Annotated in this window: 31 protein-coding genes (1 of these 31 cut by a window edge); 15 read left to right on the forward strand and 16 right to left on the reverse strand. The window is 67.2% G+C overall.

Annotated elements, in window-relative coordinates; translation table 11 throughout:
* The 4 genes from argF to VEC57_07215 form a co-directional block, all read right to left on the reverse strand.
* Positions 1-395, reverse strand: the 5' end (the start) of a protein-coding gene (gene argF / locus VEC57_07200) for an ornithine carbamoyltransferase (protein HYB98910.1). 532 nt of this gene lie to the left of the window's left edge; 395 of the gene's 927 nt are visible here — the first part of the coding sequence; its start codon is at positions 393-395; its stop codon lies off the left edge, out of view.
* Positions 392-1564, reverse strand: a complete 1173-nt coding sequence (locus tag VEC57_07205; GenBank protein HYB98911.1) for an aspartate aminotransferase family protein — start codon at positions 1562-1564, stop codon at positions 392-394. The genes argF and VEC57_07205 overlap by 4 nt, the downstream gene beginning before the upstream one ends.
* Positions 1561-2592 carry an acetylglutamate kinase gene (gene argB, locus VEC57_07210; GenBank protein ID HYB98912.1) on the reverse strand — a complete coding sequence of 344 codons (1032 nt, stop codon included), beginning with the start codon at positions 2590-2592 and terminating at the stop codon, positions 1561-1563. Before argB ends, VEC57_07205 begins: the two co-directional genes overlap by 4 nt.
* Before the next feature lie 283 nt (positions 2593-2875).
* Entirely contained in the window at positions 2876-4444 is a 1569-nt protein-coding gene (locus tag VEC57_07215; protein HYB98913.1) for a hypothetical protein, read from the reverse strand.
* A gap of 138 nt (positions 4445-4582) precedes the next feature.
* Here VEC57_07215 and VEC57_07220 point away from each other — a divergent pair, with 138 nt between their 5' ends.
* Positions 4583-5941, forward strand: a complete 1359-nt coding sequence (locus VEC57_07220) for an alkaline phosphatase family protein (protein ID HYB98914.1) — start codon at positions 4583-4585, stop codon at positions 5939-5941.
* 22 nt (positions 5942-5963) lie between these two features.
* Here the strand turns inward: VEC57_07220 and hslU are convergent, their stop codons facing one another.
* The 3 genes from hslU to VEC57_07235 form a co-directional block, all read right to left on the reverse strand.
* Positions 5964-7349, reverse strand: a complete 1386-nt coding sequence (hslU, locus tag VEC57_07225) for an ATP-dependent protease ATPase subunit HslU (protein ID HYB98915.1) — start codon at positions 7347-7349, stop codon at positions 5964-5966.
* 51 nt (positions 7350-7400) lie between these two features.
* Complete coding sequence (gene hslV, locus VEC57_07230; protein HYB98916.1) at positions 7401-7943, reverse strand: ATP-dependent protease subunit HslV; 543 nt, start codon at positions 7941-7943, stop codon at positions 7401-7403.
* Between the two features lie 99 nt (positions 7944-8042).
* Positions 8043-8966, reverse strand: a complete 924-nt coding sequence (locus VEC57_07235; protein ID HYB98917.1) for a tyrosine recombinase XerC — start codon at positions 8964-8966, stop codon at positions 8043-8045.
* 25 nt (positions 8967-8991) lie between these two features.
* Between VEC57_07235 and VEC57_07240 the strand changes: the two genes are divergently transcribed.
* From VEC57_07240 to VEC57_07250, 3 genes are read left to right on the forward strand one after another with little or no spacing between them, the layout of a single operon-like run.
* Complete coding sequence (locus tag VEC57_07240) at positions 8992-9792, forward strand: alpha/beta hydrolase (GenBank protein ID HYB98918.1); 801 nt, start codon at positions 8992-8994, stop codon at positions 9790-9792.
* Between the two features lie 3 nt (positions 9793-9795).
* Positions 9796-10098, forward strand: a complete 303-nt coding sequence (locus VEC57_07245) for a hypothetical protein (GenBank protein ID HYB98919.1) — start codon at positions 9796-9798, stop codon at positions 10096-10098.
* Between the two features lie 5 nt (positions 10099-10103).
* Positions 10104-10508 (forward strand): hypothetical protein, encoded by a 405-nt coding sequence (locus tag VEC57_07250; GenBank protein ID HYB98920.1) that lies wholly within the window; start codon positions 10104-10106, stop codon positions 10506-10508.
* Positions 10509-10524: 16 nt separating this feature from the next.
* Here VEC57_07250 and VEC57_07255 read toward each other — a convergent pair whose 3' ends face one another.
* A complete protein-coding gene (locus VEC57_07255; GenBank protein ID HYB98921.1) occupies positions 10525-11313 on the reverse strand; it encodes an enoyl-CoA hydratase/isomerase family protein in 789 nt (262 codons plus the stop codon).
* Positions 11314-11419: 106 nt separating this feature from the next.
* On the opposite strand from VEC57_07255, the gene VEC57_07260 reads away from it, so the two are divergent.
* From VEC57_07260 to VEC57_07270, 3 genes are read left to right on the forward strand one after another with little or no spacing between them, the layout of a single operon-like run.
* The gene (locus tag VEC57_07260; protein HYB98922.1) at positions 11420-13447 is read left to right on the forward strand and encodes a hypothetical protein; all 2028 of its coding nucleotides are present in this window, start codon (positions 11420-11422) and stop codon (positions 13445-13447) included.
* Positions 13444-13764 carry a hypothetical protein gene (locus VEC57_07265; GenBank protein HYB98923.1) on the forward strand — a complete coding sequence of 107 codons (321 nt, stop codon included), beginning with the start codon at positions 13444-13446 and terminating at the stop codon, positions 13762-13764. The genes VEC57_07260 and VEC57_07265 overlap by 4 nt, the downstream gene beginning before the upstream one ends.
* A 9-nt stretch (positions 13765-13773) precedes the next feature.
* Positions 13774-14103, forward strand: coding sequence for a hypothetical protein (locus VEC57_07270; protein HYB98924.1), 330 nt, complete (start codon positions 13774-13776; stop codon positions 14101-14103).
* 100 nt (positions 14104-14203) lie between these two features.
* Here VEC57_07270 and tatC read toward each other — a convergent pair whose 3' ends face one another.
* Positions 14204-14983 (reverse strand): twin-arginine translocase subunit TatC, encoded by a 780-nt coding sequence (gene tatC, locus VEC57_07275; GenBank protein HYB98925.1) that lies wholly within the window; start codon positions 14981-14983, stop codon positions 14204-14206.
* A 10-nt stretch (positions 14984-14993) separates the two neighbouring features.
* Entirely contained in the window at positions 14994-15482 is a 489-nt protein-coding gene (gene tatB / locus VEC57_07280) for a Sec-independent protein translocase protein TatB (GenBank protein ID HYB98926.1), read from the reverse strand.
* Between the two features lie 87 nt (positions 15483-15569).
* Between tatB and VEC57_07285 the strand changes: the two genes are divergently transcribed.
* Complete coding sequence (locus VEC57_07285; GenBank protein HYB98927.1) at positions 15570-16592, forward strand: histone deacetylase; 1023 nt, start codon at positions 15570-15572, stop codon at positions 16590-16592.
* On the opposite strand, the gene VEC57_07290 is transcribed toward VEC57_07285, so the two are convergent.
* Entirely contained in the window at positions 16534-20241 is a 3708-nt protein-coding gene (locus tag VEC57_07290) for a PBP1A family penicillin-binding protein (GenBank protein HYB98928.1), read from the reverse strand. The genes VEC57_07285 and VEC57_07290 overlap by 59 nt on opposite strands.
* Positions 20242-20374: 133 nt before the next feature.
* On the opposite strand from VEC57_07290, the gene VEC57_07295 reads away from it, so the two are divergent.
* The 4 genes from VEC57_07295 (at position 20375) to ptsP (ending at position 25710) form a co-directional block, all read left to right on the forward strand.
* A complete protein-coding gene (locus VEC57_07295) occupies positions 20375-21163 on the forward strand; it encodes a Sir2 family NAD-dependent protein deacetylase (GenBank protein HYB98929.1) in 789 nt (262 codons plus the stop codon).
* Entirely contained in the window at positions 21160-22335 is a 1176-nt protein-coding gene (locus VEC57_07300; protein HYB98930.1) for a DegT/DnrJ/EryC1/StrS family aminotransferase, read from the forward strand. The genes VEC57_07295 and VEC57_07300 overlap by 4 nt, the downstream gene beginning before the upstream one ends.
* 127 nt (positions 22336-22462) lie before the next feature.
* Entirely contained in the window at positions 22463-23248 is a 786-nt protein-coding gene (locus VEC57_07305; GenBank protein HYB98931.1) for a hydroxymethylpyrimidine/phosphomethylpyrimidine kinase, read from the forward strand.
* Between the two features lie 134 nt (positions 23249-23382).
* Positions 23383-25710: a phosphoenolpyruvate--protein phosphotransferase gene (ptsP, locus tag VEC57_07310; GenBank protein ID HYB98932.1), complete on the forward strand. Its 2328-nt coding sequence runs from the start codon at positions 23383-23385 to the stop codon at positions 25708-25710.
* A gap of 120 nt (positions 25711-25830) precedes the next feature.
* Here ptsP and VEC57_07315 read toward each other — a convergent pair whose 3' ends face one another.
* Positions 25831-26697, reverse strand: coding sequence for an alpha/beta fold hydrolase (locus tag VEC57_07315; protein ID HYB98933.1), 867 nt, complete (start codon positions 26695-26697; stop codon positions 25831-25833).
* Between the two features lie 11 nt (positions 26698-26708).
* Entirely contained in the window at positions 26709-27365 is a 657-nt protein-coding gene (locus VEC57_07320) for a peroxiredoxin (GenBank protein ID HYB98934.1), read from the reverse strand.
* 919 nt (positions 27366-28284) lie between these two features.
* Here VEC57_07320 and VEC57_07325 point away from each other — a divergent pair.
* The gene (locus VEC57_07325) at positions 28285-31551 is read left to right on the forward strand and encodes a PAS domain S-box protein (GenBank protein ID HYB98935.1); all 3267 of its coding nucleotides are present in this window, start codon (positions 28285-28287) and stop codon (positions 31549-31551) included.
* Positions 31552-31871: 320 nt separating this feature from the next.
* A complete protein-coding gene (locus tag VEC57_07330; GenBank protein ID HYB98936.1) occupies positions 31872-35981 on the forward strand; it encodes a hypothetical protein in 4110 nt (1369 codons plus the stop codon).
* A gap of 39 nt (positions 35982-36020) precedes the next feature.
* Here VEC57_07330 and uvsE read toward each other — a convergent pair whose 3' ends face one another.
* A complete protein-coding gene (uvsE, locus tag VEC57_07335) occupies positions 36021-37079 on the reverse strand; it encodes a UV DNA damage repair endonuclease UvsE (protein ID HYB98937.1) in 1059 nt (352 codons plus the stop codon).
* Complete coding sequence (locus tag VEC57_07340) at positions 37076-38149, reverse strand: DHH family phosphoesterase (GenBank protein ID HYB98938.1); 1074 nt, start codon at positions 38147-38149, stop codon at positions 37076-37078. Before VEC57_07340 ends, uvsE begins: the two co-directional genes overlap by 4 nt.
* 676 nt (positions 38150-38825) lie before the next feature.
* On the opposite strand from VEC57_07340, the gene VEC57_07345 reads away from it, so the two are divergent.
* The gene (locus VEC57_07345) at positions 38826-40424 is read left to right on the forward strand and encodes a hypothetical protein (GenBank protein HYB98939.1); all 1599 of its coding nucleotides are present in this window, start codon (positions 38826-38828) and stop codon (positions 40422-40424) included.
* A 615-nt stretch (positions 40425-41039) separates the two neighbouring features.
* Here the strand turns inward: VEC57_07345 and VEC57_07350 are convergent.
* Positions 41040-41145 (reverse strand): IS3 family transposase (locus tag VEC57_07350; GenBank protein ID HYB98940.1); only part of this gene is annotated, 106 nt, incomplete at its 5' end.

Here is a 41145-nt window from a genome sequence, read left to right on the forward strand (position 1 = left end):
CACGGATGATAGAGGTCGGAGAGGCCGTTGATGACGGGTACCGTGGAGTTCTGCGCCAGATCGACCACCGACTTGTGCGAGAACGTGCGTGCCACGATGACGTCGACCCAGCGCGAGAGGTTGGCGGCGATGTCGGAGACCGGCTCGCGCGTTCCGAGCTGGATGTCGCCGGGCGCAAGGTAGATGGCATCGCCGCCGAGCTGGTACATGCCGGTCTCGAACGTCACCCGCGTTCGCAGGCTCGGTTTTTCGAAGATCATCGCCAGCGTGCGTCCCGTCAGCCAGCGGTGCGGCCGACGATTGCGCACGTCGTCCTTCATGCGGCGCGCGAGCGCGACCAGGTGCAGGATCTCCTCGCGCGACAGATCGCGCAGCGTGACGAGGTCTCTCTTCATGACTTCACCGCCTCGGCGATGGCCAAAGCGCCTTCTTCGGCCTCCGCCTGCGTCAGCACCAGCGGCGGCAGCAACCGCAGGACGCAGCCGGCCGTGGCGTTGGCGATGACACCGCGCTCGAGCAGCCGCTGCACCACCGGCCGCGCCTCGCTCGTCAACTCCACGCCGATCATCAGGCCCTTGCCACGAATGTCGACGACCTTGTCGCAGCCGGCCAGCAGCTTGCGCAGCCGGTTCATCAGGTAGTCGCCGACGCGCGCGGCGTTCTCGGTAACGCCGCCTTCGACGAGCTCGCGCAGGACGGCCACGCCAGCCGCGCAGCAGACGGGGTTGGCGCCGAACGTGGTGCCGTGCGAACCCGGAACCAGGCCCGCCGCCACTTCCTCGCGCGCGATCACTGCACCGAGCGGAAGACCGGCCGCGATGCCCTTGGCCGTGGTCAGGATGTCGGGCATCACGCCTTCGTGCTCGTAGGCGAAGAGCTTGCCGGTGCGGCCGTTGCCGGTCTGCACTTCGTCGAGGATCAGCAGCACGCCGCTGTCGTCGCAGATCCTGCGCAGCGCCTTCAGATAGCCCGGCGGCGGCACCAGGATCCCGCCCTCGCCGATGATGGGCTCGACCAGCACGGCGGCCGTGTCGGCATCGATGGCGGCGGCGATCGCATCGGCGCTGCACGGCTCCACGTGCACGAACCCCTCGAGCATCGGGCCGAAGCCTTCCTTGAGGCCGTCCTGCCCCGTGGCCGACAGCGCGCCGTAGGTGCGGCCGTGAAAGGAGCGGTGCACCGAGACGATCTTGTAGCGTCCCTTCGCATGCCGGCGCGCCATCTTGATCGCGGCCTCGTTGGCCTCGGCGCCGCTGTTGCAGAAGAAGGCACGGTCGCCGAACGTCAGCTCCACCAGCCGCTCCGCCAACGCCGCGCCGGGCTCGTGGTAGTAGAGGTTGGACGTGTGCATCAGCCGCTCGCTCTGCTCGCGGATGGCGGCAGTGACGCGAGGATGCGCGCATCCCATCGAGGAGACGCCGAGGCCCGAGAACAGGTCGAGGTAGTCGCGGCCGTCCTCGCCGCGCAGTCGGCAGCCCTTGCCCGAGACGAACGCGACCGGGAACCGCGCGTAGTTGCCGACCAGGTACCGATCGCTGCGCGTGATGATGGAGCTGGTGCTCACTTCTTCGCTCTGGCGGCCGACATCGGTCCGCTCTTCTTGGCTGCACGGCCCGGCGCAGCCGCTTGCTTGATTGCGCCGGCGCCGGCCTTGTTGCCGCCAGCGGTCCTTGCGCCCGCGGCCGTCGCGCCCTTGCCGGCCGTCGATCTCTTGTCGAGAAGCACCTCGGTGCCGACGCCGCCGGTGGTGAAGATCTCCAGCAGCACCGCGTGCTTCACTCGTCCGTCGATGATGTGCACCTGCCCGACGCCGTTCTCCAGCGCATGAATCGCGCACTCGACCTTGGGAACCATGCCCGAGGCGATGGAGCCGGCCTTGATCTGCCGGCGTGCCTCCTCCGCCGACAGGTACGGCTGCACGTCGCCTGCGCCGTCCTTGATGCCCGCAACGTCGGTCAGGAGAATCAGCTTGTCGGCCTTCAGCGCCGCAGCGATCTCTCCTGCGGCCACGTCGGCGTTGACGTTGTACGTCCCGCCGTCGTCGTCGGTCGCGATCGGCGCGATCACCGGAATGAAGTCGGTGCCGGCGATGCGCTCGATGATCTCGGCATCGACGCGCTCGATCTTGCCCACCAGGCCAACGTCGACGAGCTCGGCCTTCCTGCCTTTCTCCTCGACCTTGACCTTGAGCTTGCTGGCATGCAGCAGGCGGCCGTCCTTGCCAGTCAGGCCGATGGCCTTGCCGCCGTGTCGATGGATCATGCCGACGATGGTCTTGTTGATCTGGCCGCCGAGCACCATCTCGACGATCTCCATCGTGTCCTCGTCGGTCACGCGCATGCCGCGCACGAAGTGGGTCTTGATGCCGTGCTTGGACAGCGCCTGCTCGATCTGTGGGCCGCCGCCGTGGACGATCACGGGCCGCAGCCCGATCGAGCGCAGCAGGACCACGTCCTCGGCAAAGCCGGACTGGAGCTGCTCGTCCAGCATGGCATGGCCGCCGTACTTGATGACGACCGTGCGGCCGGCAAAGCGACGCAGGTATGGCAGGGTCTCCAGCAGTACGTCGGCTTTGGCGATCAGCTCATCCATGGTGGCCGTCCTTGCGCGCGGGATCTGCGCCGCCACACGGTGTCGGCATCCATCTGGTGGCTTTGGGCCGCGCGCGAAGCGCGAGGTTATAGCGCGGCAGGTGAATGCCTGCCAGCCGTTCGGCGATGCACTGTTGCTCCTCGGCCGGCGCATCGCCGGCCGGGCGGCCCAGGCGCGGCCGCGCGCTGCGCGTGCGGTCGTCGCCGGCGCCGTAGCGTCCGCCAGAGCCGCGGAGTGTCGGAGACGCTGCATCGGCGGCGCGGGGCGGCACGGCGGTGCAGCATCAGCGGATTCGCTGCGCGTCGGCGGGAGCAGGGTCGCGCTGCGGGTGTCTCCGAGGGCGCGTCGCTGCAGGAAGCGGGGTCGGCTTGACGTCCTTGCGGAGGCGATGGACCGCGATGCCCTGCGCGCGCATCAGCGGCCGGCGAAGCTCGCGGTAGCTGCGCAGCAGCGTCGGCATGCCCGGCGGCTGCATGCGCGAGGTCAGGATGAAGTCCGGGAGACGTCCGTCCTTGAGCGGCAGGAAGCGGCCCTCCTCGCGGACGCGTTCGGCCATGTACCTGCGGATGCGCACCGGGAAAAAACCGTGCTGCGTGTGATTGGCAGTACGGTTCATCGCCAGCAGGTGCAGCGAGCTGACCACATAAACGGCCTTTCCCTTCTCCAACAGGCTGCCGACATAGGCCGCCGCTTGTCGCTGCTCGGCCAGTCCGCGCCCCCGATACTGCTGATAAGGCCGCGTGGCAGCCCAGCCGAGCGCGATGACTGCAGCCAGCACGAGGCCGCCGGCACGCAGCGCACCCTTGGGCATCGCGACCGCGCGGGCCGCCAGCGGTCGCAACGCGTTTGCCACAGCTGCCAGCGCCCATGCATCGGCCAGCGCGATGAAAGGCAGGATCAAGAAACGATCCGGAAAGCCCTGGTAATCGAGCACGATGAACGTCAGGGTGCCCGTGGCCGCAAGCATCAGCGCGATGCGGTCGGGACGCGCGCTCGTCCACCGTCGCCGCAACGCGGGCGCAGCGAGAGCCAGCACCCACCACGTCGCCAGCACCGCCGAGTACAGAGCCATCGCGACCATGCGCACGCCGCGCCCTTCCTCCATCGAGAAGATGCGCGTGAGGTTGAGCTCGAGATCGGGCGCGTCCTTTCCGTACTGCGCCGGGAAGATCAGGCTCTGGTACAGCTGCTCGCGCAGCGCGCCGTGTGCGAGAAAGTACGTCTCGTAGCACAGCAGGGGCAAGACGGCGCCTGCCAGCATCATGGCGACGTCACGCCTGGCACGCGTGCTGGTCCAGCCCACGGCGAGCAGCGCCACCGGCAGCACGAGCAGCGCCGGCTGCCAGGTCAGGAAGCAGGTCGAGGCGAGGGCGCCGATCAGGAGCGGCCGCCGCGTCGTCATGGCCAGCATCCACGCGATCAGGAAGAAGACCAGGACCACCTTGGGCCGTGAGCCGGCGACGGCGAGCGACAGATAGTCGGTGAAGAGCAGCAGGACCATTGGCGCCACGAAAGCGGCCAGCCGGCTTGCGAAGAGCCTCCACGCGCACAGCCAGAGCATCGGAAATGCGGCGGCGGTCACCGCCATCGAAAGCGCCCGCGCCGACATCAGATCGTCGGCGCCGACGATGCGGCCCAGGCGGATGGCCGCCGCCGTCAGCAGCATGCTCAGCGCGTTCTTCGGATCGAACTCGGAGATATGGGGCGGCACGCCCGAGGCGGCGCGCTCGGCAATGAAGAAGTAGACCTGCGTATCGACGATGACCGGCATGTCGGCCGGGTTGAGCTTCCAGAACGTCACCGCCGCGGCCAGCACGAACGTGGCGGCGACGGCGAGATCGGTTCGGGTCATCGCAGGCATCGGGGCATGGCAATCGGTTCGCAGAGCAACGGTTTCGGGCCGACGTCGCGTCAGTCTATACAAGCCGCTGCCGGTTTCCGACTCATGGACGAGCGCTCGCGCATTCCTGCCTCTTCATCGATCCGCAGATTGGCCGCCGTTCTGGCATGTTCCCTGGCGGTGATGGTGGCGGGGCTTTCGTGCACCTCCAGTGAGCCTGCCGCGCGCCATCCCGTGTTCATCATCGGCGTGGACGGGCTGGAATGGCGGCTGGTGCGCGAGATGCTGGCCGAGCGCCAGCTGCCGAACCTGGCGGCGCTGCTGGAGCGCGGGCGCTATGGGCAGCTGGAGACGATGCATCCGAGCATGTCCCCGGCAATCTGGACCAGCATCGCCACCGGTGTCTCGCCCAGGCGTCACGGCATCCGCACCTTTCTGAAGCCGCGCGGGCAGCTCTACACGAACCGCGACCGACGCACGAAGGCGCTGTGGAACATCGCGAGCGAGCACGGCCGCCGCTCGCACGTGATCGGCTGGTGGATGACGTTCCCGGTCGAGCCGATCAGCGGCATCATGGTCGCGCAGGTGAACTCGTCGGTGAGCGGTGACCGGCAGCCCGATGCGATCTACAAGGGCGGCATGGTTTCGAGCCTCGAGCATCAGGTGCATCCGCCCGAGCTGTCGCAGCGAATGCTCGGCATCGCGGCCGAGGTCGAGGCGGACCTGAACGTCATCGCCGATTCCATCTTCGCGGCGCCCGTCCAGCCGCACGCCGATGTGGCGACGCTGTGGAAGCAGAGCCTGTGGTCGGTGCGCGCCGACGCGACCTACGAGCGCGTGTCGCTCGAGGCCCTGAAAGTGCAGCCGGACGTGGATCTGTTCATGGTCTACTTCGGCGGAACCGACGTGCTCGGCCACCGTTTCTGGCGCTGGACCTATCCGCGCGAGTTCCGCTTCCCGCCCTCGGCCGAGAGCCTGGCGGCGTACGGCAGCGTGATGACCGACTACTACCGGTACATGGACGAGGTCATCGGCCGTATCGTGGAGGTCGCGCCCGAGGATGCGACGATCATCGTCATCAGCGATCACGGCATGGGCCCGGCCAATCGCAAATCACCGTACGATCCGGAGGCCAAGGGCACGCGAGCTCGTTCGGGAGCGCATGGCCGCACAGAGGCGTTCCTCGCGCTTGCCGGTGCCAACATCGCGCCGACCGAGCCGGAGCGCGACCTGACGCGGCTCCAGCCGGAGGATGTCGACGACCTCGGATCGATCTTCGACGTGGCGCCCACCGTTCTGGCCCTGCTCGACCTGCCGGTTGGCCGCGACATGGAAGGGAAGGTGCGAAGCGAGCTTCTCGATCCGGCTTTCCTGGCTGCGCATCCGCTGCGCTACGTTCCCACGCACACGCCGCCTGACTGGAAGGAGGCGCGCCGGATGCCGCAGGCGCAGACGCCGGCCGAGCAGGAGCGACTCGAGCAGTTGCGCTCGCTCGGCTACATCCAGTGAGCGAGCCTGCCTGCCACGCGAGCTACAAGATGTAGCGGGACAGATCCTGGTCGTCGAGCACCGGCCCGAGCTTCTCGCGCACGTACGCCGCATCGATCCGCAGCTCGGTGCCGCCGCGCTCGGGCGCATGAAAGCCGATCTCGTCCAGCAGCCGTTCCATGATCGTGTGCAGCCGCCGCGCTCCCACGTTCTCGCTGCGGCCGTTGACCTCGGCCGCGATCGCCGCGATCTCGCCGATGCCGGATTCCTCGAACTCCAGCGTCACGCCCTCGGTAGCCAGCAGCGCCTTGTACTGGCGCACGAGCGAGTTCTGCGGCTCGGTCAGGATGCGAACGAAATCCTCGCGCCCGAGCGCATCCAGCTCCACGCGCACCGGAAAGCGTCCCTGGAACTCGGGGATCAGGTCGGACGGCTTTGCCAGATTGAAGGCACCCGAGGCGATGAAGAGGATGTGATCGGTGCGCACCATCCCGTGGCGGGTCTTGACCTGCGATCCTTCGACGATCGGCAGCAGGTCGCGCTGGACGCCTTCGCGGGAAACGTCCGGCCCGGAATAGGCGCCCTGCCGCGAGCAGATCTTGTCGATCTCGTCGAGAAACACGATGCCGTTCTGCTCGACGCGCCTGACCGCTTCCTGCGCGACCTTCTCCTGATCGATCAGGCCCTGCGCTTCCTGCTTGGTGAGCAGCTCGAGCGCATCCTTGACCGGCACCTTGCGCCGCGGTCGATCGCGGCCGCCGCCCAGCGGCGAGCCGCCGCCGAACAGGTTGGCCAGCGTGTCCTTCAGGCTCTGGCCCGCCTCCTCCATGTTCTGCGGCGTGATGACCTCGAAGAACGCTCCACCGGGGAGCTGCGGCGGCGGCGGCACGATTTCGACCATTCGGTCGTCGAGCTGCCCGTCGCGTAGCAGGCGCCGCATCTTCTCGAAGGTCGCCTGCGTCTCCGGATTGGTCGCCGGCCCGCCGGGACCCGTCATCGACGGCGTTGCCGGCAGCAGCTCGCCGATGATGCGGTCCTCGGCGCGCTCGCGCGCCTTCGTGTGAACCTTCTCCGTCTCCTCCTCGCGCACCAGCTCGATGGCAATGTCGACGAGGTCGCGGATGATCGACTCGACGTCGCGGCCGACGTAGCCGACCTCGGTGAAGCGGGACGCTTCGACCTTCACGAACGGCGCCTGCGCAAGGCGCGCCAGGCGCCGCGAGATCTCGGTCTTCCCGACGCCGGTGGGCCCGATCATGATGATGTTCTTCGGCGCGATCTCCTCGCGCAGCTCGCCGGGCACCTGCAGGCGCCGCCAGCGGTTGCGAAGCGCGATTGCCACCGCGCGTTTGGCCGCCGCCTGCCCGACGATGTAGCGGTCCAGCTCCGAGACGATCTCGCGCGGGGTCATGGGATAGCTGTTTGTCATCGGACGGCTCCGCTGCCGCTCATCGTCGCGCCCGGTCACGGCGCCGGCCGCTCACGACAGCTCCTCCACGGTGAGCTGGCCATTGGTGTACACGCAGATGGCGGCGGCGATGCGCATGGCCTCTTCGGCAACCGTTCGCGGCTCCAGCTCGGTGTGCGCGATCAGCGCCCGCGCCGCGGCGAGCGCGAAATTGCCGCCCGAGCCGATGGCAACGATGCCGTCGTCGGGCTCGATGACGTCGCCGGCCCCCGTGATCAGGAGCGTCGCCGTCGCATCCGCGACGACCAGCATAGCGTCCAGGCGCCGCAGCATCCGGTCGCTGCGCCAATCCTTGGCCAGCTCCACGGCCGCGCGCGACAGGTTGCCGCTGTACTTGTCGAGCTTGCCCTCGAACCGTTCGAACAGCGTCAGCGCATCGGCAGTGGCGCCGGCGAAGCCTCCGAGCACCTTGCCGCCGTGCAGCCGCCGGACCTTGCGAGCCGACGCCTTCAGAATGGTTCCGCCTGCGCTGACCTGTCCGTCGCCCGCCATGACCACGCGCTGCTGGCGGCGCACGGCAAGAATGGTCGTTCCGTGGATGTCCTGGCTCGCCACGCGCTCGACCTTTGCCGATTCACTGGCCGATTGCCAGTCACCGCGCACGAGCGCGCCGGCTACGGCGGCGTGCGCGGCAGCGACGCACGACGCGCGCGATCAAGCTCGCGGATGAGCCTTGCCGTGCACCGCAGCCAGGCGTGCCAGCTCGAGGTGCGTGTATCGCTGAGTCGTGGCGATGGACGCGTGCCCGAGCATCTCCTGGATCGCGCGCAGATCGGCGCCGCTCTCGAGCAGGTGCGTGGCAAACGAGTGTCGCAGCGAATGCGGCGTGGCGTGGCTGACGATTCCGCTGCGACGAAGATGCAGCTCGACGACGCGTCCGACGCTTCGGGTGGTCAGGCGACCGCCCTTGGCGTTGAGAAAGACCGCCTGCTCGTCGCACCGCGGTCCTTTCCAGCCCTCCCGGTACACGCGCAGCGCGCGCAGGGCCTCGGCGCCGATGGGCACGACCCGTTCCCTGCTCCCCTTGCCGCGTACGCGTGCCACGCCGATGCCTTCGTGCAGCGAGCTCCAGTTCAGCCCGACCGCCTCCGCGGCGCGCAGGCCGCACGAGTACAGGACTTCCAGCAACGCGCGGTCGCGACGCCCCAGCGACGTATCCGTGTCGGGCGAGGCGAGAAGACGGGCGAGGTCATCGACCGACAGGTGCACGGGCAGCATGCGCGGCACCTTGGGGGCGCTGACGGCGTCGGAGGGATTGCCGAGGCGCCCCTCGCGCCCGACCCAGGCGAAAAAGGCTCTGAGCGCGGCGAGCTTTCGAGCCGACGTCGCGCGCGAGGAGTCACGCAGCCTGGCCGCAAGAAACGCGCGAATGGCGGCCACGCCCGCGGCTACGATCCGTCCCGCATCCGGGGCCCGATCGTCGATCTCGCCGCGTTCGGCCAGAAACCCGAGAAACTGACGCAGGTCGGTCCGGTAGGCGCGGCGGGTGTTGGCGGAGAGGCCAGCCTCGCTGCGCAGCGCGCGCTCGAACGCATCGAGGAGCGCGTGCTCGGCAGAGGCTTCAGCTTCGGACGCCATCGCTCTCATGGTATCAACCCGGATCGTGGCGGCACAACAGTCCGCGCCCATTTCGGGCATCGCCGGTGAGAGCGTCGAGTTTCCTTCGCGACGCGGCAACCGTCTGGTCGGCGACCTGCATCGCGTCGGCACCGGCGCGGGCCGCTGGCTGGTGCTGTGTCACGGGATGGAGTCCACGCGCGGCGGCACCAAGCAGCAGGCGATCGTGCAGCGCATGGTCCCGCGCGGCTACAACGTGCTGCGGTTCGACTTCTCCTTCGTGGGCGACTCCGAAGGCGACTACGAGGATCTCACCGTCACCGGCGAGGTGGGCGACGTCCTGGGCGCGCTCGACTTCATGAGTGAATTCGCCGCCAGCGACTGCACGCTCGTCGGCTCCAGCCTCGGCGGGCTGGTGGCGCTGCTGGCGGCGGCGCAGGCGCCGCACGTCGTCAGCCGCGTGGCCACGATCGCAGCCGTGGCCGATACGCGCCTGTTCACGGAAAACCTCGGCGACAAGGCGATCGCCGACTGGCGGCGCCGCGGCCGTCATCGCATCGGCTCCGGCTTCCTCAAGCCCACCTTCCTCGACGACGTGCTGCGCATCGACGCTCCGGCCACCCTGGCCAAGGTGGCGATGCCGGTGCTGGTCATGCACGGAGACGCCGACACCGTCGTGCCGCTGCGTCATGCGCACATCATTGCCGACAGCGTCTCGGGCCCGGTCAAGGTCGAGACGTTTGCCGGCGTGGGCCACCGCTTCGAAGAGCCGGGCGCGCTCGAGCGCCTGCTCGACGTCCTGGAGCGCTGGCTCGAGCCGGGCGCCGCGCCGGCCAAGGGAGGGTGAGTCATGCCCGAGCGGTGCGTGATCTGCTACGCCTGCGGCTCTCCGACCACGTTCGACGCGACGGTCTCGCGCAACGCGCGCTGCGACGGCTGCGGCATGGACCTGCGCTGCTGCCGCACCTGCAGGTTCTACGACTCCTCCGCCTACAACGAATGCAGCGAGCCGTCGGCGGAGCGAGTCGTCGACAAGGAGCGTGCCAACTTCTGCGACTACTACACGCCGCGCGGCGCGACCGGCGCTGCCGCCGCCCCTGCGCCTTCCGACGACGCCCAGAGCGCTCTCGAGAACCTGTTCCGCAAAGGATGAGCACGTTGCGCGCGCTTCTCCTTCTCTTGTGCCTGCTCATGGGGCCGCCGCTTGCCGGCTGCACCGCCGACGACAGCACCGCGCGAGGCACCGCCGAAGCTTTCCTCGACGATCACTACGTTCGCATCCAACTCACCGATGCGCTCGCGCACACCACCGATCTTGCGCGACAGAAGGTCGAGAAGGAGATCGAGCTGGCCCGCGATTCCGCCATCGACGGCGAGACCGCCAAGCCGCACGTCTCCTACACGCAAAAGCTCGCACGGGAAGACGCGCAGCGGGCGACGTTCGAGTACGAGCTGCTGATCCGTCCCGAAGGGATGGAGCCGTTCCGCCGTCTGGTGCTGGTGGTCCTCAAGCCGGCCGGCGACGTCTGGCGCGTCACCAACTTCTCCGAGAAGACGGACTGATCGCCCGCGGGCAGCCTCAGCGTCCGGTGAACTGCGGCGTCCTCTTTTCGCGCATCGCCTGGATTCCTTCGGCTGCATCGGCGGTGGCGAACGTCGTGGCCTGCACGCTCGCTTCGCGGACCAGCGCATCGTCGAGCGAGCGCTGCTCGGTGGCCGACAGCGTCTGCTTGAGGCCTCGCACCGCCAGCGGGGCGGCGGCGGCGATGCCCGCGGCCAATTCCTCGACGGCGGCATCGAAGTCGTCTCCGGCGACGCGGTTGACCAGGCCCATGGCCAGCGCTTCTTCGGCGCCCACCATGCGTCCCGAATAGAGCAGGTCGGCGGCGCGGCTGGGACCGATCAGCCGCGGCAGCGTCCAGGTGGCCGCCATGCCCGGATGAATGCCGAGCCGGACGAACGTCATTCCCACCTTGGCGTCCCGATGCATCACGCGCAGGTCGGCGCCCAGCGCGAAGCACAGCCCTGCGCCCACGGCATGGCCATTGATGGCGGCGATCGACGGAACGCGAAGGTCGCGAATCGACAGGAACGCCCGGTAGAAGTTCTCGCCTCCTCCGAGGCCTTCCTCGCCGCTGCCCGCGCTCGTCTCGGCACCGAGCGTGCGAAGATCGGCGCCGGAGCAGAAGCCCTTGCCGGCGCCGCGAATGACCACCACGCGCACGCCGTGATCGGCGTTGAGCTCGGCCACGGCTCGCCTCATCTCCTGCCCCATCCTGGGCGTCATCGCATTGCGCTCGGCGGGACGGTTCAGCGTCATGCGGCCGATGCCACCGGAGGTCTCCACCAGAATCTGCTCGTAAGGCATCGCGTTGCTCCCCCCGCGGCAGGAACGTAGAATTCGCGTCCACTAACGCGCCAGGTTCCTGCAGTCAAAGCAGGTGACGCCGAAGCGCGCTCCCGGAAGCCTCGAGATGAAAGCGAAGCGGAACACGAAATGGACGGTGCTGGTCTGCCTGGTCGTGGCGGCAGTGGCGCTGGCGGAGGTTTCCGACACCGCCGCCGCACGCAAGCAGCGCGGCGCTGCTCGGCAGGCAACCGAGCGGAGCGACGCGGCGGGCGAGGCAGGCACGCGCGATGCGCGCGAGGCGGCACCGGCCGGCGCTGCAGCCGGCGAGGCCGGCAGCGGGCAGGGCACGGACGATCTGATCGGACGATGGCGCAAGCTGGTCGGCAACGCTGCGCCTTCGCGCATCACCACTCTGCTCGGCATCGTGCATCCGGTCCAGGGTCAGGATCTGGCCGCGCGGTTTGAGCCGGACCCGTCCGGCGGCGCGCGCTACGTCGCCGACGATCTGGCGCTCGACATCCACCTTCCCATTGCGAGGCCTTTTCGCGTCGAGGACGCACGCATCGTGCTGGAGCCGTCGGCCGACGGCGCATCCATGCGCTTCGAGATCAGCGGCTCGGCCTTCGGCGCACCCACGCGCCCGCTCACTGACGGAACGGTCGTCTGGGGTGCCGGTCCGCTGGGCGGCGACAAGCTCACGGCAAGGCTCCATCTGCAGAACGCGCAGGTGGAGGCGCTGCGCGCGGCATTCCCCGAACGCTTCGATCCGAGCTTCACGGGCGCGATGTCGATGCAGGTGGACGCCGACGGCATCGTCGGCGAGAGCACGAGCGAGGAAGCGCCGGCCACGCCGCTTCGAGGCAAGATCAGCGGCAGCATCGACTGGAGCCTGTTCGGCCGCACCGCGCCGCTGCAGTTCTCGAGCGACTTCTCGATCGACGATCGCATGCTGCGTCTGAGCGGCGGCCAGATGGCCTGGCAGAACCTGACGCTGTCGCAGGTCAAAGGCACTGCGGGCGTGCGCACCAGCGGGGACTTCCGGCTCAGCGCCGCCTTCGGCGACGTCGATGCGGGCAAGGTCGCCGCCGACTGGGACGTGCCGGAGCCGTGGAGGCCGCAGGCGATCGTGCGCGGCAAGATCGAGTTCTTCGGCAAGCCGGGCGAGTCGTTCATCGCGTACGATGCGGAATCACCCGAGATCTTCGTTCCCGCCATGGCCGGATATCCGGTGCGGCTGAAGCCGACGCGCATCGCGGGCCGCCTGGCGGCCATCAACGGCGACGTGATCGCGAGCTTTCGTCCCGGTTCCTTCCACGTCGGCCCGTTCGATCTCGGCGACGTGGGCTTCGGCCTGCGCTGGTTTCGTGAACATCTGCAGGTCAATATCGCCAACACCACGCTCTGGGGCAGCGATGCGGCGGTGACGGCGACGTACCGTGCACCCGAGCACCCGGCAGCGACGTTCACGGGAAAGATCGGGCCGATCGCGATGAACGATCTGGCGCCGCGCGTGGTGCCCGCGCTGTCGCTGGACGTCGAAGGCATGGGCGAGGCGGCGTTTCGCGCGGGCCAGGACATCGCACGCAACAAGTATTTCGTGGGCCGCGCCGGCATCCGCAACGGTCGCTGGGGAAGCGACAATCTCTTCGAGAAGCTGATGGAGGCTCTGGCGGCGGCCGATCCCGCGCTAGCGCTGCCCGCCGCTTCCGCTTCGCTGGTGCCGCGGCACAAATCGGGTCGCGGCACGCCCGGCGACCGCATCCTGTTCGCATTCGCGCAGCGCGAACAGGACTACGAGATCGGCGGCGTGCTCGTGCGAGCCGGTGAGACGCAGCTCGAAGCCGACGGTCGCATGACGCGCGACGGTGCGCTGCAGCTCCAGGGCCACGTCCACCTGCCGGCGCAGGTGACGGATGCGCTCGTCTCGTCGGCTCCGTGGGCGAAGGCGCTGCGCGTCGCGCCGGCCGCCGGGACGTACGTCCACGTGTTCATCGGCGGCACGGCGGCTGCGCCGACGATCGCGCTGACTCCCCAGTACGTGGAGCTGGTGGCGCAGGCCAAGGCGGGGCGGCCCGTCGAGGCGCCGCGCAACGTGGCCGTCAAGAGCCTTGCCGACGATCAGCTTCCGACTTTGGGCATCGACATCGAGTGACCGGGCTGCTGCTGACGCTGGCGCTGCTGGCGGCGCTTGCGGCGAGCGCGTATCGCTGGCTGCGCCGGCGGCGCTTCCGTCAGGCACTGGCCGCGCTTCCGGGCGGCAGTCCCGCCACCGCCATCGAGGTCGAAGGCTTTGGAGAGATCGACTTCCACGTCCACCAGCGCATCTGTCCGTGCGGCGGGCGTGTGCAAAGCCTCGGCGAGCGCTCCTCGCCCGCCGGCCAGCAAGTGCTGCGCGTGGTTCGGGTCGAATGCCGCTCCTGCGAGGAGATCGCCGAGATCTGGTTCGACGCCTCGCGCGCCTATCATTGAGCCATCTTCATGAGCGAGAGGCGACGAGAAGTGGACGTTTCGGAGGCCGAGCTGGACGCCGGCCTCGGCGTCTACACGCTGTTCTTCTCGGTGCCACGCTTCGAGATCGTCTTCTTCAAGCTGGTCATCGAGTCCTACGAGGGCCTCGCGTCGGGCCGCTCGATGGACCGCCACCCCGGCGACGACGAGGGTCGGGTGCTCGAGGCGGTGCTGGCAGTGCCCGATCTGATCGAGGACACGCGCCGCATGCTCAGCTGGCTGCTCGAGGCTACCGACGCGGTGCAGGTGCCTTCGTCCTCGGCGCTGCGGCGCGAGCTGCGCGAGGCGTTGTCACTCTGAGGCAGGCGGCACGGTTGCCGGCGTGAAAGCGGGCGCTTCGAGACCAGCATCGATGGCCGGACGCATTGCATCTTGCGGCTGCGCCCGCGCGGCGATGTTGTCATGCGCCGCCGTCGCTCGCGGCGGCGCCGGCCTCCCCGGCCACCGCCTCGGTGCGGCGGCCGCACGTGTACGCCACGCCGATCGACAGCACGTACAGGATCAGCAGCGGCACCGCCATCATCATCTGGGAGGCGACGTCGGGAGGCGTCAGGATGGCGGCCACGATGAAGATCGCCAGCACCGCGAAGCGCGCATAGTCGATCAGCATCCGGTGCGTGACCACGCCGGCGCGCGCCAGGAAATACGTCAGCACCGGCATCTCGAACGTGATGCCGAAGGCCAGCATCATGCGCGAGGAGAACGAAAGATATTCGCTGATGCGCAGCACCGGCGTCGCGCCGATGTTCTCGTACTCCTGCAGGAAGAACGGGAAGCCGACCGGGAAGACCACGCGGTAGCAGAAGGATGCGCCGGCCAGGAAGAAGAACGTGCCGGCGATGGTGAACCAGCGTGCGAAGCCCGCCTCGCTCTCCTTGAGGCCGGGCACGATGAACTTCCACAGCTGGTACAGCACCACCGGCAGCGCCAGGAACACCGCGGCCACGGCGCACACCGCGATGCGCGTGAAGAACGCCTCTGCCACGCCGGTGCCGACGATCTGCACTTCGTATCCGGAGCTGGCGGCGCTGGTTAGCAGCGGAGCTTCGAGAAACTCGAAAAGCTGGCGCGAATACGGATAGCAGAACGCGAAAGCGACGGTGATCGCGCCGAGGGCGATGGCGATACGCCGGCGAAGCTCGGCGAGATGGCCGGTCAGTGGCAGCTCGACGTCGGCCATCGTCGCGGCGTCAGGAGGCTTTGTCGGAGGTTGCGGGCGCCGGAGGCGGCATCGGGCGATCGGTGGCTGCCGAAGTCTGCGGTGCGGCCGACGGCGACGACGAAGCGTCGAGCGCGACATCGGCAGCCGGCGCCGGCGCGCCAGGACCCGCCGGCGCCGTGTGGACGGCGGCGGCTGCGCCTCGGGAAGCCAGGCCGGTTGCGGCTGCAGCGCCCGACGCACTCGCGGCATCGGGCGTCGTCGAAGCGGGTTTCTCCTCGACCCGCTGCGTGCGCGAGACGCGCTTGTCGGGCTGCGCTGCCTTGGCCGTCTGCCGGGTTTCCTCCTCGAGCATGATGCGCGCGTTCTCCAGCTCCTCGCTGATGTCGGAAGTGGCGCGACGGAACTCGCCCATGGCCTTGCCGAGAGCACGCGCCAGCTCGGGCAGGCGCGTGGGCCCGAGCACGAGCAGCGCGATGACGAGAATGACGATGAGCTCGCTGGGGCCGATGCCGAACATCCGCGTCGCACGCTAGGAGCACGTGGGCAGAGTGTCAACCCTGCTGCAGCGCTGGCATGCGCGCCGCTGCTGCCTAAGAATCGTCTCGTGCGCGACACCGTCCTGCTGATCGATCCGCGTTTCCGCCAGCATCTCACCGGCAGCCACCACCCCGAACGGCCCGAACGACTCGAAGTGCTCGAGAGGCTCTTTGCCACCGAGGGCTTCGCCGATCTGCGCCGTCTCGCTCCGCGAGCGGCCGAGGAAGAGGAGCTGCGGCGCGTGCACGAGCACGATCACGTGGCCGCGGTGGCCGCCAGCGCTGCACGCGCGCACACCCAGTTCGACGCCGACACGCCCGCCTCCACCGGTTCCTTCGAAGCGGCGCGGCTGGCGGCCGGCGGCGCCATCGCCATGGCCGATGCCATTCTCGCCGGCGAAGCGGACAACGGTTTTGCCGCCCTGCGCCCGCCGGGCCATCACGCCGAGGCATGGCGACCGATGGGGTTCTGCCTGTTCAACAACGTGGCGGTGGTCGCACGCCATCTTCGCCAGGCGCGAGGCCTGGACCGCGTGCTCATCGTCGATTGGGACGTGCATCACGGCAACGGCACGCAGAACACCTTCTACGACGACGATTCGGTGATGTACGTGTCCACGCACCAGTATCCGTTCTATCCCGGCACCGGCTCGGCGGCCGAGATCGGGCGCGGCGCGGGCACCGGCTACAACATCAACGTCCCGATGCCCGCGGGGGCCGGTGACGAGCACTACTACGCAGCCTTTCGCGATCTCATCCTGCCGGTGGCGCGCCGGTTCCGGCCGCAGTTCGTTCTGGTGTCGGCCGGATTCGACGCGCATCGCAGCGATCCGCTTGCATCGATGCAGCTGAGCACCGAGGCGTTCGGCGAGATGACCAACGCGCTCGTCGAAGTGGCCGACGAGCACGCGCAGGGAAGAATCCTTCTTCTGCTCGAGGGCGGCTACGATCTTTCGGCGCTGGCGGCGTCGGTCGAGCGTTCGGTGGACGCGTTGCGCCGGCCCGCGCGCTTCGAGCGCAGCGAGGGCGAGCTCACTGCATGGGGACGTCAGGCGGCCGAGGCGGCGGCGGCCGTGTGGGATACGGAATGAACCCGGGCTCGGCCCGGCGCGCGCTCTCCTGATCCGGCGGCGAGGGCGGCGGCGCCACGGTGCCCGGCGGGCGCACGCGCGCGCCCGGCGGCGGCGCGGTTGGCTTGGGCGGGCGCTGCTCGGGCAGCGTCGGCGACGGCCCACCGCTGGGCAGATCGTCCGGCGGTCTTCGCTGCAGATCCTCTTCGGCCATCGGCGCCGTCAGCATGCGCTGGCGTTCCTGCGGCGTCGGATGGCGCGGCGCCATGTAGCGCTCCTCGATGATGGGCCGCGACGGCGTCGGCACGGCCGGCCTGCTCGGGCTCGGCGGCCGGTAGCTCGAGGAGGGCGGCTGGAAGTCGGGCGGCGGCCCCGGCGCGCGTGCACTCGGCGGCGGCGGCGTGCGGTGCGTCGGCGGGCTCACGGGCGGCCGGTCCGGCGGGCGCGGCGCCGGAACCGGCTCGCCGGTGCGAAGGTCGACGAAATCGTCCTCGTCGCGCGCCTCGTCCCGCTGCTCGCCATAGCGATCGATGATGCGCGGCCCGCGGCGCACGGGCTCCTCGACGCTCTCTTCGCGCGGCTCGAAGGGATCGTCGCGTTCCTGCGGGCTCGGCCGGCCGGAAGCATCCGCTGGCGGCGCTCCCGGCTCACGCGACGGCCGCTCGTACCGCTCCGCGTGCGGCCGCGGCTCCACCCGCTCGAAATCGTCCTCCGACATCGTTCTCGGAGGATCCGGCGGCGGCAGCGGCAGGCGGCTGGGCGCGTAGCGGCTCGGCGGCGGCGCCGAGTACCGGGCGACCGGCGGCGGCCCCGCGCGATCCGCTGGGGGCGGCTCGCGGTCGGCCGGCGCCAAATAGCGGTCGCCGTCGGGAGGAGCCGAGTGCCGCTCGGCTCTCGGCGGTGCGGAATAGCGGGCAGCCGGCGGCGCGGAGTAGCGGCCCGGCGCCGGGTAACGGTCGGGCGGCGCGTCTCGGTCGGGCGGCGGCACGTATCGCTCCGGCGGAGGCGCCGCGTGTCGATCGGGCGGAGGCGCGGGCGGCGGCGGCGGAATGTAGCGGTCGGGCGGGCGCGGAGAGGAGCCCTGGGCCGGGACGCGGAAGCGGCTGTCGTAGACGGGGCCGGCAGGGCGCTGGTAGCGCGGATCGGGCTCGGCCTCGGCCTCGTCGGGGATGCGGTAGACGCCGTCGTCCTCGCTTTCGAGGGGCACGCGATACGGATCGTTCTCGGCGGCCTCGACCTCTTCGCGGAAGCCGTCGTCGGGCTGCGTGTCGGGAAAGGTGTCCTCGGTGGCGCCGTCCTCGCCGGGCTCGGCGAGGATGGGTCTGCGAGGCTCGCGCCTCTCGTTCGCCCACACCGTCGGCGGCTCGATCGGTTCGGTGCCTTCCTTGAAGCATTCCAGGAAGGCATCGGTCGTCGCTTCGCTGGCGCGCGTGCCGGAGCCCGCATCGATGTTGACGCAGCGGATGCCGTCGGGAAGCTCGAAGTCGCGCACGGGCCGAGACTGCAGCGCCGCCTTCATGAACTCGAGCCACACCGGCGCGGCCACGCGTCCACCGGTTCCCATCTTTCCCATGGAACGCGTCTGATCGTCGAAGCCGACCCAGACGCCCACGACGAGGTCGGGCGTGTAGCCGACGAACCACGCATCCCGCTGGTCGTTGGTGGTGCCGGTCTTGCCGGCAACGGGCCGGCCCAGCGCCTTGATGGTGGTTGCCGTACCGCGCTGCACGACGCCTTCGAGAATGTACGTCATCAGCGCGGCGGTCTGCGGCGACAACACCTCGCGGCGCCGCGCCTGCGCCTGGAAGAAGACGGTGCCGGCCTTGTCCTCCACTTTCTTGACGATGACGGGCTCGACCTTGACGCCGCCGCCGGCGAAAGCCGTGTAGCCGGCGGTCAGGTCCAGCAGCGACATCTCGGAGGTTCCCAGTGCGATCGAGAGGTTGGCGCCGAGCTCGGCGTCGAAGTGAAAGCGCTCCAGATAATCGACCACGGTGTCGACACCGACCGCATCGACGAGCTTGACCGAGACCACGTTGCGCGACTGCTCGAGAGCCTGACGGAAGCTGATGGGCCCGCGGTAGTCGCGCGTGTAGTTTCGGGGCTGCCACGGCTTGCCGTTGTCCATGTACTCGACCGGCGAGTCGCGAAGCATGCTCGCCGGGGTGTAACCGTGGTCGAGGCCGGCTGCGTAGACGAACGGCTTGAACGCCGAGCCCGGCTGGCGCTTGGCCTGCAGCGCACGGTTGAACTGGGTGCGCAGGAAGTCGTAGCCGCCGACCATGGCCGCCACTCCGCCATCCTTCATGTCGATGGCAACCAGCGCCGCCTCGATCTCCGGGGTCTGCGCGAGGTAGAGCTTGTCGGCGGAGGCCGGCTGCTGCGCGGGCGGCTCCTTGTCGGCTTCGCCGTCGCCGTCTTCGTCGAGATTGATGAACTGGCGCGGCGCCGATTCGCCCGGCTTGCGCGTGCGTACCTCGACGACGTCTCCGACCTTGAACGACCTGCTCTTGACCTTCGAGCTCCAGCTGACCGAGGAGGTGTCGACCTTGCCTCGATGCGGGCCCACCACCACCTCGATGCTTCCCGAAGAGGCCGACGTGACCACGCCCTGATAGATGCGCTCGCGATCGAGCGTGGCCAGGGAAGGATCGGTGGCGTCGCGATCGATGCGCGACTGCATGCTCGTGGCGTCCAGGTGCTCGAGAGGGCCGCGATAGCCCAGGGCAGTATCGACGCGCTCGATGCCGTTGCGCACGGCGGCCTCGGCCAGGCCCTGCAGCCGCGGATCCATCGCCGTGTGCACGGTGTAGCCCTGGTTGTACGGCGCATCCTCGCCGAACATCTCCTCGAGCTGCAGGCGCACCGCCTCGGTGTAGTAATTCCGCACCGACTGCCGCTGGTCGGCCTGGGGCGCAAGGGTGAGCTCTTCGCGCAGCGCATTCTGGTAGTCGCCGGCGCTGAGGAAGTTCTCCTCGACCATGCGCCGCAGCACGTAGCGCTGACGCTTCATGGCGGCTTCAGGGTTTCGGCGAGGAGAATATCGACTCGGAGCCGCCGGCAGGCCCGCCAGCAGCGCGGCCTGCGCGGGGGTCAGCTCGGAGACCTGCTTGTCGAAGTAGCTGCGGGCCGCGGCGCCGACGCCGTGATTGCCTTCGCCGAAGTAGATCTGGTTGAGGTACAGCTCCAGGATCTGATCCTTGCTGAGGTGCTGCTCCAGGCGCAGCGCCAGCAGGATCTCCTTCATCTTTCGTTCGTAACTGCGCTCGGGTGTCAGCAGCAGGACCTTGACCACCTGCTGCGTGATGGTGCTGCCGCCCTGCACGACCGAGCCGGCGCTGAGGTTGGCGGCGAATGCGCGCGCGATGCCGATGAAATCGACGCCGGAATGGCTGTAGAAGTCGGCGTCTTCGGAGGCCAGGAACGCGTTGCGCACCACCGGCGGGATCTTCTCGATGGGCACCAGGTAGCGGCGCTCGCGGTAGAACTCCTCGACCAGGGCGCCGTCGCTGGCAAAAACCCTGGTGGCAACCGGCGGCTCGTATTGAAGCAGGCGTTCGATGGGCGGCAGCGCCGAGGTCATTTCGTCGTAGGTGGCGAGCACGATCACGCCACCCACCGCGCACACGAGCGACAGCATCACTGCCACCATCCACTTCAGCATCCGCATCGCTCGTATGTCCTTTATAAACCTTTCGAAAAGCTACCCGCGGTGGCACCGGCGCGCAACACGCCCGCCTGCGCGCGCACGGCCGTTGCGCGGAAGTTGTGAGCGTATGGGCGTCCGGTTATAGCCCCTCGACGTGAACGCAGACGGGTTCTCCGGCGCCATTCGCCAGGCAGCGGCACTTCTCGCGCAAGCTCGCAGCGTAGTCGTCCTGACCGGCGCCGGCGTTTCGACCGAGTCGGGCATCCCCGACTTTCGTTCCCCTGGCGGCCTCTGGACCAGATACGATCCGCGCAAGCTGACATTCGATCTCTTCTGCGCGTACGAAGCCACGCGGCGCGACTACTGGAAGATGTCGACGGAGTCGTATCCGGTCCTGCGCGATGCCGAGCCCAATGCCGCGCACCATGCGATCGTGGCGATCGAGAAGGCCGGCAAGCTCTTGCGGCTGGTCACGCAGAACGTGGACGGCCTGCACCGAAAGGCGGGCAGCTCGCCCGAGCGCACCACCGAGATCCACGGCTCGTCGCTGCGCGCCGGCTGCATCGATTGCGGCGCCAGCCACGATCGCGAGCAGCTCCACCGCAGGCTGGTCGCGGGCGAGGTCGTGGTGCCCTCGTGCGACGTGTGCGGCGGGCGCGTCAAGCCGGCCACGATCTCGTTCGGCCAGTCGATGCCCGAGCGCGAGACGGCGCAGGCGTTCGAGGCGGCCGAAGCCTGCGACCTGATGCTGGTGGTCGGATCGTCGCTGCAGGTGTATCCGGCCGCCGCGCTTCCGGACACCGCCGTGGCGGCCGGATCGCGCCTGATCATCGTCAACAACGAGGAGACGCCCAAGGACGACATCGCCGACGTGCTGCTGCGCGGCTCGGCCGGCGAGTCGATGTCGCTGCTCGTGCGCGCGGCGGGTCTCGAGCTTCCTTGATCCCCTTCGTCGACCTGGCCTCGGATTTCGCGCTCGTCGAAAAGCAGGCGCGAAAGCGCATCGATGACGTGCTCGCTCGCCAGCTGTTCGTGCACGGGCCGCAGACCGCCGAGCTGGAGCGCGCCATCCAGGAGCTGACCGGCGCCCGCTTTGCCATCGCGTGCTCGTCGGGCAGCGATGCCCTCTACCTGGCGCTGCTCGCGCTCGGGATCGGGCCTGGCGATGCGGTGATCGTTCCCGCCTTCACGTTCTTCGCCAGCGCCGGCGCCGTCGTTCGCGCGGGCGCCCAGCCGGTCTTCTGCGACATCGATGACCGCACCTTCCTTGCCGGCGCCGCCCAAATGGCAGCCGCCGTGGATCGCCATTTCGACGGGTCGCTTCGTCACCGCCGCACGCGCGCACGGCTGCGCGCGCTGCTGCCGGTGCATCTCTACGGGCGCATGACGGCAATGGACGAGTTGGTGTCGTATGCACGCGAGCGCGATCTGCGCGTGATCGAGGATGCGGCGCAGGCCCTGGGCGCGCGGTCGGACGCGGGAGCGGCCGCGGCGGTCGGTGACGCCGGTTGTCTTTCGTTCTATCCGACCAAGAACCTGGGCGGCCCGGGCGACGGGGGCATGGTCGTGACCAATGACCAGACGCTGGCGCGCCGCCTCTCGCGCCTGCGCGTTCACGGCGCGGCGCCAGGCAGCTACGAGCACGAGGACGCCGGAATCAACGCGCGCATGAATGAGCTGGTGGCCGCCGTTCTCAATGCCAAGCTTTCGCACCTGGCGGCCTGGAACGCGCGGCGGCAGGAGATCGCCGCTCTGTATGAGCGGCATCTGGCACCGGCGGCCGCGGCCAACATCCTCATCCTGCCGCAGCCGGCCACGGGCAAGGAGCACGTCTGGCACCAGCTCACGGTGCGTGTGCCCTGCGGCCGCGATGCCGTGCAGGCGCGCCTGGAGCGCGAAGGGATCGCGACGCGGGTTTTTTATCCGCTTCCCCTCCATCTGCAGCCATGCCTGGCCGCCGAGGGCGGTGCACGCGGCGATCTGCCGGTCAGCGAGCGCATGGCTGAGCAGGTGCTGAGCCTGCCGATCTATCCGTCGCTTGCCGACGAGGCGGTGGCGGCAGTCTGCGCCGGCCTGTCCGCTGCGTGCGGCGACGCTGCGCACGGGCAACGATGACCAACGTGCGTGCGCGAGCGCGGCGTTGCCCGAAGGCAGCGTGGACGATGGCCGCAACGCGGCGCCGTCGCCGCGCGCTCGTCCCCGCAGCGACGGTGCCGAGGCGCGCGTCGCGGGGCCTGCCGCGATGAAGAGGCCACCGTTCGTTCTTGCCATCGGCGGCCTCGATCCGAGCTGCGGCGCCGGCATCGTGGCCGACGCGCGCACGCTCGAGCGGCTCGAAGTCATGCCGCTCGCCGTCGCCACCGCGGTGACCGTGCAATCGGGAGGCGGCGTGCGAGCCACGCACCCGGTTCCCGTTCCGCAAGTGACGGCACAGCTGCGCGAGCTTCTGCGCGCCTTTCCCGCATCGGCAATCAAGATCGGCCAGGTGCCGTCGGCGGCTTGCGCCGCCGCGCTGGCCGCTACGCTGCGCCCGCTGACTGCGCGAGTGCCGCTGGTGCTCGATCCTGTCTTGCGTGCTTCGGGCGGCGGCGAGCTGGCTGGGCCCGCGGCGGCGCGCGCCATCCTTGCGCGGCTCCTGCCGCTGGCGGCGGTGGTGACGGTCAACCTCGACGAGGCGGCCGTGCTGACCGGTATGGCGGTGCGCGACGTGGACGGGATGTCGGCCGCGGCGCGCCGCCTCTCGTCGCGGACGACCGGAGCCATCGTCATCAAGGGCGGGCACCTGCGCGGCCAGCCTCTCGACATGCTGTTGCACGAAGGCTGCGAGCGGATTTTTCGCGGCACGCGGCTGCGCGGTTCGATGCACGGGACCGGGTGCGCATTCGCCAGCGCGATGGCGGCGGCGCTGGCGCGCGGCATGAGCGTCGAAGCCGCACTGGTCGGCGCGAGAAAGCACGTGCGCGAATTGCTGACGCACGCCGTCACTGCCGGCGGCGCACGATTGCGCGCGCCCCGCCGCGTTCGTTGAGATTGGCGTGTGGGCACTGATATAGGTGCGTCATCAAAGACGCACCGCCCACCTCCCTGTCCGACAAGGCCGCGGCCGCTTCCGAGCGCCATCGCGGCACGCGCCGTCATCTGCGGCTTCTCGAAGAGCTGACGCTGTTTCTCGGACGCACGCCCGATTCCCAGGAAGCGCTCGAGGGTGTGGTACGCATGCTCGCCAGCGCCTTCGATTGCGAAGTCTGCTCGCTCTACAGCTTCGATCCAGGGACCGAAATCCTCAGCCTTGCAGCAACGCACGGCCTGCCCTCACGCAGCATCGGCCGCGTGACCATGAGCAAGAACGAAGGCCTGGTCGGTCTCGTGGTCGAGCAGCAGTCGCCGGTCGTCGTCGTGGATGCGCTGACGCATCCGCGCTTCAAGTTCTTCCCGGAAACGGGAGAAGAGAAGTACCACTCCTTCCTCGGCGTGCCGGTGGGCGAAGGCCTCGGCACGATCGGCGTGCTCGTCCTGCAGAGCCGGCGCCGCCGCCGCTTCACCAACGAAGAGATCATGCTGGCGCGCTCGGTCGCGGGTCAGGCGCGCGCGCTGATGGTGAACGCGCACCTGTCCGAGCGCCTGCAGCACCAGGAAGAGGAGCGCGAGCGTTACCGGCGCGAGATGCAGAAGGCGATCCAGCGCCTGGAGGCGTTCGAGATCGGCAAGCGTCGCATCGACCGCCATCTCGACAGCGGCGGCGTGCTGCATCTGTCGGGCCTGGGTGCGTCGCCGGGATTCGGCATCGGACGCGCACACCGACTGGAGAAGCCCGTCGAGATCGAACGCATCGAGCTCAAGCCCGGACGCGGATACGAAAGCGAGCGCAGCCGCTTCGAAGCCGCGCTGGCCGAGGCCATCAAGGAAGTGGACGAGGCGCGCGAGCGCATGGGCGAGCTGGTGCCGGAGGTTGGCGGCGCCATGTTCGAAGCGCTGCGGATGATGATCGAGGACCGCTCCTTCACCAGCCGCATTCACGAGGAGATGGAGAAGGGCCTCTGCGCCGAAAGCGCGGTGCGCGTGGTGGTGCTCGACTACGTGCAGCGCTTCAGCACGATGAGCGACGACTACCTGCGCGAGCGCGTCTCCGACGTTCGCGAAACCGGGCAGCGCATCCTGCACCACCTGCTCGGCGTGGACGCACCGGTCCCCGAGGTGCGCGAGCACGCGGTGCTGGTGGCCTCCGAGCTCACCATCACCGATCTGGCGGCGATCGATCATTCCAAGCTCGAAGGCATCGTCACCTCGGCCGGCGGCGTCACCTCGCACGCCGCCATTCTCGCGAAGTCGCTCGGCATCCCGACCGTGGTCGGCGCGGCCGGCGTCTACGAGGCCGCGCGCGAGGGTTACGAAGTCATCGTCGACGGCAACTCGGGCACGGTCTACGTGCGCCCGGGCGCCGACGTCATCGCCGAATACCGCCGTCTGGACACCGAGTATCGCGAATTCCAGCGAGGGCTCGCCCATCTTCGCGACCTGCCGGCCGAGACCCTCGACGGTCACCGCGTAAGCCTGCTCGCCAACGTCGGATTGATCAGCGAGCTCGATCTGGTCGAGCGCTTCGGCGCCGAGGGCATCGGCCTTTATCGCACCGAGTTTCCGTTCCTTTCGTACCGCGATTTTCCGACGGAGGAGGAGCAGCTGCGGCTCTACAAGCGCGTGATGACGCGCATGCGCGGCCGCCCTGTCACCATTCGCACGCTCGATCTCGGGGCGGACAAGTATCCGCTGTTCGCGCAGCAGACGCGCGAGGGCAACCCCTTTCTCGGCCTGCGCTCGATTCGCGTTTCGCTCGAATCGGAAGACACGTTCCTCGATCAGCTTCGCGCCATCCTTCGGGCCGCCAGCGAGTTTCCCGTTCGCATCCTGTTCCCGATGATCACGAGCGTCGAGGAGCTGCGGCGCGTGCGCGAGCTCTACGCGGAGTGCCTCTCCGACCTGTCGCAGAACGGTTTTGTGCCCGCGCCAGGCATCGAGCTGGGAGCGATGATTGAGGTGCCGGCGGCCGTCTTGCGCGCGCCCGAGATCCTGCGCGAGGTCGACTTCGTCTCCATCGGCACCAACGACCTGATCCAGTACACGCTGGCGGTGGACCGCGACAATCTGAAGGTCGCCTCGATGTACGAGCCGCTGCATCCGGCCGTGCTGCAGTCGATCCGCATCGTGGTAGACGCCGCGCGCGAGGCGGGCCGCCGCGTCGGCATGTGCGGCGAGATGGCGGGCAACCCGCTGTGCACGCTGCTGCTGGTGGGAATGGGGCTGGACGAGCTGAGCATGGGGTCGCTCTACATTCCGGTGGTCAAGCAGATCATCCGCAGCGCGCGCTACGATGACGCGCAGCGCATCGCCCAGGACGTCCTGCGCTGCGACACGGTCGAGGAAGTCAAAGGCTACGTCTTTTCCGCCCTGCGGGAGCGCGGGCTCATCGAGCTGGTCGAGACGTTCACCTGATCCCCTGCCCGAGTGAAGCCCGGATCGATCGCCCGTCGGCGCCTCGGGCGCGGCCGGTTCGAATCGACTCCGGGCCGGAAGAGAAGCTGCGCTGACGGAATACGCGCAGGCGGGGCAGCGTTAGGTCGGCGTGCCGCCGGTGTGCGCCTGAAGCCATTCGATGACCGCATCGACCGCACGCGGGTCGAGCAGCATGTTCTTGCCGCCTCCTGACTTCTCCACCGGCGCGAGCAGCGTCGGTTCGGCGGCGGGAATCGTCACCAGCTTGGTTTCGAGCTTCTTGTCCTTGAAGTTGTCGCGCGCATCGGCCGGAAAGCGGCCGCGCTGGTAGAGGTCGTCGGGCAGCTTGTCGGAGACGACGATCAGCGTGGGCGCATCCACCTGCACGATGTCGGTCTCTCCGACCATGTTCGAGAACAGGATGACGCCTGCCGGCGGCTTCACCTGCGCATAGCGCGAGTAGATTCCCACGATCGTGTCGGTGCCCCAGGCGTGGCCGAACAGGAAGACCTTGTCCGGATCCACCTTGGCGTGCTCGACCGCGTGCGTGTACGCCTCCAGCGCATTGGAGCGGACGGTGGCATAGCGGCCCGGGCTGCTGCGACCGGTGCCGGGAGAGTCGAAGCGAAAGACGGCGAAGCCCGCGGCGACCAGCCGCTTGGCGAGCTGCGCGTAGATGCCGGTGTCGAGGTCGGCGCCGTAGCCCGGGGGCAGGCCGTGTCGGTCCAGCGCCTCCGATGCCGGGATCAGCACCACCAGCGGCGCGGGCGTTCGCGCGGGAAATTCCCACTGCGCTGCCACGGTGGCATCGACGCTCTTGAACGTCGTCTCGACGACCTCACCGCGAGCGGTTGGGTCGGCGATGGTGACGGCTTGGGCGGTACGCGCAGGATGGAGCGAAGCTGCCGCGGCCAGGGCGAGAACCATGACGACGCGTCTTCCGGCGAGGAGATGACGGCCGGCGCCGGCCTTGTTCGTGGTGACCAAGCGAGCGCCGCTCAGAGGGGTTTCTTGGCGAAGTACCAGTCGGTGACTTCGAACTGCGGATCCCTGGCGCGATCCTCGGCGCCCTTGGCCGTCAGCGGCGGCGGCTGGATGACCTTGTCGCCAGGCCTCCATCCCTCGGGCGTCGCCACGCCGTGCTGCGTGGAGGTCTGCAGCGAGTTCACCAGGCGAAAGATCTCGTCGACGCTGCGGCCGTTGGTGAGAGGGTAGTAGACCATCGCCCGCAGGTTCTGGTCGGGATCGATCACGAAGACGCAGCGGACGGTCGCCGTGGAGGACGCGCCGGGATGAACCATGCCGTAAAGCTGCGCCACCTTCATGTCGAGGTCGGCGATCATGGGATAGCGGATCTCGATGCCGAATTTGTCCTTGATGTTCCGAGTCCAGGCGATGTGCGCGTAGATGCTGTCGATGGACAGGCCGATGAGCTGGACGCCGAGCTTCTCGAAATCGTCCTGCCGCCGCGCGAACTCCATGAGCTCGGTGGTGCACACGGGCGTGAAGTCGGCGGGGTGGGAGAACAGCACCACCCATTTCCCCTTGTAGTCGGAGAGCTTGATCGGACCGTGCGTGGAGACCGCTTCGAACTGCGGTGCCGGCTCCAGGAGCCGCGGCAGCGAAGGTTTGGGAGCGGCTTGGGCTTCGGTCATGGGAGCAACCTCCGAACGTTCTTGCGCAGCCGAAGGCGCGCCGAGGGTGAGTTTCCGCGGAGGGGCAGGGTTGTCAAACAGGAGGCACGAGCATGCGAAAGACCGGTTCCTCCTGCCGTTCGAGCTCATGGCGCGCCCCTCGAGCTGGCGCTCGTCGTGTCATTCCACCTCCCGCGTCAACCGACATGGGCATCGAACGCAGCGCCGGACGCCGAACACTGACGTTCCAGAACACCGCCCGCTACGAATCCGCCAGCGCCTTCTCGAGCTTTCCGGCCTCGGTCTTGGCCCGTTGCTGCCCGCCGTGCGAGCGGCAGTAGGCGATCACGATCGGTGTCAGCGTACCGCGGGAACGGACGACGGCGAAGGCCTCAGGCGATCTGCAGCACCGGCTTCGGAAGCCGTTTTCGAGCGCCGGAATCTGCACGACCTGGCAACGGAAGCAGCTGCCTTCTCTGACTACAGTTCCAACCATTCTTCGCCACGATGCATGCGAAGGGTAGCGCGGCGGGTGGATGGTGCCAGGGATGCTTGTGCGGCGTCCTGTGCGATGCACACGCTCTTGGTTGGACGAATGACGGATCGATAGCGCATATCGACGCAGTCGCAGCCGGCATCACCGGTATCGGACGCGGACTTGTCACAGGCAGATTCGAGCCGTTGTCGTTCCATGAGACCGGATCCCGGCCAGCCACGTTCCGCTCTGGTCTGGCGTCCGGGAGCGAAACCGGCTGCCCGCAGGCGCAACCATGCGGCCGCCGGGACTGCCGGCCACCCCTAGCGCGGTGGCGAGACGCGGAAGCCGCGACCCGGTGCCAGAACGGATCGGGTGCGAGAGCGCGAATTTGCGCTGGCGGTGCGTTTTTTTCGTCGTTCCAGTCGCGACTATGGGGTGCGCCCTGTGATAGGGGTCTGTCGCGTGAAAAGGGCTGCTTCTTCGAATGCCCGGCGTCATCCCGCCTCGCCCGTCGGGCACGGCGGGATCCCCGCCGTTTTGCTCGCCCGCTGGCAGACGTTCCTCGATGAGCTGGCGGAGTTGCTGCAGGTGCCCTCCGTTTTGATTCGCGCCGCCGAAGCGAGCGAAATCGTCGTCCTGGTATCCAGCCTGTCCGCGGGAAATCCCTATCGGGCTGGCGCAAGCTGGCGGCGTGGGCGCGACATCTACTGCGAGGCGGCCGTGCAGACCTCCGATGCGGTCCACATCGCGGACGCCCGCGAGCACCCGCAATGGAAGAACAGCCCCGATGCGCGTGCAGGTCTCATCGCCTATCTCGGCGTGAACGTCCGGTGGCCCGACGGAGCCGTCCTCGGCACGATCTGCGTGCTCGACAGCAAGCCCAACGTATTCGGCGAAACCGAGCGCCGGTTGCTGCTGCGGTTTCGCGACCTCTGCCAGCTCGATCTCGAGTCGCTCCAATCCGAGGGCAACGCCGATACACGATCGGGCCAATCCTGGTGTGAGTCCGGTACCTCCCTGCAGCCGCTGGCCGCACTCAGCCATCAGTCCATGGCCGCACGCGAGGCGCTGGAGCGCTCGCGGCTGCACTATGAACAGCTCGTATCCTCGATCGATGGCATCGTCTGGGAAGCCGACGCCAGCACGTTCCAATTCACCTTCGTCAGCCAGCAGGCCGAGCGTCTGCTCGGTTATCCGCTGTCGCGCTGGCTCGATGAGCCGAACTTCTGGCGCGAGCACGTCCATCCAGCCGATCGCGAATGGGTCACCGATCTGTGCACAGGAGCTACGCGGGAATCGCGCTCGCACGATTTCGAGTATCGCATGATTGCAGCTGACGGCGGCGTCGTCTGGCTGCGCGACATCGTCAAGGTGGTCTCCGAGCATGGTCAGCCTTCCCGGCTGCGCGGCATCATGATCGACATCACCGAACGCAAGCACGCCGAGGAAGAGCGGCGACGTTCCGAGGAGCGCTACCGGACGCTGATCGAGAACGTCAACGACGTCGTCTTCGCGACCGACCGCTCGGGCAGGTTCACCTACGTCAGCCCCGTCATCGAGCGCATCAGCGGCTATCGGGTGGAGGATCTGCTCGGCAAACCGTTGATCGAGATCGTCTACGCCGAAGACGCGGCTTATCTGGAGGAGGCGGCGCGGCGTACCATGGCAGGCCAGGCCGAGCCTCGTGAATTCCGGATTCAGGAGAAGGACGGACGAATCCGCTGGGTGCGCAGCTCGAGCAGGCCGCGCTACGAGAATGGCGAGCTGGTGGGAATGATCGGGATCGTCACCGACATCAACGATCGTAAGCGGGCCGAGGAAGCGGTCCAGGAGAGCGAGGCCCGGTACAGACAGCTCGTGGAGTTGTCACCCTATGGCATCGTCGTGCATGCGCGAGGCAAAGTGATGTTTGCCAACAATGCGGCCGCTCGGCTGATGGGCGCCGCAGACGCATCCGACCTGGTGGGACGGTCGATCATGGAAGTCGTCCGGCCCGAGCGCCGCCAGCAACTCGCCGAAAGGATCCGGACCATGCTCGAGACCGGGACCCCGGCAGAGGCCCGTGAAGATCAGCTCCTGCGCTTGGACGGCGTTCCCATCGACGTGGAGACTACGGGCATGCCCATGATCTTCGGCGGCGAGCCGGCCGTCCAGGTGGTCATCCATGACATCACCGAGCGAAAGCGGACCGAGGACGCACTGCGAGCGAGCGAGGAGCGCTACCGCTATCTCGTCGAGAACGTCAACGATGTCGTCTATACCATGGATACGCTCGGCAACTTCACTTACGTCAGTCCAGCCATCAGTTCGGTTTCTTCGTACTCTGCCGACGAGGTGAAGAGCCTGGGCGTTGCACACTTCGTCCATCCTGACGATTTGCCGGCACTGGAACAGCATCGCGGCCGCAACTTGTTGGGCGAGGCTGGACAGATCGATTTCCGGGTCTTCGACAAGGCCGGCGATCTGCGCTGGATTCGCGCGTCCACCAGCCCACGCGTGGAAAACGGCCAGGTCGTCGGATTGAACGGCATCTTCAGCGACATCACCGAGCGCAAGCTTACCGAGAATGCGTTGCACGAGAGCGAGGAGCGCTATCGCCAGCTCTTCGAGAACGCGCACGAAATCATCTACTGCCACGACCTTGCCGGCAATTTCGTCTCAATCAATCCGGCGGCCGAGGTGGCGCTTGGATACACCCAGACCGAAGTCGAAAGCATGAGTCTCGGTCAGATCATCGCGCCAAACAGCCGCGGCTATGTTGCCGACCTGATCGACCGCGTACTCAGCAAACGCGCGATCCCCGCCGCCGTCGAGGTGGAGGTCATCACCAAGCAAGGTGACAGCGTCCTGCTGGAAGCGAGCCCGCGCGTGGTCGAGCGCGACGGCGTTCCCATCGCGGTCCAGGGGATCGCGCGCGATGTCACCGAACGCAAGAGGGCCCAGAAGGAAATCCAGCGGCTCAATGAGCAACTCGAGGAGCGTGTTCGCGAGCGCACTGCCGAGTTGCGAGCCGCCAACAAGGAACTGGAGGCATTCAGTTATTCGGTATCGCACGATTTGCGCGCGCCTTTACGCGTGATCGAAGGCTTCAGCCACGTGCTGCTCGAGGAGTACGGCCCTCTCGTCGATCAACAGGGGCAGTACTACATGAGCCGGATCCAGGCGACGAGTACGCGAATGGGGCATCTCATCCGCGACCTGCTCGCGCTGGCCCGCGTCACGCGCAGCAGGATGGCCTGGACGACGGTGGACTTGAGTGCGATCGGCCACGCAATTGCCGGCGAGCTCGCGAACTCGGACGCGCAGCGCGATGTCCAGTTCATCATCGAAAACGGTGTGTGCGTGGAAGGTGATGCCTCGCTTCTGCGGGTGGTGCTGGAAAACCTGTTTGAGAATGCGTGGAAATACACGAGCAGGCACGAACGCGCACGCATAGAGTTCGGCACACGCGACGCGGACGGCGAAACGATCTATTTCGTTCGCGACGACGGCGCCGGCTTCGACATGGAGCACGCGAGCAAGCTCTTCGGAGCCTTCGAGCGACTGCATCCGGTAAGCGAATTCGAGGGGACCGGGATCGGACTTGCCACGGTTCAGCGCATCGTGGAGCGACACGGCGGACATGTTTGGGCGGAGGCCGAACCCGAGAAAGGCGCGACGTTCTATTTCACATTGCTGCCCACCAGATCGGCGAGCGCGCGATCGAAACGGTTGGAACCCGGTAGCTGAGCCGCGTCGCCGCTGCGCGGCCTTCGCAACGGTTCGCTGCCGTTCGAGCACACGGCCGGCGCGAGGATAGGGCATACGCACGCGGCCGACCGCCGTTCCGGTCTTACGGGCGGATGTTGCCGCGGCGCGGACTGACGCGGTGCGGCATGCGGACGGAACGCGTGCACCGCTTCGTATAGTGCGATTTGTCACTTGGCGCAGCCGCGCCAACTCGCTACCTTTCGGCACCATTTTTTAGGACGTCCAAAACCGAAACCCATGGTGGGAGGGTCAGGGGCATGTCTTACACTTCGTCGCGCCTCGCGATTCTTTGCTTTGGTTTGTCCGTCGCCGTCCAGGCGTTCCCCGAACGTGCGCCGGCTGCCGAAGTCGGTACCAACGACTTTCGGATCAGCGTCATGGGCACGGACGGCGACACGACGGTCAACGTCAACACACAGGCCGTCGCGTACAACGGTGATCAGACCGAATACCTGGTCGTCTGGTCGGCCGATGAGATGCTCAACGGCGAGTTCGAGATCTACGGCCAGATCGTCGCCGCCGACGGCTCCCTTCTAGGTTCCGATTTCCGGCTGAGCGACATGGGGCCGGATCTGAACGCGAGTTATGACGCCACCGTGCCGGCCGTCGCGTACAACGCGGCGACGAACGAGTACCTCGTCGTCTGGCGCGGCAACGACGGGACGAGCGAGAACGACATCTACGGCCAGCGCGTGGACGCCGATGGTGTCGAGGTCGGCACGAACGATTTCCGCATCAGCGACGTCGGCTCGCTCAGCTACGCGGCCAATGCGCCGGCCGTAACGTGTCACGATACCAACGGCGAATGCCTGGTGGTCTGGGAGGCCGACTACGAGACGGTGACGGCGAACGATGAAATCGAGATTTTCGGACAGCTTCTCGACGGCACCGGCAACGCCATCGGCACGAACGACTTCCGCATCAGCCGCATGGGCCCCGACAACAACGCCAATTACGATGCCGATGCCCCGCGCGTGGTCTACAACAGCGCCAACGACGAATACTTCGTCGTGTGGGTGGCCGAGGATGACAGCCTGCCGCTGATCGACGGCGAGTTCGAGGTGTACGGCCAGCGTCTGACGTCGGCCGGAGCCGAGACCGGCAACGACGACTTCCGCATCAGCGACGTCGGCATCGACGGAATCGCCGCCACCAGCGCCAGTGCTCCCGCCGTCGCCTACGACCCGGACGCCGGCGAGTACCTCGTCGTGTGGTCGGCCGACGAGACGAGCGGGCAGAGCGAGATCCACGGCCAGCGCTTGACCGCATCGACGGGCGCCGAGGTGGGGACCAACGACTTCCGCATCAGCGACATGGGGCCCGATGGCAGCTCCTCCTACGGCGCCTTCACGCCGGCCGTGGCCTACAACGGCATCAACGACGAATTTTTCGTTGTCTGGCAGGGGGACGACGACACCTCGCCTCTGGTCAACAACGAGTTCGAGGTCTTCGGCCAGCGCATCGCGAGCGGCACCGGCGCCGCGGTGGGCGCCAACGACATGCGGCTGAGCGACATGGGCGTCGACGGCAACGTGGCATTCAACGTGGCTGCCGGCGTCAGCGTCGCCTTCAACGCCGCCAGCCTCGAGTATCTCGTTGCGTGGACGGGCGACGACACGACCGATGGCGAATTCGAGGCGTACGGCCAGCGCGTCTCCAACTGCGGCGATTCCACCATCGACACAGGGGAACAGTGTGACGCCGGCGCCAGCAACGGCGCCGCGGCATCGTGCTGCTCGGCAACCTGCAGCTATCGCCCGGTCGACTACATCTGTCGCGGCGCCGCCGGCGAGTGCGACGTGGCCGAAACCTGCACGGGCGCGAGCGCGAGCTGCCCGTCCGACTCCTTGCAGCCCGCGGATTCCACCTGCACCGATGACGGCAACGCCTGCACCAGCGACCGCTGCGACGGCAGCAGCACGGCGTGCCAGCACGCGGCGGGCAATGCCGGCGCCGTCTGCCGTGCAGCCGTCGACGACTGCGACGCTGCCGAGGTGTGCGACGGCTCTTCCACGTCGTGCCCGGCCGATGTGCTCGATGCCGCCGGCACGGCGTGCGCCAGCGACGGCAATCCCTGCACCGTCGACCAGTGCGACGGCGTCAACACCGCCTGCCAACATCCCGCCGGCAATGCCGGCGCGACCTGCCGCGCAGCAGCCGGCGAGTGCGACGCCGCCGAGATCTGCGACGGTGCCGACCCTGCCTGCCCCGTGGATGCGAAGGTCGCCTCCGGCACGTCCTGCAGCGACGACGGCAACGCCTGCACGGAGGATCGCTGTGACGGGAGCGGCGATGCGTGCCAGCATCCCGCCGGCAACGTCGGCGCCGTCTGTCGCGCGGCCGCCGGCGAATGCGACGTCGCCGAGACCTGCGACGGCACCGCCACGTGCCCGACCGATGGGCTGACCGATGCCGGGACGTCGTGCAGCAGCGATGGAAATCCCTGCACGATCGACCAGTGCGACGGCGCGAGCGCACTGTGCCAGCACCCTGCCGGCAACGCCGGCGCCACCTGCCGAGCGGCCGCCGACGAGTGCGATGCGGCCGAACTGTGCGACGGCGCCAGCACGACCTGTCCGGGCGATGCCAAGCAGTCGGCCGACACCGCATGCACGGACGACGGCAACGCCTGCACGCTCGACCGCTGCGACGGCTCCAGCGACGCATGCCAGCACCCCGCCGGCAATACCGGTACGGTCTGCCGCGCCGCGGCCGGAGAGTGCGATATCGCCGAGACCTGCGACGGCACCGCCACGTGCCCGTCCGACGCGCTCGTGCCGGCCGATTCCTCGTGCACCAGCGACGGGAACGTCTGCACGAGGGACGTCTGCGACGGCTCGAGCCCGCTGTGCCAGCATCCGGCCGGCAATGCCGGAACCGTCTGCCGGGCCGCGGCCGGCGAGTGCGACACCGCCGAGACCTGCAGCGGGGAAGCCGCCGAGTGCCCCGCCGACGCCAAGGCGCCCGCGGACACGACCTGCTCGAGCGACGGCAACGTCTGCACGCTCGATCGCTGCGACGGCTCCAGCGACACCTGCCAGCACCCGGCCGGCAACGCCGGCACGGTCTGCCGCGCTGGCTCCGGTGATCTGTGCGACCCCGACGAGCTGTGCACCGGCTCGGAGGCCGACTGCCCCGCCGACGTCGTCCAGCCCGCCGGCACCGTCTGCCGCGCCGGCTCGGGTGATCTCTGCAACAGCGACGAGACCTGCAGCGGAACGGCGGGGGCCGCGTGTCCGGCCGATGCGTTCGAGCCATCCACGACGGTTTGCCGCTCGGCTGCGCATGACTGTGACTCCGCCGAGCTATGTCCCGGCACGCCGGCGGGGTGCCCGTCGGATGCAGATCTGCCCGATGGAACGAGCTGCGACGACGGCGACGATTGCACGATCGACGAAGTCTGCAGCGGCGGCGTCTGCGGCGATGCCACGCGCATCTGCATCGATGAGTTCGTTGCCTATCGCGTCAACTCCTCCGATGCCGCCGACACGCTCCCCAAAGGATGGAACGTCACGTTGAACGATGAGCACGTTGCCGACGGCGACGGAGACGATCCGGAAAACCACGCCGCCAAGAAGACGATGGGCCTGCTCACTCCGGCGGGCAGCGATGGAACTGGCATGGCGGTCGAGCCCGCGCTGCATTACCTGCGCTACCAGGTCGGCCCTGCCGGTGACGGCGCCAGCGCGATGCTCGCGAACGGCGCGTTCCCGCCTACGGTGGCGCACATCCCCCGACGCTGGGAGCTCACCAACCAGTTCGGCACGATCGTCGTCGACTCGCGCAAGGTGACGGCGATGCTGGTGCCCGCCGCTACCGGCGACACCGGCCCGCTCGTCGCCCCCAGCGGCAAGAACCACTTCCTGTGCTACCAGGTGCGTACGGCCAAGGGAGTCGCCAGCGATCAGACTCCCGAACTTGCTCCCGGCGTCACCAAGTTCCGCACCGATCTGCAGGGATACTTCCGCGACACGTTCGACGACTGCGCCACCGACGCCGACGGCGGCATCGGCTTCGAGGGTACCAGCGTGGAAGGGCACTGCCTCTATGATCTCAAAATCCCCGTGGAGCTGTGCAGCCCGGCGGCGATGAGCGAGGTCGAGCCGCCGCGGGAGAGTGCGGCGACGATCGAAGAGTCGAACCCGGTCACGCCGTTCGCGCTGCTCTGCTACAAGTCCGGCCTCGCGCGCGTCTGGAAGAGCGAGGAGGTGGCGGCGCTTGCCGGCGGAACGGCCGGCGCGCGCATTGAACCGAACCAGTCGCCGCACCAGGTGCACTCGCTGACGACGGGCAATCCAGTCGAGGTGGCTCCTGCCAGCGGCTTCATCTCGCCGTCGGCGCTCGACACGGTGCCCTCGCGCACGATCTGCGTATCGACGGCGGTGACGGACGTTCAGATGCTGCCTTGAACGTGCCATCGGGGAGCCGGCCGTGCCGCGCTTGCGCGACTAATTCGCGTCGTTCGCGGTTTCTGCCGCTTCGGAGGTTTCCAGTGCTGCCTCCTCGGCTTCCAGTGCTTCGAGATCGTCGGGGAAGATGCCGAAGTGCGCAGCCACGTCCGGCGCATAACGCAGGAGATCGACGCGAAGCTTGAGCAGGCTCATGTCCTTGGCCTTGCTCTCGAGCATGACGTCGAAACTAAGGCCTTCCGCGTCTCGCATGAAGCGTGCGAATTCGAACGGATTGGTGAAGTCCGCATGATTCGTGAGGATCGGCGGCAGCTGCACCGTTTTCTTGCGCTTGGTTCTCGGGTCCCGCCGCTGCACATCGCGCAGTTCGGTCCGGGGTGACGAGTAGTGGATCTTGGGCCGCTGCGGCTCGGGCCACGTCTCCACGATTCGTCGAAGCGTGTCCACCATGCCGAGGCGCTCTGGATTCAAGCACCAGAAGTGCTGGTAATCGAAGACGAGCCGCACGCCCGTGTGCTCGTAGATCCAAAGGACATCGGCCGCACTGAACCGGATGTCGTCGTGTTCGAGCACCAGTCGGTTCTGCACGTGCTTTGGAAGACGCTTCCAGTTCTCGACCCAGCGCGCACGGCTCGCCTGGTGGTCGCCGTAGACACCGCCGACGTGCGTCACCATGACCGCTTCAGGTCCCAGCTCCATGCGATCGAGCATTTCCGCCTGAGACGAGAAGTCCCAGATGCTCTTCCTGGTCAGCGTCTCGTCCGGACTGTTGAGCAGCACGTATTGCGAGGGATGGAATGAGAGGCGGATGTCCAGCTGCCGCGCCTTGGCACCGAGCGCCTGCAACTCGGCGTCGCTCTCCGCCACCATCTTGTGAAACTGCGGCATGTCGGGATGGGTGGCATACGGCGCCAGATCCGACGACAGCCGGTACATCTTGATCTCGTGCTCGGCGAGATAGTCGAAGATCGCGTCGACGTATTCCAGCGAGACCTTGAGATGCGGATTCTTTTGCCAGCGCCGTGCGTCGTTCGACTTCAAGCCGGGCTTCCCCATCACCTTCACGGCAAAACCCAGCCGTGGTGGCACTTGCGTCATGGCTGCACCTGGCTTTCCGGTCCGAAGCCGAGTCCGACAATGAATGCGTTCCAGTCATCGGGTCGGAGAGCACCTCCAGTGGCCGCAACGTGTCCACTTCCGTAGTTCTCGTCCGCACCCGCCGGTTTGTGCTCGGCGAGGAACTCGATCAGGTCGACGTCACGTGCGCTTCTCGCAGCGAAGTGGATCCAGCCGGGTCGATACCCTGTGTTGGCGGCGAGCACGATTTCGTTCTTCAACCGTCCACGCCATTGCTGTGCGATCAGCGGATGAATCTGACACGGTGAATCGAACAGGATCAGCGCGACACCATTGCGCACCTTGGGAGCAATGCGGCGTGCGCCCGCCATAGCTGCCTTGACTTCCTCGCGAGCGGCCTGGAGCTTCGCGGTCTCAGGGTAGCGGCCGGACAGCAGATCTTTGGGGCTCTCCGCGTGCAGCAGCAGATGCAACGCGGGACTCGCATCGCCGGACGCCGATCGCCGTGGTGCGTTGATCAACGTCGTCGCTTCGCGAAGCGCAGTGATGCCGTAGCGCTTTCGTGCCAGCGAGAGCTCGGGGAAATCCGCACCTTCTGCCATGTCGCCGATGAGCCCGATGGCGGCGATCCACAACCATCGGTCGGCGTCCGCTATTTCGCTTGCACACCAGAACGCGAGCAGGCTCGACGTCGGAACGGGCGAATGACCGTATCCGCTGATCACCGCGCCATCTGCCAACGCTGTCGACGGCACATGATGGTCTATGATGATGGTCGGTGCGTCGGACTTGATTGTCCCGGGACGCACACCAAGATCGGCGACCATCAGCCCCGCCAGCGCCAGCGGCTCGAGCTCTGCTGCCATGCTCTTCGACCAAGGGTTCTCGCCGCGACCAACAATGCGCGTGATGACTTCGCGTCCGCTGCTGCGCAGGGCACGGACGAGCAGAGCCGTTGCGCTGAGACCATCCGCATCGTGATGACCCATGACGAGCACCGGTTTCTGTGCATCGAAATTTCTGAGTGCGTCGGAGAAGCGCTTCCGGACGTCAGCCGCGAGCAGGGTGGGAGGAGGAAAGTCGGGATCCATTAGGGGAAAGACCCGCGCGAGCGGCGGATTTCGATGGTCATGGGGGCTGCAGGACTCATGCCGCGTCTATCCAGATGGCGCTCGCCACCTCCGGGCAGCGAGCAACAGATGAGTTACAGTAGCCCGCCAGAGGATGAACGCCATGCCTGACGGTCGCGCACCCGCCGAATTCGCAGATTCGTCGGAAGCAGCCGCCCGCACGCGGCGTAGCGGCGGAACCTTGCACGCAGGCTCGCGAGGTGCTGCCGGGGGTAATCTTGCATGAGTGGCAGCGCCTTTTCCGTATGGCATCTACGGGGATCGCGAAGGGGTTTGCGCAAAGGGGACGCGGCGGACGCTTTTGGTTGAAGCTCACCGTCGACCTGGCGCCGACGGTGGCGCGCGCGGTTGAACGCTGGCGCCTGAGTGTGCGATGCGGCTTATCGCGCTGCACACCAGAGCAGGACGAAGTCTCCATCGGTGTACTAGGTTTCTACACACCATCATTTGCGCAGGTAGGGACGGCGCTCGGGGGACGGTCGCTCGCGTCATTTCCCCGGTTCGATACGCCGACACGTTCACTCTTGGGAGTACGGTTTTCGCCGCACTCGATCCGAGGTTCTTGACGACATCGGTGGTGTGCAACCTATACGTGGTTGCCGCAAAGGACGCCGCGGGTTGGGCGACGAGTAGTACGTTGACGGACGTCCGAGGGGCTCCGCAGCTTGAGGCCTTCGGTACTACTAATATCCAGAACAATAGTTTTGCTTTGACCGGAAGCGGATCTCTCGGAGGTGGCCAACTGACTGCCTTCGCTACGCCGTATGATTTGGTGTTCGACTGCAACCTGAACGGCGTGCTCGATTCCGCCGACTACATTGACGGGCAAGGAAATCAGACGGGTTTCTTTGTGGTAGCCGATAGCACGGCTCCCGGCCCGTCCTCCGTAACACAATACAACTATACCCTGCAGGGCGTGTCTTACGGAGTGAACTACGAGGCAGCGCGCCTATTCTATCCTTCTAATATTGGGTCAATGTCGGCACGTCCGTTGATCGTCATTGGGCATGGGAATGGTTTTAACTTCGCGTACTACAACCTGGTCGGTACCCATCTGGCGTCATGGGGCTACATCGTCTTGAGCCACGAGACGGCCGTCGATATCGGCGTAGATGCCGGAGCACAAAACGCGCTGGAACACATGATGGGACTTCTTGCCCTTCAGAATACGATTGCGAACGGCGCCCTCAGTGGAAGAATCGATGGTTCTCGTATCGCGATGACTGGGCACAGTCGCGGTGGAGAATCCGCAGCTATCGCGTACATGAAACTCGTCAACGGGTTCTTCAACCAGCCTTACTTCGATGCGACAGACATCGCGCTGGTGTCCAGCATGGCCCCCACCAATCACCACTACGCCCTACCTACGAACACGTATCCAGGCGCGACGACTCCATATAACGCCCCATTTCATCTTTGGATGGGCACCGCCGACGATGACGTCTCCAACTTTACGTTCCATGCCGAAACGCACAGCCCAGAAATATTTGGCCGCGCGTCGGGCACACGTTCCGTTACATCTATCTTCGGAGCAAGCCACGAAGCCTTCTCCGATAGGACAGCAGCACCGTCGGGCTACGCAGCGTGCAGCCTGACCACGGCCGAGCAGCGAACCATTTTCGCCGGGTACGTTCTTCCAGTCATGCGTTACTACCTTGATACAGATCTAGCGGCACGTGAGTTTCTGTGGCGACCGTGGGAAATCTTACGACCCGCCGCGGCGCCGGTCCGGCCGACCGATCGTTGCGGACGAGTGTATTCGACGCTTGTTCCTATTGGTGCAAGCGTGCAAACGATAGACGATTTCAACACGAATCCGAGCCTAACTGTTACGAGCACTGGCTGGACCGTTACGGCCAATGTCGCCGGCTTGCTCGAAGCTCCGCTGAAAGATGAGATCGGCGGTTGTGACTGGGCCCTCGATGCCAGTGCCACTCGGCAGCGCTGCGAATGCTCGCTGCCGACGACCGGAACCTGTACGAACGAGAGCGTTTGTGAATACCTGTTCCCCGTCATTTTCAATACCCTTTTGCCGGACGATGGCTGCCGATACAGTGCTGCTGTAGGGACTGTCGCATGTAGAGGGCCGTTCGACACCACCGCGTACTTCGACTGCGCGAGCAATCCTTGTGGCCCATATGGCACGTGCAACTGTACGAACGTCCAGCCAGGCGATCCAATGAATGGCTCCACGTATGCAGGCAATGGCGACTTTGAAGCCGGTGCAGTTTTCTAATGGGCTACGCAAACTACTTCGACATACGAATGGTCCATACCCTTGGGCTCGCGGAATATCTCTAGCTATGACTACCTGTCACTTAGAGTCGCGCAGGCGACAAATCACCCGTACAATCCGACGAACGGCGCCGATCTTGATTTCAGTGTGCAGTTGCAAGATGGAGCGGGGCATCCGAACGGAGGGTATCCACATGGATCGGCCGCTCTATCTTGAATCAGTCATAGCAGAACCTCTGAATCACGGGCATGAGTCGGGCTGCTTCGTTGCACTAATTCCGCAACCAAAAGCGACGGGGTGGGATCAAGTCAGGTTGCAGCCTTTTTGGTTGGGGACATCCATGCTGCCCGAACAGCGGACTGTTGCAGATGTAGAAGCCGATGTAGCTGGTCGGGATGATGGCACAGGTGGTCGCGCCACCTTCGAGCAGGCCGTCGCGGCAGGTGCCAACCCTTCTACAACGAAATTCGTGTTACACTCGTTCGCTTCGAAGCGAGAGCTCCTTCGCTTTTGCGCTTCTAGTATTCGGTCGTGTGCTCCGGAAGATGGCGGCGTAGCCGATGCGTTCACCATTCCAGAGACTGGAGTTCCCCCGCTTTCGCGGACAGTTTGTGACTATCGAACTGCGGCCATCGCTAGCGCCTTCCTCTCGTAGTTGACCGGCGACATGTAGTCCAGGCCTGAGTGCCGGCGGCGCGTATTGTACCAGCCCTCAATGAAC

The sequence above is a fragment of the Candidatus Limnocylindrales bacterium genome (assembly GCA_035626395.1).
In the GTDB taxonomy this organism is placed as follows: domain Bacteria; phylum Desulfobacterota; class Binatia; order UBA1149; family CAITLU01; genus DASPNH01.

Excerpts from the sequence above, each read along its gene's own strand:
- argB (HYB98912.1), bottom strand. The coding sequence starts at position 2,592 with ATGGATGAGCTGATCGCCAAAGCCGACGTACTGCTGGAGACCCTGCCA.
- hslU (HYB98915.1), bottom strand. The coding sequence starts at position 7,349 with ATGACAAACAGCTATCCCATGACCCCGCGCGAGATCGTCTCGGAGCTG.
- VEC57_07290 (HYB98928.1), bottom strand. The coding sequence starts at position 20,241 with ATGCGGATGCTGAAGTGGATGGTGGCAGTGATGCTGTCGCTCGTGTGC.
- VEC57_07340 (HYB98938.1), bottom strand. The coding sequence starts at position 38,149 with ATGGATCCCGACTTTCCTCCTCCCACCCTGCTCGCGGCTGACGTCCGG.
- VEC57_07270 (HYB98924.1), top strand. The coding sequence starts at position 13,774 with ATGAGCGAGAGGCGACGAGAAGTGGACGTTTCGGAGGCCGAGCTGGAC.
- VEC57_07235 (HYB98917.1), bottom strand. The coding sequence starts at position 8,966 with ATGGCGTCCGAAGCTGAAGCCTCTGCCGAGCACGCGCTCCTCGATGCG.
- uvsE (HYB98937.1), bottom strand. The coding sequence starts at position 37,079 with ATGACGCAAGTGCCACCACGGCTGGGTTTTGCCGTGAAGGTGATGGGG.
- VEC57_07320 (HYB98934.1), bottom strand. The coding sequence starts at position 27,365 with ATGACCGAAGCCCAAGCCGCTCCCAAACCTTCGCTGCCGCGGCTCCTG.
- VEC57_07245 (HYB98919.1), top strand. The coding sequence starts at position 9,796 with ATGCCCGAGCGGTGCGTGATCTGCTACGCCTGCGGCTCTCCGACCACG.
- VEC57_07215 (HYB98913.1), bottom strand. The coding sequence starts at position 4,444 with ATGACCCGAACCGATCTCGCCGTCGCCGCCACGTTCGTGCTGGCCGCG.
- tatC (HYB98925.1), bottom strand. The coding sequence starts at position 14,983 with ATGGCCGACGTCGAGCTGCCACTGACCGGCCATCTCGCCGAGCTTCGC.
- VEC57_07255 (HYB98921.1), bottom strand. The coding sequence starts at position 11,313 with ATGCCTTACGAGCAGATTCTGGTGGAGACCTCCGGTGGCATCGGCCGC.
- tatB (HYB98926.1), bottom strand. The coding sequence starts at position 15,482 with ATGTTCGGCATCGGCCCCAGCGAGCTCATCGTCATTCTCGTCATCGCG.
- VEC57_07305 (HYB98931.1), top strand. The coding sequence starts at position 22,463 with ATGAAGAGGCCACCGTTCGTTCTTGCCATCGGCGGCCTCGATCCGAGC.
- VEC57_07260 (HYB98922.1), top strand. The coding sequence starts at position 11,420 with ATGAAAGCGAAGCGGAACACGAAATGGACGGTGCTGGTCTGCCTGGTC.